The sequence below is a fragment of the Bartonella sp. AP9QHHD genome (genome assembly GCF_042195625.1).
Classification (GTDB): domain Bacteria; phylum Pseudomonadota; class Alphaproteobacteria; order Rhizobiales; family Rhizobiaceae; genus Bartonella.
Genome location: NZ_JBHIOP010000121.1, coordinates 1 through 57,671, shown reverse-complemented (window position 1 = coordinate 57,671; position 57,671 = coordinate 1). Strand labels below are relative to the sequence as shown.

Sequence of the window (57,671 nt, the reverse complement as noted above, 5' to 3'; positions counted from 1 at the left end):
CAAGCACCACTTGTTGTTGCAGCTGATGGACGTCACTCTCTTACACGTGCAGCAGCAGGGATAAGTGTGAAACAGTGGAATTATCCACAAAAAGCACTTGTTCTCAACTTTTCTCATGAGTTTTCTCATCAAAATACATCAACTGAATTTCATACAGAACACGGTCCATTTACACAGGTTCCACTACCAGGACGAAGATCTAGTCTTGTATGGGTTGTTCATCCTTCCCGCGCTGAGGAATTATTAAATATAGAACCAAAAACAATTGCAAAAATGATCGAAAACCAAATGCAATCAATGCTTGGAAAGCTAAGCTTAGAAACATCAATTCAAGCATGGCCGATTTTCGGACTTCTTTCTCATCATTTTGCTGCTAATCGAACAATTTTAGTGGGTGAAGCCGCTCATGTTTTTCCCCCTATTGGGGCACAGGGATTAAATTTAGGATTCCGTGATGTCCAAACTTTAATTGATATTTTACCCAATAAAATATCCAATTCTAACTCTGAAATGATTGTTGCACATTATAACAAATGCCGCAAACCAGATATATTAATCCGAAGTGGAGCTGTTCATACACTGAACTCTGCTCTACTTTCTCATATGTTGCCTGTTCATATCATACGAAGCATTGGGCTTGGTTTGTTGCATAGTTTCCCACCATTACGTAATTTATTTATGCGCGAAGGAATGTATCCCGGTTATGGATTTAAGGAAATTATGCAAATATTTCCAACAAAATCATCAAAACAGCTCTACTAAGCAATAATGGATAATAACGTAAAATAATAAATAATAAATTGCATTTTGAATCATATCTATTACTAATATAAAAAATATTTTTGTTCTTTCTAAGAAGTAACAATTTATATTAAAATAATTAATTATATTTATTTGATTTATTTATAATAATAACATGTTTAATTAATATAACTGTAAATTATTTTTTATTAAAAATTATTATATATATTTAGTATGTTGATATGAAATAAGAGAAAACTGAATTATATACTACAAATTAAATTATAAAGATATCTTGCTAAATCATAGCTGTTAAATTTAGAACTATAAATAAAATGAAAAATAATACCGTTTTGAAAAAGTTATTTTATAAAATTAATTTTAATAAGAAAATAAATAAAAACAGTTTTATTTAATCAATATATTTTCAAAAATTTTTATTGTTAAGTATAATATTAAAAATAAAATCATCTTTGGAACCTGTTAGTAACACAGAGGTTAATGAAGTGTTGTTTCAACAAATGGTAACAAGATGACACTAAATAATTTTTTGAAATTAAGTACTTTTTTTATAATGATTGCATGTGTCTCGTTGATAGTCACGACTTCAATAAGTGAAGTTTTTCACCTTCCTTATTGTCAAACCTTTACCTATAGCTCTACTCAAAAGGTCACTAAAATAGGTCAGAACTCATTTACTGCTTCACAAGTTAAAAATTGTCTTATGCAAAATGGTTTTGAGAATATTAAACGATTGCGCTTAGATGACAATGGTATCTGGCGTGCTTTAGTAAAATTTAAAAAGTCCCATTTTTTCGTATCCGTTGACTATTCAGGAACAGTTAGCATTCAAAATGAAAGAAAAGAATATGATTGATTTAAAAACTTACAGCAACGTTTCTTTTCACAGCTGTAAGAAAAAAAAATTAAAAAAGTGCTACCATTCTATTAAAGAATTTGCTTTCATTGGCGGTTTAAATGGTAGCATATCAGGAGCTATCGCGGCAACTCTTGCAGCTTATGGTTATATTGCTCTTCCAGGATTTGGTCCAGTTATCGCAATGGGTATAGGAGTAGCACTTTCTTCCGGAATAATAATAGGAGCACTGATAGGATCAGGAATGGGAGGGAGTGTCGGTATATGCTGTATTTTATTGGGAAATTTATATGAATCATAATAATTTTTTCTCTTATAAATTTCATAATGAATAGAAATTTCTCGTCATTTTTTCTATGAAAAACAATTAAATCATCAACAAATTATATGTTCTTTTTTTGATGAAACGATCATCATATTGTAAATGAAATAATAGCTAACTTACTAAAATTCCTTATTTAATTTCTTATTATACCTCAAAAAGTAGATTTTTTAAAAGCATCTCTTGAAGAAATGTAAGTGAGATATAATTATCCATCCATAAAAGCTGTATTTTTTATAGATCAAAAAATAAAAGTTATGTTCAGAAATATATATAAACACACTTTAATTTATTTGCTCTTTCTAATAACAGAATATTTCTATGTAAATTATTTTTCTTAAAGTTAAATTTAAGACATTTATATAATATATCATTAATATAGATTGTTATTTATAGACAACAATATATTAAAATATAAGTATAAAGGTATTTTATGAAAAAAATATTATTATCATTATTGTTTTTTATGGCATTTTTAATTCATAAAAATTCTGCATTAGCACTATCAAAACAAGTAAATATTTATAAATTAGAATATAACAATTCCAAAAAGGCTATTGGTAGCATTAAAATTGAAGAAACCACATACGGTTTGATTTTCATCCCTAATTTATCTACTTTATCAGAAGGAATGCATGGTTTTCATGTACATGTAAATCCTTCATGTGATACAAAAGATGGCATAATTGGTGGAAGCGCAGGTGGACATTATGATCCGGAACATACCGGAAAACATTTAGGACCTTATAATGTCAATGGTCATCTTGGTGATTTACCAGCACTTTATGTTGATAAGCAGGGATATGCCATAATGAGCGTTCTTGCTCCACGATTAAAAAAAATCTCTGAAATTAAAGGGCGCTCTTTAGTCATTCATTTAGGGGCTGATAATCAATCAGATAAACCATTACCGCTTGGCGGAGGTGGTGCACGTTTAGCGTGCGGTATTATTGAAAAATAAAGAGAGTATTGCGGCAGACTGCGACAGTACACACTTCCTTTACCATAAGGTGTGAGAGAAATTTATTTTTTAAATCTATTTCAAGAAATTGAGTAAACTATGTGAATATTTTATAAAATTAATGTTTTTTTGAATGTTTACTTCGGATAACAAAAAGCTTAGTAATCATCAAAACGAACAGCAATGGAAATTAAAGAAATAGTAGTGTAAATTCTCCGTAAGAAGACTTCAATATGAGGAAGTAATATTTTCCATGCTTGATGTAAACAAAGCAAAAAAGTCGAATTTCACCCTCTATAATAGCAAATTTATAATAAATTATAATCATTAAGTCTAGTATCTAATGGAATCACGCTCAATGCACAAAATAGAACAGGCTTAAAACAGAATTTTTACTCTTCCCCTACTCAACCCTACTCATGAGGTACGTGAGAAAAATTTTAATTGATACAATATCAATATGAGATGGTTTGAAAGGATTGAATACTAGGGTATTCATTCCCCTCATTTAAGTTTAAAGACTAATTATCATTAGTAAATCAACATATTATACCAATATAATAAGACAAATAAAATAGTTAGAGTAATTTTTCATCATTCTGAAAAAAGGCTTTTAAACAATAGAGTCTTTTTAAAAATACCCCTCATAGATACATATGATCCCAATCTAGAGGACGCATCTCACCAGTTTGATAAAATTGACGAATGAGCTTAATATAATCAAGAAAATCTTTGTTTTCCTCCACTAATCTATTAGCAGTATCCCAATCAATATCACTACGTTCTTTGGCAGGAATTAAGATCTCACTCTCGGAAGAGTTTTCCTTATTAAGTCTTATAAATCCAATTCCATGCAAACTTGAAAGCATCCGAAGCTCTTTTAATGTATCAACTCCTTCAATTTCACTAGCAACTAAATAACTCAAATTAGCCCATGAAGAATTACTAACTGTTTGAAAAAATGCTTTTCGTAAATTTGAACGATTGATGAGAATTTTTACTTCAAAAGACCAAAGCTTTGTCTTTTTATCAAAATATTGCAAAACACAGTCTTTGATTTCACGATTCCATTCCTTGCTTAAATCTTGCATCCCTACGAGATCTGGATAAAGCCATTTATTTCCGCCTGCACCATGTTTATTACGAGAACATTTCTCATTAATGCGCTTGCTATAAACTGCAAGCTCTGACCATAAAAATTTAGATAATAATGGATAAAGATCATGCTCTTTAACAGAGCCATCTTCTGTTCTACTCTTTGCATTGTCCTCTATTGCATCAATTTCAGCACTATCTGTTTGTTCAGTAAAATAATATTGTCTCGGTCGTCCTTCAGTGGTTTTAATTTCTGAATAACGCTTTTGTAACTGAGGGCGTTTTGCCCCTATTTCAGCAACAATTTGCTGAATAAGAGCCGCATCACTATTAAGGGGAGTGATTATTGCCGTTGAATTCTTTTGTTTTTGACGGCATTTTTCTGGGTAATTTTCAAATATCCATTGAGCAATTTCTCGAGCTGTAAACTTTTTTGTCGGGTTTTTCTTTAAAAAATTAAAAACAGTGTTTGTTAAATTTAAAGTCATATGAAAAACTCCCCCTTTTATCCTCTGGGTATTTCATTATATTCAGGCGTTTTAAATGAAAGAACAATAAACTGTTTAAGTTTTTTAAAAAAAGAACATTTATCAAATTACTCAATAAAATTAAAATATTTTTTTTAATTTATGATTATAACTCAAAGATCTTTTCACATAATGAAAATAAGATTGTACTTTTATAAAAAAGTGTAAATGTGCTACAAATCCCCATACAAAAGCATAATCTTGTATAACTTTTCTATACATTTTTCTTTTTATTTTAACGTCGTTAGAAAAAAGTTAAAAATAATTATTCAAACATTTGATTAAACCTCACACCCGTCAATTAAAAAACTTATGTGTTTTATTTTTGAAGCAAAAAGTTATAAGCTCTCAAGTATAGATTCTGAAATGGTAAACTCTGCACACAAACCTTCAAAACTACTATTTGCTTTAATAGCATCATGGGGAATAAGAACATAATACCATTTTTTATCGCCATAAGTCGCCGCATAGCGCGTTGCATGACAACACCATTGAACTGCAGCTTCTCTCTTTTTTAAAACAATAGGATTTTGCATTTCAGAGGCTTTTTTAGGCTCACAAAGATATTTGGCATCCTTCGTTTCTACAACAAAGTCTGGTTCATAGATTGATCTTTTATCATATTCTATTCTGAAAAAACCTCGAGCGGGTTTCATCCATTTCAAGACTTGTGCATCATCCTCTAATATTTGAGCAAATCGTAATTCCCCTTCTACTGAATCAAACTTTTGTAAAGGATAACAGCATTTTCTAAAGCCGCTGAATACAAGTTTTTTAATATCGCTTTTAATGGCAGGAATATTACGAAAATCAAGAGGAGACGTCCCTTGCGGCAACACATAATGGATAGGTTGTAAAATTGTAAAACCTCGTGTAACTTTAACCGCATAATCTTTTTGCGTTTCCCATTGATGTTCTCTTAATTGCGCAACAATAAAACTAGTAAGCTTGTGCTGATAGTGAATTAATACGTTCTCAACAGCTGTATCATTGGGTAAATAAGATCGGAAATGTTCTACTATCTGACTAGCTAATTTTCGTAATAAGAGCGTATGGTTATCATAATCGACAAAGTCATTATCAATCAAACCACGAATGATGTAGTTTTCAAGATAAGGCTCTTTGACATATTCATTCTTAGATGTGAGAAAAATGCTTTTATGGGTACGCAATTCTCGAATTAAAAGTTCTTTACTAACAGGTTGAAAATTTAAGCTTTCTAGATTTTTTAAATCAAAGTCATAAAAACCATAAGTAACATCACGCAAAGGTATGAGTATAATATTTGGAATATCTATTATCAGTTCTGTTAATTGTTTTGTCAGAATTGTCACCACTTTTGATACAAGAGACTTTTGTGATGAAGGCTTAATATTCATAACTTTATTAGCAATTTTTTCTTGTATCTGTGCAGAACAAAGCATTTGAGAACTTGGCAATTTATCATTCTCTTTGATAAGATCCCACGCGATCGCTGCAATATCTTGCTCTTCAGGTGTTAATGTAGGGGAATCTGTATGACGTAATATGATACCTTGTAAATCAGAAGATGCTCCATTTATATCGGAATTACGTATTACCATCGTTTGCATCAATAAAGCTTCTACTTGACTTGGAACTGTCACTATATCGGTCTTTTCAAAGGGGATATTCCCTCCTGTTCCAATCTCAATATGCTTTTTTATAATTGAGTTTGGATCGTTTGCACGATCAATAATATCTTGAAAACGATCATGCGCAATAATTGTTAAACGATCAATAGCTTCCACGCCTGTTCTATACCCATAAGGCAAACGCAATCCACGCCCAATTGTTTGCTCTGTTAAAATTTCTGAAGCCGATGCACGCAACGGTACAATAGTATAGAGATTCGTAACATCCCACCCCTCCTTTAATTTATTAACGTGAATAACAATTTCTGTTGGGTCATGAGAATCTTCAATTGCAATCAGCTTTTGAATATTTTGATCTTCTTCTATATTCGACTGTTTTGTATGAATCTCTATAACTTTTCCCTTATAAGCTCCTGCAAAAAAATCATCTGATTCCAATAAATCACGCAATTTCTGTGCATGATTTGTATCTTGAGCGACAACTAAAATAAAAGGCTTAACGAACTTTTTGTTATAATCTTTTGCATAGACAATTAAATCTGCTTTCACGTTTTCATGAGCATGAATTGCATCTTGTAATTTGATATGTTCTAATTGTTCAGATGTATAATTTTGAGGTTGAAAATCTTTACGTGTAGCAACAGCAGGCTCTTTTACAAAACCATCTCTCATAGCCTCTGCAAGTGAATAACTATAGACAACATTTTTAAAATCTACGGGTTTTGCACCTATTGTTTTTGGTGTCGCTGTAAGCTCTATTCCTAAAACAGGTTTTAACTCATTAATTGCTGCCGCACCAGCAGAAGCTCGATAACGATGTGCTTCATCCATTAACAAAACTAAATCAGGAAGATTTGCGAGATAATCAAAATAACTTTCACCAATCGTTTCTTGTAAGCGTTTAATTCGCGGAATACTAGATTTTAGTGCGCCTTTTTTATTATCCGTTGTATTAATTTTAGAAATATTAAAAATATTGATAAAGGCCGTATCTCTATTCTCAAACAAACGCTTTTGTCCTTGAATATGGTGTTCATCAACGCGAATACCTTTACCACTTTCATAATCTTCACCTGTAATAATAACGGGTCTATTGGCAATAAATTCACTCATTCCACTGAAAACATACTTCGGACTTTTGGGACTAAAATCCTGTTTTAACTTTTCATAAATAGTCAAATTTGGCGCTAAAACAAAAAAATGGCGACTACGACCTGTTAAATAAAGATAGCTGATAAAAGCCCCCATAAGTCGCGTTTTCCCAACACCCGTTGCTAAGGTAAAACAAAAAGAGGGAAAGTTTCGTTCAAAATCTTGTACAGAAGGATAAAGATTTTTTATCACTTCTAACTCTGCAACCAAATCAGCATTTTTAGAAAGCTCTATATTTTCTAAGATTTTTACCAAAATATTTAAAGATTCACGTTGAGGATCACGCAACGATAAGCGAGCAGAAATCCTTTTTTCAACAGTGTTCATGAAAAACTCCGCTTTTTATATATTATTCAAATAGATCTAATTCTGCTTGCGCAATATCTTTATTTTTGCTGTTTTCTTTTACCACAATCACTGGTTCAAGATTGGCTACATTTAAACTGTAATCGTCCCTTCCCCATTCGCATTTTTCTAATATTGCACGGGGGATTTTAGTGAGTGTCAGATTTTCAAAGGATGCTGATTTTGTATCAAAGGCTGTACCACAAATCAGCAACGTGCGATGAGAGCCTACCTCTTCACTCATTATACAGAGTTGTGCATGGGTCATGGCGCTCGTTGTGACATAAATATAATCTGTTTCGGTTGAATACCCTTGCATCCAATAATGATTTTCATCCGGTGCATAGGTAAATCCCATATGTTTGCACATGGCTTCTGATAGCATGGCAGCATTATATTCGCGACGAATAATCCATTGTCCCCATGGATCTTTTTGCAACAGAGAAGGTGCAAGGCGATAATAACGGAATCCACCGCCACCTTGCCAATTGACACTTTTGGAAATTCCCCCTTGATCAGTTCCATCAATGACTTGTTTTAAACGAGGGATAATGTGGGTGTGACAATGCTCACCAAGTTCAATCATAATCCACTTCCTTCCCATTTTATGGGCAACAGCACCGGTTGTGCCAGAACCAGCAAAAGAATCCAGTACAAGATCACCGGGATTAGTGGCAAGTTGAATAATGCGTTCCATTAAACGTTCCGGTTTAGGAGTTGTAAAGACACTATCAGAATTGAAGACTTTGGCTTCTTTTTTTGCATCTTGATTATGGCCAACTTCCTGATAAGGCCAAATGGTCATTGAAACCATACCATTTTTTACCTCTGATAAAAAACGTTTCATAGAAGGAACATTACTTCCTGTTGGACCAAACCAAATACGATTATCATTCAATAATTCAAAGAATTTTTTTTTATTCATAGCCCAACTTCTACCATTAGGAGGCATTACCTTGCGTCCAGAAGGTGTGATGATTTCATAAATATCCTTAGGTGTTACTCTTTTTACAGATAAATCTCCAGATTTCCAAGGACCGCGAGGATCATTATCAGGATTTTTATAGCGCGCATCCATATCGTTTGAACGAGGAAGCAATTGAGGGCGCCAAATCGTTTTGTCTTTGGCATAAACCATTATAAAATCATGATTATCAGAAAGCCATTTTGTATCATTTTGTGGAGCATATTTCTTTTGCCAAATAATATTGTTGATGAAATTTTGGCGACCAAAAATTTCATCCATCATCACTTTAAGATAGGCTTGTTCATCATCATCAATTGATATCCAGATACTTCCATCATCCGCCAGTAAATGATGTAACAATTCTAGCCTGTCTCTCATAAGGCTGAGCCATATGGAATGCTCTAAACCATCTTCATAATGTTCAAAGGCATTGCCTGTATTATAAGGCGGATCGATATAGATACATTTTACCTTCCCCATATATTCTTGTTCAAGCGCTTTGAGTGCGAGCAAATTGTCACCAAAAATAAGTTTATTATCAAAAATATCTTGGGATGATATTCGATGCGAAGCGTGATAAGATTTTTCAAGATCTTCTAATAAGATACGAGGTTCTAGTTTTGGGCGTTTTTCTTTTCCAATCCAAGTGAGTTCTAGTTTTTGTTTATTATAACTCATGCGATCGTCCTTAAATTTAAACGCTTATGAAAAGTAAACAGCTTATTCATGAATGGCTAAATTAGAGTCTCTTAACAATACTTTTAGTACCATCCGACAGCAATTTGAGCTTCTTCTGACATACAATCAGGTGTCCATGGTGGATCAAAAGTCATAGTGACTTCAACATACGAAACCCCTTCAACTGCACTGACTGCATTTTCTACCCACCCTGGCATTTCACCCGCAACAGGACATCCCGGTGCTGTAAGAGTCATTTCAATTTTTACTGAACGATCATCTTCAATATCAATACGATAAATCAGTCCTAGCTCATAAATATCAGCAGGAATCTCTGGGTCATAAACTGTTTTGAGAGCAGAAATAATATCATTTGTCATACGATCAATTTCGTCTGCTGGAATTGCTGATATGTAAGATTTTTTATTTTCGCTTACAGTTTCAACGGATTCTGTAGAATGACGCTCTTCAATTGATTCAGCCATTAAAAAATGTCCTTGTTTCTTGCAATGCTTCTACTAATTGATCTATATCCTCTTGAGTGTTATACATGGCTAACGATGCGCGGCAAATAGATGTTAGACCAAAGCGCTGTAATAAAGGCTGTGCACAATGAGTTCCCGCACGTATCGCAACCCCTTTTCTATCAATAAACATAGCGATATCATGGGCGTGAATCCCTTCAATTGTAAATGATATAATAGCTCCTTTATTGGGAGAATGACCATAAATACGCAATGACTCAACCATTTTAAGTTTTTCCTGTGCATAAGCTAAAAGGGACCTCTCATGGGCATGAATTGTGCTACGACCTTTCTCTTGTATATAATCAATAGCCGCAGTTAATCCAATAGCTTCAACGATAGGAGGAGTGCCTGCTTCAAAACGGTAAGGAGGAGCATTATAAAAAACCTTATCGGTTGTTACCTCCTCGATCATTTCCCCTCCCCCTTGAAAAGGACGCATTTCTTCTAATCTATCTTCTTTACCATACAAAACACCAATACCAGTGGGACCATAAAGCTTATGACCTGTAAAGACATACCAATCACAATCGAGATCTTGTACATCAACGGTTAAATGTACTGCTCCTTGAGAACCATCAACAAGAACAGGAATAGAATTTTGATGTGCTAGCTTAATAATCTCTTTAACAGGAGGCACAGTTCCTAATATATTGGACATATGCGTTATAGCAACAAGCCGCGTTTTTTCGCTTAAAGCCTTTTGGAAATCTTCAATGTGCAGAACACCATTTTCATCGACAGGAACAAAAATAAGTTTAACACCTTTTTGTTCACGGAGAAAATGCCAAGGAATAATATTTGAATGATGTTCCATGATCGTTAGAACAATCTCATCACCTTCTTTGAGTTTTGGCATCGCCCAACCATAAGCAACAGTATTAATAGCTTCTGTTGCATTTTTCGTAAAAACAATTTCTTCAGCTTTTTGAGCATTTAGAAAAACACGAACGGTTTCACGAGAATTTTCATAGGATTGTGTTGCTATATTGGCTAAAAAATACATTCCCCTATGCACATTAGCATAACTATAGTGATAATAATTATTCATTGCATTGAGTACTGACATTGGTTTTTGGGCAGAAGCACTACTATCAAGATATGCTAATCGCTTTCCATAAACTTGATGGTGCAAAATAGGAAAATCACGCCGAATTTCTTCGACATTATAAGTAAATGTTTGTACGTTATTTTCCATTTTTTCTACCTTAAACATTTTTTTCAAGCCATTTACTAATGATATTCTCTAAAACGATTTGAATATTATCTTGCTTGATGTCATCAATGAGCTCAGAGATAAATCCTTTAATCAAAAGCGCACGAGCCGTTTTAAAAGGGATACCACGTGTCATAAGATAAAAAAGATAATCATGATTAATATTAGCAACTGTTGCACCATGACCACATGCAACATCATCAGCAAAAATCTCCAGTTCAGGCTTTGCATTAAATTCTGCATCATCTGAAAGAATAAGGCTATTACAAGCCATGCGTGCATCTGTTTTTTGCGCTTTTTGAGAAACACGTATTATTCCTTGGAAAACACCAACAGCCTTATCTGTAACCACATTGCGTATAATTTCGGTTGATGTTGATTTTTCTTCCACGTGACGAACAGTCATTGTAAGATCACTATGTGTTTGTCCTGATAATAAATTTATGACGCGTAATTGAAAATCAGATTCTTCTCCCTGTAATTCAATATTGATTTCTTGGCGATTTAATTGGCTCCCTATATTAATGACATAAAGTGATAACTTCGCTCTTTGATCAAGAACAGCACAAAATCGACCAAATTGTGTAGAATTAAAATCACGATTGCGAATGAGAATCCACGTAACATCACTATCAGCAGCAACATTTAATGAAAATATTGAACTGACAAAGGTATCTTTATCATTGCCAACCTGATGTTCAATAAACATAACTTGATTATTTTTATCAACTTTTATATCCGAAAAAATATGAGATTGTCCCCCCATTTGTATATTTTGTAATTCAATGGGGATATTTAACTTTGTATTTTCAGGGATGTGAAAAAGCCAACCATCTGTAACAAAAGCTGTATTTAACTGTCCAATAAAATCTTCATCAGAAATGTTTTGATTTATCTGTACAGAATTATCTTCTAATGCGTCTGAAAGGCGTTTTACTGCAATGTTGTCTACCTTTGACTCTATCGATGTTTTTCCATTGTTTATGGAGAAAACAGCACTTTCTGAAAGCAATGCATCAACCAATTGATTGTCTTGAACTTTTGAAAAATTGCTAATAGACTTCAGTAAGGTACGCAAATTGGTATAATGCCAACTTTCTATTTTACGGGAAGGAAGCCGTGTCGTTTGAAACTGCTCAATAGTTTTCTTGCGGATTTCCTGTACAGCTTTATCACCAGGTAAGTGGTTTACATACTGATTAAAATTACTGAGTATATTTTCTTCAACCGTTAACAAGTTTTGCTGTGCATTCATATTTAATAACCTCAAACCGCTTCTCTAATAAGATCAGCATACCCATTTTGCTCTAAATAAAGCGCTAAGGATTTATCACCGCTTTTGATAATTTGTCCTTTATAAAGAACATGTACCGTATCAGGAATAATATAATTAAGCAGCCGTTGATAATGGGTAATCACCAAAAATGAACGTTTTGAATCCCGAAGCTTATTAACACCATCTGCAACAATTTTTAGTGCATCAATATCTAAACCAGAATCCGTTTCATCTAAAATGCAAAGTGTAGGTTCAAGAAGTGCCATTTGTAAAATTTCAGCGCGTTTTTTTTCTCCACCTGAAAAACCTACATTTAATGGACGCTTTAGCATATCCATATCTATTTCAAGTTTGGCTGAAACTTCTTTAACACATTTTATAAATTCAGGAATTTTAAGTTCTTCGTCACCTCGCGCTTTGCGTTGAGAATTCATCGCAACTTTTAAAAATTCCATTGTTGCTACCCCTGGTATTTCCATTGGGTATTGAAATGCAAGAAAAACACCATATGCAGCACGTTCTGCTGGATCCATTTCTAAAAGTGATTGTCCATTATAGAGAATATCTCCTTCTGTTATTTCATAATCATCACGACCAGCAAGCAAATAAGATAAAGTTGATTTTCCGGCTCCATTTTGTCCCATGATAGCAGCAACTTCTCCATCTTGAACTGTCAAGTTTAAACCACGAATAATTTCTGTATCGGTTTCAGCAATACGGGCGTGCAAATTTTTGATCTCTAACATAATTTAATCCTGTTTTGGCTGTTTTTCAGATATCAATGCGTATTATTTTACCTTAGCATCCATCTACTTTTGTAATTACCATAGAGGTCATTTTTAGCATTATGTGCTACCGTTACAGCCTTTTTACATAAAGTCTTCTATTTATCTAATTAAATAAAATTATCCAACACTACCTTCAAGGCTAATACTAATAAGCTTTTGTGCTTCGACAGCAAATTCCATGGGAAGTTTTTGAATGACCTCTTTTACAAAACCATTTACAATTAATGCGATAGCTTCTTCTTCGGGAATTCCTCTTTGCATAACATAAAAAAGTTGGTCATCAGAAATTTTTGATGTTGTGGCTTCATGTTCAAACTGAGCTGTTGCATTTTTTGCTTCAATATAAGGAACTGTATGCGCACCACAATCATTTCCGATTAACAAACTATCACATTGCGTAAAGTTACGCGCATTTTGTGCTTTTCGATGCGCTGTGACTTGTCCCCGATAAGTGTTATTTGAAAAACCTGCAGAAATACCTTTGGAAATAATGCGACTGGATGTATTCTTTCCCAAATGAATCATTTTTGTACCAGAATCAATTTGTTGATAACCGTTTGCAACAGCAATAGAATAAAATTCTCCACGCGCATTATCACCACGGAGTAAGCAGGATGGATATTTCCAAGTAATCGCAGAACCAGTCTCAACTTGTGTCCATGAAATTTTAGAGCTATCACCTCGACAATCTCCACGCTTCGTCACAAAATTATAAATACCACCCTTTCCATCTTTATCGCCAGGATACCAGTTTTGTACTGTAGAATATTTAATCTCTGCATTTTCAAGGGCAATAAGCTCAACAACAGCAGCATGAAGTTGGTTTTCATCACGTTGGGGTGCTGTACACCCTTCAAGATAAGAAACATAGGAATCTTCAGCGGCGATAATCAATGTTCGTTCAAATTGGCCAGTGTTGCGTTCATTAATCCTAAAATAAGTTGAAAGCTCCATAGGACAACGAACCCCTTTGGGAATATAAACAAATGAACCATCTGTAAAGACAGCTGCATTTAAGGCCGCATAATAATTATCACTTATAGGTACAACTGTTCCTAAATATTCTTTAATAAGCTCAGAATGTTCAATAATCGCCTCTGAAATAGAACAAAAAATCACACCAGCACGTGCCAGCTCTTTTTTGAATGTTGTTACAACAGAAACAGAATCAAAGACTGCATCAACAGCCACCTGCCCCGATACAGACATACTGTCATCAAAAGTGGAGGGATCAGACTGTTTTCTTACTCCTGCCAAAATCTCTTGTTCTTTAAGGGGAATGCCAAGTTTTTCGTACGTTGCTAATAACTCAGGATCCACTTCATCCAAAGATTTTGGTCCTGTATGATTTTTTGGAGCAGCATAATAATAAAGCTCCTGAAAATCAATTTTAGGATATTCAAGACGCGCCCAATGAGGCTCTTGCATTGTCATCCAACGGCGGTAAGCTTTTAAGCGCCATGTTAGCATCCATTCAGGCTCATTTTTTTTAGCGGAAATAAATTTGATAATATCCTCATTTAAGCCTTTTGGAGCTTTATCGGTTTCAATATTGGTTTCAAAACCATATTTATATTGGTCAACATCTATTTCACGTACTTGGCGTATCGTTTCTTGTACTGCCGGCATAAATTTTCTCCATTTTTTGGCGTCAAAAACCGGTAACTAAAGTCTTGTTTTTTACAAGATTAAAGTAAGCAAGTTATCTCCTAGGCTATAGGTAAAGTGCAAAAATTTCAATCAAACTTATTTTATTTTTAAAATAATTCTAATTTTTATAACTTTCTGATGATAAATCTTCCCCTTTTTTCCTGCTTATAATTTGAGAAAAAAACGACAGAAAATCATCAATATCTTCAGAAGTTGTGCCACGCCCTAGCGAAATGCGAATGGCACCATTTGGAACATGATACCCCATTGCCTCCAACACTTTGCTTTGTTTTACTTTTCCCGAAGAACAGGCAGAGCCGGATGATAAAGAAAACCCTTCTAAATCAAAAGCAATTTGCATCGTTTCAGCTTTTAGATTTTTCACGGTAAAGTAAGTTGTATTTGGCAAACGTTGAACTCTTTTGCCAAAAATCTCAACATTTTTACTTATTTTTTGTAGTCCATCTTCTAATTTATTGCGTAAATATATTAACTGTTTTATTTCCTCCTGTGTGAAGCAATCAGCCATTGCTGCCCCAAAAGCAGCAATAAGGGGCAATGCTTCTGTTCCTCCACGGAGACCTTTTTCTTGTCCTCCTCCAATAATAAGAGGGTGTGGCATGAGAAGATTACCACATGAAACAAAAGCACCAATTCCTTTAGGACCGCCAATTTTATGGGCAGACAGTATAAAAAAGTCTCCTCCTAACTGATGAATATCCACAAAATTTTTATCTACATATTGTGTCAAATCAACTATAAGAGTGCCTCCTAAATCCCGAACAATAGCGGCGATTTCTGTTAACGGTTGAATAACACCCGTTTCACTATTTGCAGCTTGAATAGCAACAAGAGGTAAACCTTTTGTTTTATCGTGAACCGTTAAGAGTGATGTTAATTTATCTTGTTGTATGAGCCCATCTTGATCAACATCAATGACGCTTATCAATTCTTTAGAAAAACGTCCTCCCTCTGCAACAGAGGGATGTTCAGTCGCTCCAAGGTAAAGATGAGAAAATTTAACTTTTGCTTTCCCCATATTGTAAAAAGGTGTTAACAAAGTCATTGCGGCTTCACTCGCACCAGAGGTAAATACCACGTGATCTGGATCTGTTTTAAGATTTTCAGCGATTTGCCAACGGGACTTTTGCAACAAAGTTTTAGCGGCACGCCCTTCCTTATGAACCGATGATGGATTACCAAATATCTCTAAAGATTCCAGTAACGCTATCCGTGCCACTTTTTTGAGCGGTGTTGTTGCGTTATGATCAAAATATCGGCGTTTTATAACCATTTTACATCGCAATCATTAATCTTATGAATTGATTGAAAAAATAGCGCATTTTTCTTGAAAAGTGCACTAAAAAAAGAATATCTAATAATTATTTAAGAGATTCTATGGTAAAAGTCGACCAGGGTCAAAGAGAGCCTTTTATTGCATTAAGGAGCATTTTATGCCAGAAATTATTTTTAACGGTCCCGCGGGTCGGCTCGAAGGGCGTTATCAACCTTCACAACAAAAAAATGCACCCATTGCGATCATTTTGCATCCTCATCCCCAATTTGGTGGAACTATGAATCATAAAATTGTCTATGACCTCTTTTATATGTTCCAACAACGTGGCTTTACAACTTTACGTTTTAACTTTCGTGGTATTGGTCGTAGTCAGGGTGAATTTGATTATGGAATAGGAGAACTTTCAGATGCTGCTGCTGCTCTCGATTGGGTGCAAACACAACATCCAGACTCTAAAAATTGTTGGGTAGCAGGATACTCATTTGGAGCATGGATTGGTATGCAGCTTTTAATGCGCCGACCGGAAATTGAGGGATTTATCTCAGTTGCCCCTCAGCCTAATGTTTATGACTTTTCATTTCTTGCACCTTGTCCCTCTTCTGGACTTATCATTCATGGCGGTATCGATAAAGTTGCCCCTCCAAAAGATGTTCAAATACTTGTCGATAAATTAAAAACACAAAAAGGTATCATCATTACACAAGAAATATTGGAAGAGGCTAATCACTTTTTCAGTGGATGTCATGAAAAACTTATTGAACGATGTGCCCACTATTTGGATAACCATATCTCCAATGAACTTCTCGCTCCTCCTCCTGAAATACTTTCACTAACTTAGGAAAATACGATAGATTTATAAAAAATTAGCAAAAGCCGTTTCTGATCATAACAAAGTAATTTTTTCAGTTTGCATTTAAAATTTTTCTAAATTTTATTTCAGGATAGAAATGAGAATAACAGCATACCTGTTTTCTATCACTGAAAAGTCTCTTTTTTAGCGTAAAAAGGAAATAATACCTGTATTATTATCTTATATTACCAATATGTCTCTTTCTCTTGTGAGGTGTGTGTCAGTTATGATAGATAACGCATTAATAATTCATTATATAATCGCCTATTATATACAATAAATGCACTCTTATAATTAGGAAATTAAATCTGTGTTTGCCTTTAAATCTGATTTTTTACACATTATGAGCGAACGTGGTTTTATCCACCAAATTTCAGATGAAAAAGGCTTAGATGATCTTTTTTCAAAAGAAACTGTAAGCGCTTATACTGGATTTGACCCAACAGCATCGAGTTTACATGCTGGAAGTCTTCTTCAGATTATGATGCTTTATTGGTTACAAAAAACGGGTCATCGCCCCATTGCTTTAATGGGTGGAGGAACCGGATTGATTGGTGATCCTTCTTTCAAAGACGAAGCGCGACGCCTTCTGACACAAGATGATATTGCTGCAAATATTGATGGTATTAAAAAGGTATTTGCTAACTATTTGACATTCGGTGACCGAGAAACCGATGCTTGTATTGTGAATAATGCTGAATGGTTATGCAATTTAAACTACTTAGAATTTTTGCGTGATGTAGGAAAGCATTTTTCTGTCAACCGTATGTTGTCATTTGATTCTGTCAGACTCAGACTTGAGCGTGAGCACTCTTTGTCATTCTTAGAGTTTAATTATATGATTCTGCAAGCTTATGACTTTGTTGAACTTTATAAACGTTATGGGTTGCGTATGCAAATGGGGGGCTCTGATCAGTGGGGCAACATTATTAACGGAATCGAATTAGGACATCGTTTAGGAACACCGCAATTATATGCGTTAACATCACCATTGCTGACAACCTCTTCCGGTGCCAAAATGGGTAAATCATTGAATGGGGCTGTATGGCTAAATGCGGATAAACTTTCACCTTATCAATTTTGGCAATACTGGCGCAATACAGAAGATGCTGATGTAACACGATTTCTAAAGCTCTATACTCCATTGCCGATGGATGAGATTCTTAAACTTTCTCTATTACAAGGAACTGAAATTAACGAAGCAAAAAAAATTCTTGCAACAGAAATTACAGCAATGTTGCATGGACGTGTTCTTGCTGATGCAGCAGCAGAAACGGCTCGCAAGACGTTTGAAGAAAAAACTCTGGGAGAAAATCTTCCAACTGTTGAAATTAATGCCTCAGAATTAAAAAAAGGTGTTGGATTGCTCACTCTTTTAGTACAAGCAGGACTCGCTAGATCGAATAGTGAGGCACGCCGACACGTTCAAGGTGGAGGTGTCCGTGTAAATGATCAAATTATTGAGGATGAAACACATCTTATTATTGAAAGGGATGTCAGTGCAGAAGGAACCATTAAACTTTCTTTTGGTAAGAAAAAACATGTTGTGATGAAACCAGTATAATCTTTTGCTGTTTTGTTTATGTTGTTCACGTCGAGCTTGTTCTTTCAATTCAATCGTTGTGATAGGGCGAATTTTGTTAGGGAAATAAAAGTCTCTTCAAAACGATAAAATTCTAGAGAGTTGAATAGTTCTTTTCTTCTGTGTACTCTGATATTTTATACCTGTTACACAAAAAAGAAAGATGAAAACAATGACAAGACCAATGAAAGGTGCTCTTGCTCCTGATTTTACTTTGCCGCGCGATGGAGGAGAGACAGTGTGTCTTTCTGACTTTAAAGGAAAGCCTGTTGTTTTATATTTTTATCCAAAAGATGACACCAGTGGTTGCACAAGTGAAGCACTTGATTTCACAAAATTAAAGATGAAATTTGATGAAATCGGTGTTGCTGTTATTGGAATCTCTCCAGATAATGTAAAAAAACATGATAAATTTAAAATAAAACATGAACTTGATGTCATCTTGGTTTCTGATGAAGAAAAAACGACCCTCGAAGCTTATGGTGTTTGGGTTGAGAAAAGCATGTATGGACGCAAATATATGGGAGTTGAACGGAGCACTTTTTTAATTGATGCAAATGGAATAATAGTAGAAGAATGGCGCAAAGTAAGCGTATCTAGGCATGCTGAAAATGTTTTAGCTACTGCAACACTTTTATATCATAATGGTAACTTGTAAATTGAGTGTTTGATTTACCTTCAAAAGCAAAAGTTATTCTCCCTAATTGATTTTAGTTTTTCAACGGATTCAATTTTTACAATATATTGATTTATAAGGATAATGAATTGTTTTACATTTATATTAGTCCCCCGAATATCGCAAAATTTTCTGATTTCAGATTCTTCCTATCACTTGCAATATCATAAGCAGAATTAGCGTGTGAGAAAAAGTTGAAGAAAGGAACAAGAAAATCCCCCTTTAAACCTTTAAAGTATCAAAGGCTATATAACATCACAGCATCCATAAAACGAACAGCTTAAGAAAAAATCTACATGGCTTGAAGGAAGGATATGTAATTAACGAATATCCTCAATTTTTTTGTCTTTTCCATAAATGCGCCGTGCGAGTGCTGCCTCTATAAATGCATCTAAATTACCATTAAGTACGGATTGTGGATCCGTATTTTCAATTCCTGTACGCAAATCTTTGACAAGCTGATAGGGTTGAAGAACATAAGATCTAATTTGATGTCCCCATCCGATTTCTGTTTTAGAAGATTCAGCAGCATTGGTTTCTTCTTCTCTTTTTTTAAGCTCTTCTTCATAAAGCCGTGCACGCAACATCGACCAAGCCGTAGCGCGATTTTTATGTTGAGAACGCTCTGTTTGACATTGAACAACAATACCCGTTTTTATATGTGTGATGCGAACAGCAGAATCTGTTGTGTTAACATGTTGTCCTCCTGCTCCAGATGCACGATATGTATCAATACGCACATCTGCCTCTGAAACATCAACTTCAATATTGTCATCAATAACTGGATAAACCCAAATGCTTGCAAAAGAGGTATGGCGCTTTGCATTCGAATCAAATGGAGAAATCCGCACTAAGCGATGAACACCTGATTCTGTTTTTAACATTCCATAAGCATTATGCCCTTTTACAAGAATAGTCGCTGACTTTATTCCTGCTTCTTCTCCATCATGAATTTCTAAAATTTCAACCTTCATTTCATGCTGTTCAGCCCATCGCATATACATACGTAAGAGCATAGAAGCCCAATCTTGGCTTTCTGTTCCCCCTGCTCCAGCATGAACTTCTAAATAGGTATCATTCGGATCTGCCTCTCCTGAAAGAAGTACGTCAATTTGCCTTTTATCTATCTCATTTTTAAGATTACGTATTGATCTTTCTGCATCAGCGATAATTTCCACATCACTTTCTTCTTCGCCCATCGCAATAAGCTCAATGCATTCTTCAAGTGTTTTTGTAAATGATAAAAGACCATTGATTGAATCATCAAGACGTTGACGCTCACGCATCATATCCTGTGCTCGTTGTGCATCATCCCATAATGATGGATCTTCCGCTTTTTGATTAAGATATTCAAGACGCTTTAGTGATTGATCCCAGTCAAAGATGCCCCCTTAGCAATTGTATTGCTTTCTGGATTTCATCAACTAATGTTTCTATTTCTGCTCGCATAATTTAACACCGTATTTTTAAAAACTCTTTTTGGTTGTGTCTCTTAGCATTTTATACAAATTTAATAGCTGCTATCAGAAAATGGTACAGTTCTATCACTCTATTTATAGAACCGACATTGTAAAAAAGAGATAAAAACCATGACTCATGGCAAAAGGAGATTTTGTCGATTAATACAGCCCACCTGTCCCACTTTCAAGTGCTTTGTTGACTTGTGGAGAAGTCGTTACTGCAGGAACACCTTCTTGAAAAGAATTTGTACTCCCAATAACTTGATATATATCAGCAGGCCCAGTCCCTGGTTTAAATGCTTCTATAATGACATCTTGATCTCCTCTTTCGGCAAGCATTCCTGTTTTCCGATTAATTGGCATTAAAATCATACCTTTTGGCATCTTAAAGGGAACATCTGGCTTCCCTTTAAGAGCATCTGCCATAAAATCACCAAAAATAGGTGCAGCTAATGAACTTCCTGTTCCATTATATCCTAACGGAGCTGGTTGATCATAACCGACAAAAATACCAACGACAATGTCAGGAGTAAATCCCATAAACCAGACATCCTTAGAGTCATTGGTTGTTCCTGTTTTAGCGGCAATATGTCGATTAAGATAACGTAAACGTGCCGCAGTACCACGCTGAACAACCCCTTCCATCATCGATGTAATTTGATAAGCCGTCATAGGGTCAAGAACTTGATCTCGCTCATCAATCAATGTGGGTTCACTTTGATTATTCCATGAATTCGTATTACAATTTTCGCAAATACGATCATCATGACGATAAATTGTCTTCCCATAACGATCTTGAATTCTGTCTATCAGAGAAGGTTTAATAGAGCGTCCGCCATTGGCAATAACGGAATAAGCTGTAACCATTCGTAATACTGTTGTTTCGCCAGCCCCTAAAGCCATGGGAAGATAAGGCTGCAATTTATCTACGATCCCAAAGCGTTCTGCATATTCAGCGACAAGAGGCATTCCCATATCATTGGCAAGCCGTATTGTCATAAGATTACGAGAACGCTCAATACCATAACGCAACGTTGAAGGTCCTGCAAAGGTACCCCCATAATTTTTGGGTTGCCAAACTTCACCATTATATTGACGAACTTCAATGGGGCCATCTAAAACAACGGATGCTGGTGTATATCCGTTATCAAGAGCTGCTGCATAAACAAAAGGCTTAAAAGCAGACCCCGGTTGGCGATAAGCTTGGGTTGCACGATTGAATTCAGATGCTGCAAAAGAAAATCCTCCCACCATAGCAAGAACGCGCCCTGTATGAGGTTCCATAGCAACAATTGCACCTTCAACCTTTGGAATTTGTTGTAAACGATAAGTGTTGTTTGTATTAGATAGTTTTTCAACAAAAATGACATCCCCAACTTGCAGAACATGAGATAAGCTCTGAACAGTTTTTCGATAACCATTTTCTTTTACAACATGGAGTGCCCATTTTGAATCAGCTTCAGATAAAACAGCAATTTCCCGTTTTTTTGATAATATACCTGAAGCTTCGCGCTGTGGCTGTAAACCAATCTCTACTTTATTGAGATTAGTAGAAAGAACAACAGCTAAACGCCATTCAGGAACATCACTTAGCCCTGTGATATCTGCAAGTTCTGTCCCCCAATCACCTTTCTCATCAATATGCGCATAAGCTCCACGCCATCCTTGCGCATGATCAAATCTAATTAATCCATCGTGCAAAGCACGTCGCGCAATAAGTTGTAAATGCGGATCAAGCGTTGTACGAATGGAAAGCCCACCTTCATAAAGTGTTTTAGCCCCATAGCGATGTATTAAACGACGCCGTACTTCTTCAGTAAAATAATCAGCCGCAAAAACATAGCTATCACTCCCACGTATTGTCGCTCCTAAAGGTTTAGCTTTCGCTTTTTCACCTTGTTCACGCGTTACATATCCATTTGCAATCATCCGGTCTATAACCCAATTACGCCGATCAATAGCACGTTGTGTATTCTTAAATGGATCATAATTTGCTGGTCCTTTTGGAAGAGCAGCCAAATAAGCACATTGTTCTAGCGTCAGGTCATTGACGGATTTATTGAAATAGGTCAATGAAGCAGCAGCTATGCCATAAGTGCCACGACCCAGATAAATTTCATTGAGATAAAGTTCGAGAATATGATCTTTTGAATAAGTTTTCTCAATACGCATTGCTAAAATAGCTTCCTTAAATTTACGTTCTAACGTTGTTTCTGAACTTAAAAGGAAGTTTTTAGCGACTTGTTGCGTTATAGTTGATGCACCCTCTGGACGTCTTCCAGAACCAATATTACGAATATTATTGATCAAAGCTCGAGAAAGTCCTTCAGGATCTAAACCAAAATGATGATAAAAGTTTTTGTCTTCAGCCGAAATGAAAGCATTTATAACAAGCTTTGGTATTGATTGAATCGGTAAATAGAGGCGATGTTTTGTTGCAAACTCTGCCATAAGACGGCCATCAGAAGCATGGACACGGGTCATTACCGGCGGCTCATAAAGTGAAAGAACTTCATAATCAGGGAGTGCATTTGCTTGACCACTGGTCATAACACCCCACGTTATTGCACCATAAAGTCCAATAGCAATAAAAAAACGAAGAAGATATCTTAAAAAAATCATCATAAAAACGGCTATCGCTTTCTTAAGAATTAATTAAAGAAAAAATACGTTACTTCAAACACACCAAGTGGATATCACCACAAGATTGAGATCAAGAGAAATTGTTTTCTATCTTTTATTTATACTAGGGTACACTAGAAGCCCATATTGATACTCTATTTTCTCATAAATTTAAAGAGGCTGTATCATTTTCTGCCTATAATCAGCAAATTGACGAATAGAATGAGCAATAGAGGCTGCCATTTGTTTTCTCCAATGAGGATCATTTAATAACTTTTCATCCTCTTTATTGGATAAATAACCTATCTCTATCAAGACTGAGGGTATATCTGAAGCTCTTAAAACTTGAAAATTAGCATACCGATGTGGGTTATTAATCAAGTTAATATGATTCTTTGATAAACTTGAAATAACACTATTTGCAAAATTAACCGAAAATGTATGTGTTTCACGTCGTGTAAGATCCATCAAAATATCTGTAACTTCGAGCGTTTCATCTGCAGGCAAACCATCAAGCAAATCAACTTTATTTTCATTTTCAGCTAAAGATTTTGCAATGGCATCAGAGGCTTTATCTGATATGGTATACACTGTGGCACCGCGAAGAGAATGTAGATCAATCGTATCTGCGTGAATAGATATAAAAAGATCAGCATCAAACTCTTGCGCTTTTTTAACTCTTTCACTTAGTCTTAAAAAAATATTGGAATCTCGTGTTAAAGCAACGGTAATATGAGAATCCTTTTGTAATTCGTCTCGCAATGCACGCGCAAAGTCTAAAGTCACATCTTTTTCTAAAATTCCAGTAACACCCCGTGCACCGCCATCAATACCACCATGACCAGGATCAAGAACAACACGGAAATTATATGCTGGCATTAACTGTGTTTTTGTATCAAAATTGCTTCTTTGCTGTTTTTTTAATATCTCATCAAATTTTTCTTGTGTACTTTTACGAATATCAATCAGCAACTGCCATAAACCATTATTTAATTTTTTTACGACATTTTTTTCAACCACAAAAGCCGTTTTACTTGTCAAAATAATGCGTGAAGTCTGTATGTCAGAGAAAGCATAACGCACATCTGAAAGCATAACGGATAATGTATTCCGTTTCTTTAAAGGCGTATTTTGCATCGAAAAGTCAATTGTAGGTAAATTGATAACCAAACGTGCGGGCCTGTCAAAAATCTGTAAACGAACATTTGGTTTTGAATTAAAAACCGCAATAATACGCGTATGAATACTATCACCAATGGTTCGAAAATTAATAAGTCTCAGAGGATCTGCGGCTTGAACACTAGTTTGGAGTAGCAAAAAAGATAATAAAAAGTATGTGACGAGCACAATAACATCCCCATAAGCTGTTTTCAGCTTTTTGGTAAAAAAAACTCTTATCATAAGCAAAATACTCTACATTACCTTTGTAATAATTTATCTTGGTTACATAAAACGATACACCAATTTATTATCTATTTTTCAATAAAAGCTAAATAAACACCTCAAAACGAAATTAAGGTCATAAAGATATTATAATTATACATGATTTACATTGTTACTTGCCAAACGCATGATATCAACATAAAAGAATATTTATGCTTCCTAGCTGATAATAGTCATCTAAATTATCTGTAACTCATATTAAGTTGTCTTTAGAAGTTTTTTGTCTATTATGCGTTGAGACTTTTTTATGGATGAAAAATTTCTATGTTGTAACATTAGGATTGCATTACTTAAGATTCGTTGGTTCGGATATCCGAACTGTTTTAAAGATTATTTTACCGGAGACTTTTAAGAAAATATGAGTCATAAAAAACAGATGGAAATAATGATGAGAAATGGTGTAAATGCAGTCATGCCTTTGCACGTGGTGTTTCGTCCTGTTTTTCTGGTACCTCCCTTTTATGGCAGACAGCCTTTTATGTTTACGAATAGTTATGGCATTCGTTTGAATAAAATTGTGCATGTCGCCTTCAGGATATTAACTTATGTCAAACAAAATGCTTATAGATGCCTCCCATCCGGAGGAAACACGTGTTGTTGTTGTTCACGGCAACAAAATTGAAGAACTTGATTTTGAATCAGAACATAGAAAACAGCTCAAGGGGAATATTTATCTCGCACGTATTACGCGTGTAGAACCGTCTCTCCAAGCGGCTTTTGTTGAATATGGTGGAAACCGACATGGTTTTTTAACATTTTCTGAAATTCATCCTGATTATTATCAAATTCCTATTGCTGATCGCCTTGCTCTTCTTGAAGAAGAAGAAAAAGAAGCTGTAGGAGAAAATTCTGTAGATACCTTTACGGAAGAAGCAACTAAAAATAAAAAACGCTCCAGAAGAACAAAAAAAAGTGAAAAAAACAATGTTATAGCAGCCGATATTGAAAATGATATCACATCTGAAGCGATAATAATTGATAATACAGAAGAAGCATTAAATGCCAATATCTCTTATGATGAGATTGAAATGGTCGGTGCTGAGGACATCCGTGAAGAGCTCCCGATTTATCAAAGAAAACAAGGGCGCCAGTATAAAATTCAAGAAGTCATTAAACGACGTCAAATTTTGTTGGTACAAGTTATCAAAGAAGAGCGTGGTAATAAAGGTGCTGCCCTTACAACATATCTATCTCTAGCTGGTCGTTACTCTGTTCTAATGCCCAACACAGCACGTGGTGGTGGTATTTCACGAAAAATTACGAACGTACAAGACCGTAAGCGTCTTAAAGAAATCGTAAAAGAATTAGCCGTTCCAAAAGGTATGGGCGTTATCTTACGAACCGCTGGTGCCAATAGAACAAAAGCTGAAATTAAACGTGATTATGAATATCTTATGCGGTTATGGGATACTATTCGCACTTTGACACTCGAGTCAACGGCGCCATGCCTTGTCCATGAAGAAAGCAATCTCATCAAGCGTTCTATACGAGATCTTTATAATAAGAACATTAGTGAAATTCTTGTCTCTGGAGACCAAGGATATCGTGAAGCGAAAGACTTTATGCGTATGCTCATGCCAAGTCATGCAAAAGTTGTGCAACCTTACCGTGATCCTACGCCCATTTTTGCAAGAAATAATATTGAAATTCAACTTGATAAAATGTTGCAACCACAGGTTTCTTTAAAATCTGGTGGTTATCTTGTTATTAATCAAACAGAAGCACTTGTTGCTATTGACGTAAATTCTGGCCGCTCTACGAAAGAATTCTCTGTCGAAAAGACAGCCTTACAAACTAACCTTGAAGCTGCTGAAGAAGTAGCGCGGCAATTACGCTTGCGTGACCTTGCTGGTTTAATTGTGATTGATTTTATTGATATGCTTGAAGAACGCAATGTGAAGCTGGTCGAAAAAAAATTAAAAGATTGTTTAAAAAACGATCGTGCTCGTATTCAAGTAGGTCATATTTCACACTTCGGCCTTTTAGAAATGAGTCGTCAACGTATTCGCATATCGGTTTTAGAAAGTACGACACAGCCCTGCCCACATTGCGCAGGAACAGGAAATATACGTTCTGAATCATCAATTGCGTTACATGTCATGCGCTCAATTGAAGAATATCTTCTTCATAATTCGCAACATAATATTATCGTGCGCACCCCCGTAGCAACAGCGCTTTATGTATTAAATCATAAACGCAATATTCTTGTTAATTTAGAAGCTCGCTTTAAACTTAATATTAGTATTGAAGCAGATGATAGTATTGGAACACAACATCTTGTTATTTCTAAAGGCTCAATAGCAGAGAGAATTTCTCAATCTTCATTGGAAGATGACAATAAGCAAGAAATTGAAGATTCTGTTTTCATAAAAAGTGAATCTATTGAAAATCCTTCTCCCATTGAAACAAACCAAAAGCGTCGGCGCAAAAATCGTCACGGTGAAATTACTGATCATTCTCTCTCCAACGTTCATAAAAAAGAAGATACCTTAAATGATGATTCTTATCGTCGAGGACGTCGTCGAGGACGTCGTGGTGGTCGACGCAATCAAGATAATAATTTTCATCAGATTCGCGTTCCTTATGCAGAACCAGTAGGAGATTTTGCTAAGCAAGCTTTAGCAGAAATTAAAGCAGCGCATCGCAAACGTCGTGTTTCACCTGTTAAATCTTTTGAACTTGAAGAAACAAAAAATAATACACAAGCTCTAGATATACAACAACAGAGTGAATCTGAAAAAAATGATACAAGTATTAAACCTAAAAAACGTAAAACACGTTCTTCAAAAGTAGTAGAAAATCAACTTTCTTTAGAGAATGATCAAAATATTGCAGAACAAAAATCTCTTGAAAAAAAACCTACAACCAGTCCGGTGCGTAAAACTAAAACAAAAAAAGCAGACAAAGCTATTCATGAGGTAGAAGATAAAGCTCTTGAAAAGAGTAAAAAATCAACACGTGGAACACGTAAAAAATCATCTTCTAAAGAGACAACGCAAATACAAAAAATATTAGAGCAAGAAACTGTAATCGAGATGGAGAAAGTTATCGAAACCTCTCCTTCCCAAATTGAAGAAACAATTAATCAACCCGTTGTTATTTCATCAACGCCTAATGATTCTTCCAAAACTGAACGTATTGGTTGGTGGAAACGCAGAATTCTTTCGAAAAATTAAGGATTAAAAAAAACCGCCACAGAAAACTGTGGCGGTTCAAATAAACAATTATAGAAAACGTTTTGACCAACTTTTATGGTGTGGTTTTATTACTTTTGTTTCGCTTTTTCTTGCTCAGCCCGCATACGCTCTTCAATTTCTTTTTGCTTTGATTGAATAGCTTGCTGCAGCTTTATTTGTTCTTGTTGGAAATCTTTTTCCTCCATACCAGGACCGGTATAGGCTGCTGTAAACCCATTAAGAGAAAATTCAATAGGATTAGCTGAACCACGGAAATTAACTGTGGTTACAACCATTTTTGTACCACTTTTCATAGCTGCTATAAGCTTATCATCTAAGACATCATTAGCAATACAACTTGGTCCATTACAAATAATATAAGGAATTTTTTTAGAGAACTCGTCACCAATTTTAATGTGAACACCTTCTGGCAAAAAACGACCTGTCGGCACTTGAATACCTATACGTTTCTCATTTTGCTTCCCTTTTATTTCAACAAGATTAAAAGCCGTTAAAGGTTGTCCCGTATTCGATAATACAGTATTCATTGTATTACAAATATCAACATCATGCTGCTTACTGCAAACTTTGTACCAACCTTGTGATAAAGTTTGCGCATTTGCAGAAATACCAGCTATAAGAAAAAGGGCAGCGGCTCCAACTAATACTGAAACAGCAGAATAAACATTTTTATGCGACATGATTAAGTTAATCCTTTCAACGCGCTCTTAAGTAACTTCAAAAAAATATTAAATATAATTCCAACTTAATTTATTAAATTATAATGAAATAACAATTAATTTTACTATTTTTACTTCAATATAAAAAAAAAAGTCAAATTTAGAGAAAAAATACGACGAGCCATTCTAATTTTTATACACTCATATCATTTCCCCTCTTCATCACATTGGTATTTGATGCAATCTATCCATAAAACACCTCTGTGCATTTAAACTAAGATTACACAAACGAATCAATATTGCAATATTAATTAAAATAAACTCTGATACTACTCTAAAAAACTTACTAATTAAAATTTTTACATTTATTACTCTTCATGTTAAGCTTATAGAACCTTTGCAACAGGTGTTGCAATGCATGAAGCTCTAAAATATCAGATAAATTTTACTGTTTTCCTTGTGTGATACACAAAAACAAAATCATCTACGATATTATTGAAACATTTAATGAATTAAAACCACTGATTGTCTAAAATTTCTGCATAATTGTTAAGAGAGCTTTTTGCTAATGAACAATTTTCTGCCCTTGTTTACAAAATAATAGTGATACGCTTTTGTAATAAAAATTTTATATTCCATAGCGTTTAACTAAACAGTTTAGTTTAAAAATACGCTACTAAAGAAGTGCTTTTTTCTTAATTAAACAACACATTTTCTTAGAGAGAAAATCTATAACTGCTGAAAATATTTTATTTATAAAAAACTTTCTTAAAATATAATAACATATTAATTTATAATAATAATTTATCTTTTTTCTATTTCTATATTGTATGAAAGATCCTAATAGCGCAAACCTCTCTTATGTTGAATCAATAAAATTTATCCACTTGTACATCACAAGCGGAGTTAGTTTTATAGATAAACTACTGAACAAAGGAAACCCTCCCTATGAATCATCTCACGTGCCTAAAGCCATAATAAATTTATGCTCATATATTAAACATCTATTATTGCACTTCTGTACAAATATCATCTCTCAGTTTTATAACGTGAATAAAAAATATAGCTTTTATCAATTTCTTTTAAGTTATTTCTTAAATAAAAGAATCTACTAAAATGATAAATTCTTTTCATCTTTCACAATATCAAAGATATAAATCGTTAATGATTTAAGTTTTAAGAAAAAAATGAATTAAAATATCATTTTGTTTCTCTATATAACACAACTTAGAGCTATAAAATATCTCTCTTATCATATTAATGAAACAAGATTTATGATATGAGATGTATCGTCATTAAAATAATTAAACAGATAAAAATAAAAAACTACAAGCACAAAAAATTATGCATAAAAAGAAAACATAAAAAAGATATATGAGTTTATTATTTAATATATATTAAATCTTATATGATAAGAATAACAGATAATATATTACGTGTATAATATTACTTTATTATAAATAATAAATAATAAGTAATAACTCAAAAAATAAAATATATTATTACTAATATGTTTTAACTATTGTTTAGTATATCAGCTTAATTTCTCTGTATTTATATGAGTAAATTTTTAATTGAATAACTCTTCAACATGGGAACGCATACGATTCATAATACTCTTTCTCTTTTCTGGCAGCATTATATTATATATTTCTCTCGTGCTTCTACATAATAAAGGAGCAGATTTTACATTCGAAGGATTGCGCATCACCATATCCTTTATACCACTAATTATCTCTTCTTCAAAATCTGAGACACTAATCACCATTCGTTCTTCAAAGTGCTTTATTAATTCAGGATCTATTGAATTGATTGCATCTTTTGCCCATCTAAAATCTTTTTTCCTCCAACCAAAATCTTTCCGTAATAAATCCCCTATATCACTGTCCAACAGACTCTCTTGAATTTTACAAGAAAGAACCATAAAGGAATAGAGTCGTATCGTTTCATCAATCGCTCTATCGTTAAGAGTTTCTACATTTGCTGTATCATCACTCATTCCTAATTCAGAAGCGCTTCGAGACCTTAGATATTCTGTTGCTTTACTTAATTTCTTTCATACTCTCCTACTCTATACTCTCTTGCCCTATGCGCTCTATATGCTAAATTCTCCATTTCTTGCGCTAAATCACTTAGTTTTGAAGAAAGCTTATAACGCTCTTCATTAAGGTCTCCGTGTTCTTGTAGCAGCTTATCATGTTCTATATTATGAGAACGTATTTGCGAAAGTGTTAAATCAGCAAATGTCTTTTCAATGAATTTCATCCTCTTTTCAATAACTTGTAGTCTTTCTTTAATACGCTTATATTTCTCATCAAGCGTTAAACCAGAAAGAGATAATTCGGTTAAGCTAAACTCAGCGTGAGCGTTTTTTACGCCATATATCAAAGTGAGTAATAAAAAGACGATAGTTAGACACTTTTGTAATGAAGAAAGCATGCTATCTTTACCTAAATTTTTTTTTCTAAAAAATTTACAGGAGCTTATTAGCTTATTATATGCAAGTGCTATTTAATGCGGTTAAACCGTCTAATCTATTTTCTTCATTATATCAATACGTATATAATAAAAACTAAATAAATATATAAAGGGTTCTTTATTATAAACTTAAATTTTATTCAGAATGATTTTATAAAAATGAGTAACAGTTCTGAAACAATAAAGAAATTTTTTAAACAGAATGTTGTTCTGCCATTTCGACAAGCTGTGTCATAATATTCGCTGCTCCAACAAGCCTTTCATCCGCTGAGGACCAATCACGAATAAGAGCAATACTTTGATCTGGTCGAATTTTTGCCATTGAACCTTGTTTTCCCACCCACTGAACAAGAGCAACACTATTTGCGAAATAGTTATTACGAAACTGTATGACAATCCCCTTTGGTCCAACATCTAATTTCTCTACATGTGCTTTTCGACACAATGTTTTAATATGAAAAACTTTAAGAAGATGTTGAACCTCAAGGGGCAAAGGACCAAAGCGATCAATTAACTCCGCTGCAAATTCATCAATTTGTTCTAAACCATCAAGTTCTGTTAAACGACGATAAAGTCCCATACGTAATGATAAGTCAGGCACGAAACTTTCTGGTATCATCACTGTTGTACCAAGGGAAATTTGAGGTGACCATTGCTTATCTTCATTTAGCTCTCCATCTTTTAATTCAGCAACAGCTTCTTCAAGCATTTTTTGATAGAGTTCAAATCCAACTTCTTTGATATGCCCCGATTGCTCTTCACCTAAAAAATTGCCTGAACCGCGGATATCCATGTCATGGCTTGCCAATTGAAAACCGGCCCCTAAGGTGTCAAGAGATTGTAACACTTTAAGACGGCGATCAGCAGCAGTTGTTAAAACTTTACCAGCAGGAAATGTAAAGAGAGCATACGCACGTTGTTTTGAACGTCCTACCCTACCACGTAACTGATAAAGGGCAGAAAGACCAAACATCTCAGCACGATGCACAATTAGGGTATTGGCTGTTGGAATATCAAGACCTGATTCAATAATGGTTGTTGAGAGCAGCACATCATATTGTCCATCATAAAATGCATTCATGATATCATCAAGTTGTCCAGCCGGCATTTGTCCATGAGCCACAACGAATTTCAGTTCTGGCACATGTGTTTTGAGATATTCTTCTACAAAAGCCAGATCAGAAATACGAGGACAAACATAGAAACTTTGTCCACCACGATAATATTCTCGAAGCAGGGTCTCTCGTATAACAAGTGCATCAAAGGGTGAAATAAAAGTACGAACCGCCATTCTATCAATGGGGGGGGTTGTTATCAATGAAAGTTCACGTACACCCGATAAAGCTAACCCTAAAGTGCGTGGTATGGGAGTTGCTGAAAGTGTGAGAACATGAATATCACTTTTAAGCTCTTTTAAACGCTCTTTGTGTTTGACACCAAAATGCTGTTCTTCATCAATGATAAGAAGACCTAACCGTAAAAAATTAACTGCATCACTTAATAATGCATGGGTTCCAATGACAATATCGATTGTACCATCTGAAACACCTTTTTTTACTCGTGCAAGTTCTTTCGCTTTTACAAGCCTCGAAGCATGTCCAATTTTAACCGGTAATCCTTGAAAACGCGAAATAAATGTTTTGTAATGTTGACGTGAAAGCAAAGTTGTCGGTACAACAACAGCAACCTGATATCCATTTAATGCTGCAACAAAAGCACTTCGAATGGCTACTTCAGTTTTTCCAAAACCAACATCACCGCATATCAAGCGATCCATCGGCTTGCCTGAGGCTAGATCGTCCAAAACAGCATCAATTGCATTCATTTGATCTTCCGTTTCTTCATAGGGAAAGCAAGCAACAAACTCATCAAATGGTCCAATTGGTGGAAGTAAAGCAGGCGCAGCACGAGTCATACGCTCTGCAGCTATACGGATTAATTGCCCTGCCATTTCCAATAAATGTTTTTTAAGCCGAGCTTTACGTGCCTGCCAAGCAACACCTCCTAATTTATCTAAAGTTACCTCTGTTCCTTCTGAGCCATAACGTGAGAGAAGCTCAATATTTTCAACAGGTAAAAAGAGTAAATCACCTCCAGCATATCTAATTTCAAGGCAGTCTCGTAAAATTCCAGTGGTTCTGATGGTTTTAAGACCAACAAATTGGCCAATACCGTGGTCGATATGCACAATAATATCACCAGAATTTAAAGCAGAAATTTCAGAAATAAAATTTGTATTATTCTTACGCCGCTTTGGCGATCTTATAAAACGATCGCCAAGGATATCTTGCTCTGCTATAATAGCCAAATCTTCAGCCACAAAACCATGTTCTATCATGATAACAGCTGCTAATATGCGATCCCGAGGTGTTGCTTTGACAGTTTGCAAAGATTTTGCAACATCTATTTTTTTCAATCCATGCTCATCGAGAACTTGTAACAAACGATTGAGAGATCCTTCACTCCAACACGCTAAAAGCACTTTTTTACCAGCAGCGCGTAAAGATGCGATATGATCAATAACACTTGAAAAAACATTTTTTTCCTGCGCATTACGCTCTTTTACAAAATCATATCCCTGTTTAACATGTGCGTGAATAATAGTTTGTTCCAAACTTTGTGGAACATTAAAAGGAGAAAAATCAATACGCTGTGAAGATTGTTGCGCACCTTCCAAAACACGCTCTGGCGTTAAATAAAAAAGACTAGGATCTATTGGATGATAAGAAGTAGAATTTTTTTCATCACTTTCGCGCTCTTTGCGCGCATTATAATAGTCTTCAATAAGACGATAGCGCTCAATGAAGACTTCTTCTATGAGATGCTCAAAAACTATCGGTAAGTTGCCACAATGATCAAAAAAGCTATCAAGGTTTTCATAAAAAAATGGAAGCCAATGTTCCATACCGGCAAAACGCCGACCTTGAGAAATTGCTTCATAAAGCATGTTATTTTTTTGTGATACACCAAATGTACGGGTATAATTGCTTTTAAAACGACTGATGCGTTCTGGTGTAAGAACAACCTCACTCATTGCCTGTAATAAAAGTTCAGTTTTTTGGCCTGTTGTCCTTTGACTTTCTGGATCAAATACGCGGATACTTTCTAGGGTATCTCCAAAAAAATCAAGGCGTAAAGGTTCAACATCCATCGGAGAAAAGATATCAAGTATTCCTCCTCTTACAGCAAACTCACCAACATCACGGACAACCGTAACGCGTTCAAAACCATTGGTTTCTAGAAATTGAATAAGATTTCCCATGTTATTGCGCTGGCCAACACGTGCATGAATAAGCTGAGCTTCTATCATTTCACGAGGAGGCAACTTTTGCATAATTGCATTTGCTGTTGTTAATATAATTGCAGAATATGGATCTTTCCGTAAATTTGCTATGTGTGCCAATGTTGATAGTCGACGTGCCATAACAGCAATTCCTGGTGATACGCGATCATAAGGCAAACAATCCCATGCAGGAAATTGAAGTACGGGTAAATTGGGTTCAATAAAATTTAAAACTTGTTGTAAATGCGCAATTTTTGTTCCGTCACGGACAACATAGATGAGCGGTTTACCTTGTGCAATTTCTGAACTTAATTTAGCAAGCGCAAAGGCTTCAAATCCATCAGTAACGCCATCTAAAATCATACGAACAGAATTATTTTTGGGAATAACAATTTTTTTAAATATAGGCATCGGGATTAATAACTTAAGCAAGTACGATAATTGGCAATATCACGGAAAAGTGGACTATCAACTTCAGAGGGGGGCAAAATTTCTCCAGTAATCCATGTGAGTAAATCACGATCATCAAAAGACATAATATACTCAAGCTCAGAGAGCGTTTTATCATTCATCCCAGTAATATGAGCATCGACATAATGCCCAAAAATGAGATCCATTTCACGAATACCGCGATGCCATGCACGAAAAATCAACCGACGACGACGAGCATCTAATTGATTTTTGTCAACGACAAAAACTGTCATAAAAAATCTCCTTGAATAAAGTAATATAAACTATTCAATTAGTCGTATAAAGTTTTTACCTTGCTTTAAGGAAGTTCTATAATCTTTTGTTCTTTAAGTGTAATTCGACGATGCATTTGCTTAGCTAAAGCGTAATTATGTGTTGCAATAAGAGCAGAAAGACCAGACTGACGAACAAGGATAGATAAAGCTTGAAAAACATAAGCTGAAGTTACTGGATCAAGATTTCCTGTAGGTTCATCAGCCAAAAGAACCGAAGGGCCATTTGCTACTGCACGTGCAATAGCAACACGTTGTTGTTCTCCTCCCGATAACTCTGAGGGACGATGGTTCGCACGATGAGAAATACGCAGATACGTTAATAATTTGCGCGCACGATCTTCTGCTATGGATTTTTTTAATCCTGCTATCATTTGGGGTATCATGACATTTTCTAACGCCGTAAACTCTGGAAGTAAATGATGAAATTGATAAACAAAACCAATATCATTTCGTCTTATAGCTGTTCGCTCACTATCAGAGCGCTTTGCACAAGAAACACCCCGTAACATCACATCACCAGCTGTTGGTTTTTCTAATAATCCAGCAATATGAAGAAGTGTTGATTTTCCAGCACCAGATGGTGCAACAAGTGCAACAAGCTCTCCACGATTAAGAGTAAAATTCGCTTTATCTAAAACAATGAGGGGCTTATGACTCTCGAAAAAGTGTCTTTCAATCTCTACAAGCTCTAAAATAGCTGTCATTATTCATACCTCAAAGCTTGTACGGGATCTAGCTTAGCAGCACGCCATGCCGGAATGAGAGCAGCAAGAAACGACAAGAATAAAGCCATCATAGCAACCAAGATGGTCTGTTTCCACTCAATTTGTGCAGGCAATTTTGTTAAAAAATAAAGTTGAGGATTAAAAACGTCGACATTAAATAACCAAGATATAAAATCTTGGATATGATTAATATTCGCGGTCGCGATAACACCTAAAACTAAACCCAATATAGTTCCAATAAAACCAATCATCATTCCTGTAATGATAAATATACGCAAAATCGCACTCTGTTGAGCCCCCATCGTGCGTAAAATTGCAATATCATGACTTTTATCTTTTACAAGCATAATCAGCCCTGAAATAATATTTAAAGCAGCAACAAGAACGATCAGAGAAAGAATGAAAAACATAACATTTCGTTCAATCTGTAAGGCTGAAAAAAAAGCCTGATTGCGTGTACGCCAATCAATTAAATAGACCTGTTGTTCAACTGCTTTTTCTACAACAGGTTTTATTTGATCAACAGCATCAGGATCATTTAGAAATAATTCCAAAGACTGAACCTTATCTCCCAAATTAAAAAACATTTGTGCTTCATGGAGAGGCATAAAGATAAATATTGAATCATATTCAGACATACCAACTTCAAAAATAGCAACGACTTTATAAGCTTTCACACGTGGGGTAACGCCAAAAGGAGTCTCATCACCATCTGGAGTAATAATACGAATATCTCTTCCAACTGTCAGTCCTAATTTTTCTGCTAAGCCACTTCCAATTGCAACACCTTCTTCTTGATCAAACCGAGAAATCGACCCTAATTTAATGTTTTGAGAGACTGTTTTAAGCTTTTCTAGATCTTGTTTGCGCATACCACGAACTAACGCGCCAGAGCCACCTTGAACTTCACCTTGAACAAGCGCTTGACCTTCAATAACAGGTAAAGCAAACTTCACACCATTTGTAGTTTCTAAAGAAGAAATAAGAGTCTTATAATCAGAAAAACCAGAATCAACTGTTTGAATAATAAGATGCCCATTCATACCAAGAATACGATTGAGAAGTTCTGTACGAAAGCCATTCATCACCGCCATAACAACAACCAGAGCAAATACGCCCAACATAATCCCAATAAGAGAAATAATTGAAATAACAGATGCAACGACATGTTTTTTATTGGGAATCATATAACGAAAAGCGATCATCCACTCATAAGATGAAAAGCATTTGTTTTTCAGCCTCTTCATAATATTTCCTATTAAATTATAGAAAGTTGGCTGAGCACATCTTCAACCTTTAGAGATTTTTTTATTCCTGTTTTTCGATCTTTAATTTCAACTTCATTTTGTGCAATACTGTTAGGACCAACAATGATTTGCGTTGGCAAACCAATCAAATCCATTGTTGCAAATTTTGATCCAGGGCGTTCATTTCTATCATCTAATAACGGATCAAAACCAACCTTCTTTAATCCCTGATAGAGAAACTCACATGCCTGTGTGCATTTTTCATCATCGGGCTTCATATTGATAATCCCAAAATCAAACGGTGCCATCGACTTTGGCCAAATAATACCATTTTCATCATGAGAAGCCTCAATAGCGGCCGCAACAAGACGCGAAGGCCCAATACCATAAGATCCCATAGAGACCACATGCTCTTTTCCATCTTGTCCCATAACTTTTGCTCCCATTGGAGCAGAATATTTAGTACCAAAGTGGAAAATATGCCCTACTTCAATACCACGCGCTGAAAGACGATTATGATCAGAAACTTTAGCCCACTCCTCTTCATTATGCATTTCTTCCGTTGCTGCATAAAAAGATGTCCATTGCTTAACAATATCATCTAAAACAGCTTTATCACTAAAATCGATTGAACTATCAGGAACGGTAAGTTCAAGAAATTGTTTATCACAGAAGATAGCACTCTCTCCTGTTTCAGCCAAAATGATAAATTCATGACTGAGTTCCCCCCCTATTGGACCTGTATCTGCACGCATAGGAATTGCTTTTAAGCCAAGGCGAGAAAAAGTGCGTAAATAAGCAACAAACATACGATTATAAGATGTTTCAGAGCCTTCATAATCAAGATCAAAAGAATAAGCATCTTTCATTAAAAATTCTCGTGCTCGCATCACACCAAAACGTGGACGAATTTCATCACGAAATTTCCATTGAATATGATATAAATTAAGCGGAAGATCTTTATAAGAACGAACATAAGAGCGAAAAATATCTGTTACCATCTCTTCATTGGTTGGACCATAAAGTAAATCACGCTTTTGACGATCTTTAATGCGGAGCATTTCCAAACCATAATCATCATAACGACCGCTTTCACGCCAAAGATCAGCAGACTGAATTGTAGGCATCAATATTTCTATTGCACCCGCACGTTCTTGCTCTTCACGAATAATTTTACAAACTTTATCAAGCACTTTTTTTCCCAAAGGAAGCCAAGAATAAATCCCTGATGTTTGTTGTCGAATCATTCCAGCGCGCAACATGAAGCGATGAGAAACAATTTCTGCTTCTTTAGGATTCTCTTTTAAAAGTGGAAGGAAATATTGAGAAAGACGCATTGAAATAATTAACTCCTAATCAGATCTATCATATCGGAACAATTTATCACACCCTCTATTCATCTATAGCCGCATTCTGAATACTTGCAAATATAACGATCTTATCATTTAAAAATTTATTGTGCTTTATTCTCTATTTTTCTTATTTAGCAATAAAATAAAAATGCTCTTCTCTTTTTAAATAACGTAATAGGAAAGTTCTTTTATTTTGACCGATGTAAAAAAACTGTACAGATAGGTTTTTTTTGCCAAATTTCATGAACAGCCGCTCTTACTGCACGTCGTGTTGCCTCTCGAATAAGTTCATTATTTTTCTGTTTCATGCGTGGGATATTATAAACTGTATTTTCTACGATATCTAAAAGAATATCTTTTAAACTTTCCCCCTTTCCATTACTTTCAGGTAACCCGAATGTTGTTAGACCTATATCCCCTAATAATTCATGCTTACTATTTATATGGAGAGAAATAGTAACATGACCAGCATAACTTAGTTTACGGCGTTCACGAATCCCTAATTCATCTTCATCTCCAATTAAGCAACCATCCTTATAGATGCGGCCAACAGGAACTTGATCAATAACTTCTACAGGCTCTGGTGCAAGACGTAACATATAGCCATTTCTGATATCCATAACAGTTTGAATACCCGCTTGACGTGCTAAAGTTGCCTGAGCCTTAAGATGCATTGCTTCCCCATGTACAGGGACAAGTATTTGTGGCTTTATCCAATCATACATCTGTAAAAGTTCTGAACGACGGGGATGACCTGAAACATGAACAAGTGCATCTTCATTCGTAATAATTTTAATACCCAAATCAATGAAACGATTTTGTACCTCAATAATCGCTTTTTCGTTTCCTGGAATACTTCGTGATGAATAAATAACGGTATCACCAGCGGAAAGTGCAATATTTTTCATTCCATCACGTGACAGTTTAGCCAAAGCAGCACATGGCTCACCTTGGCTCCCTGTGACAATTAAAACAAGATCTTTTCGCGAGATGTAGCCATAATCATCTTCCGTTACAAATGGTGCTAAACCATTCATATAACCAAGCTCTTGTGCAACCATAATACTTCGCTTAAGGGAACGCCCAATGACAAGCACCTTACGTCCAGCAGCTTCAGCTGCAAGAGCAATAGAACGTATCCGACCAATATTAGAAGAAAAAGTTGCTATCGCAACGCGCCCTTCAGCTTTAGAAATAATCTCTGAAAGACTGGCTTGAACTTGCTGTTCTGAAGGAGAGATACCATCCCGACATGCATTTGTGGAATCACAAAGTAATGCTAAAACACCTTTTTTGCCTAAAGCACGAAATCTTTTTTCATCGGTTACAGCCCCGAGTGAAGGGGTATGATCAATTTTCCAATCACCAGTATGAATCACAGTCCCCAAAGAGGTTGTAATTGCTAAAGATACAGATTCTGGTATTGAATGGTTAACGGCTATAGCCTCTACAGCAAAGGAACCTACCTGAAAACAATCACCAGCTTGAAAAATATTGAGTAAAATTTTTTGAGATTCAAAATCTAATTGTTTTTTAGTTTCCAATAATCCTGCCGTAAAAGGCGTACAGTAAATCGGCACTTGTAACTTTGGACATAAATCAAGAACGGCCCCATAATGATCTTCATGTGCATGTGTTAAAACAAGACCCCGTATATTGTGTTTTTCACTTTCTAGAAAACGAATATCAGGCAAAACAAGATCGACACCTGGTAATTCAGAACCAGCAAAACTAATCCCCATATCAACCAGCAGCCATTCACGAAGATATTGGGGACCAAATCCGTAAGCAGCTAAATTCATCCCTATTTCACCTACACCTCCCAGAGGTAAAAAAACAAATTCACATCTATTGGCTGCAACCATAAACATCTCCCAAATCATTAAGGTATCTGATGATAAAATAATTTTTCAATAACGGCCTGCATTAACAGAATCAGCCAAACCAAAATGAACATCCCCAGCTGTTATAATGGCTGTCTGACCGTCTTTTCGCTTTATGATGCAGTTAAAATCACTATCAAGACCATCAAAAATACCCTCAATGACTTTTTCATCATTCACCACTTTGACATGTTTCCCAAGATGAGCGGAATATAAAAGCCATTTTTTTCGGATTATTTCACATCCTTTTGGTTGTTTCCAAAGAAGGTAATTTTTAGAAAAACACTCCGTCAAAACCGTAAATAATTGTTCTGCATCAATACGCAACCCGATATTCTTTAAGCTTGAAGTGGAATAGGGCGCATCTTCATAATTATATTTCACATTTATTCCAATCCCAATAACCAAGGCATATTGTTGTGATGACAATTTTAAAATCTCAAGCAAAACTCCAGAGCTTTTTTCTCCTCTGAGCAAAATATCGTTTGGCCATTTTAAGCTCACAATATTGTTTGTCTGCTTTTCCTCTTTTATCAATTGTTTTATTGCCTCTGCCACACTTACTCCAGCAACAAAACCAAGTTGAGCCGCAGTTTGATGAACAATATCATCAATTAATAAAAGACTAGAATAAAGGTTCCCTTTTGGACTAGACCAAGTCCTCCCTCTTCTTGCTCTTCCCTGTGATTGTTCTTGTGCAACAATCCAAAGATTACCTTGATGACCAGTTTGCGCTTTTCGTTGCGCAATAAGATTTGTTGAATCAACACTATCGTACGCTTCAACAGTGTATCCCTGTTTTTGTGCAAAATCTGATAAAGTATAAACCATATTCATTAAAACAATGCTGTTGCTGCTTTTTCTGCTAGCTCAGCGAACCAAACTCCAAAAAGCGCGTAAAATAAAATAAAGAATACAGAAAGACCAAGACAAAATTGAAGCTCTTTCGATAAAGCAACAAAATGCGCTTTTGCATCATCAAACCACATAATTTTAATGACTCGCAAATAGTAAAAAGCCCCAACTACAGACGCTATCATCCCAACGACAGCAAGTGGCGTAAGTCCAGCGTGGACAGCAGCAGAAAATGTATACCACTTTCCAAAAAAACCAGCCATAGGAGGTATGCTTGCTAAAGAAAAAAGCTGTATTGTCATCACAACAGCCATAAACGGATTCGTCTTTGCTAACCCTGAAAGATCATAAATATTTTCAACATTTCCATTCTGAGAGCGCATTCCAAGAATAAAGGCAAATGAACCAAGCGTCATTCCAAGATAAATAGTCATATAAAGGATAACGCTTTTTATCCCAAGCATATCTCCAGCAGATAAACCAACAAGTGCATAACCCATATGACTGATCGACGAATAAGCCATTAAGCGCTTAATATTATTCTGACCGATTGCAGCAAAAGCACCCAGTATCATTGATGTAATCGCCATGAACACCAAAATTTGTTGCCATGCAGGCATCACGTTATCAACACGCCCTAGGGGAATAAAGGTCACCACAATAATACGGATGATTAAAGCCATTGCAGCAACTTTAGGGGCACCAGCAAAAAATGCTGTAATCGGTGTGGGCGCTCCTTCATAAACATCAGGTGTCCACATATGAAACGGAACAGCAGAAATTTTGAAAGCCAAACCAGCTAAAATAAAGACAATTCCAAAAATGACCCCCAATTGTACATTTTTGCCCTTTAAAGCAAGAGCAATTTCGTGAAAACCAATTTGACCGGTAAAACCATAAAGCAAAGAAATACCATAAAGAAGCAACCCTGAAGATAATGCTCCTAAAACAAAGTATTTTATACCGGCTTCAGAAGATTTTACATTATTACGATTAATCGCTGCTAAAACATATAAAGCTAAAGATTGCAGCTCTAACCCCATATAAAGCGACAGCATATTACCCGCTGAAATCATAAACATCATTCCAAGGGTTGCTAAAAGAACAAGTACTGGAAACTCAAATATATTAAACTTTTGTGCATTGGCAAAACCAACAGACATGATAAGAGAAAAGAGTGCACCAATAAGCATTAAAATTTTCATATAACGACTAAAGGAATCGATAACGAGCGCATTGGTTTGAAATGAACCATTTTTCGGAAAAACTATAAGAATAATAATGGTTGCCACAAGAAGTGCCATAGCTAAACCTGTCACTGTTAAAGAAGCACGTGTATTGGAATAAACACCAATCATAAGCAGCACGACAGCTCCTAATGCAATTAAAAGCTCTGGAAGAATTAAGACTAATTGCGCTATTATTTCAGTTTGCATGTGCATTCTTCCCTTATCTAGTGCAGTTTATTGATGAGGGTTTCTACGGAAAACGCCGTTGCCTTAAGAATAGGCGTTGGATAGATACCAAAGAATATTGTAAGAATAACCATTGGATAAAGGAGGAGTTTTTCTCTTAAAGAAAGATCTATTAATACTTTTAAATTCTCTTTATCCAAGGAACCAAAAATCACACGCCGATAAAGATAAAGGGCATAGGCTGCCGATAAGATAACACCTGTTGTTGCTAAAACAACAACCAATTTATTTACTTGAAAAACACCTATTAAGGTTAAAAATTCACCCAAAAATCCTGAGCTTCCAGGCAAACCAACATTTGCCATGGTAAAAATTAAGAAAACAACAGCATATTTAGGCATATTATTCACTAAACCACCAAACGCTGAAATTTCACGTGTATGCAAGCGATCATAGATAACCCCAACACAAAGAAACAATGCTGCTGAAACAATTCCATGGGATAGCATCTGATAAATAGCCCCTTGTATCCCCTGTTCATTCACAGCAAAAATACCCATCGTTACATATCCCATATGCGCTATTGAGGAATATGCAATAAGTTTTTTGATGTCACTTTGAACAAGTGCAACCAGTGATGTATAAATAATAGCGATAAGCGATAATGTGAAAACAAAAGGCGCAAAATCTGCTGAAGCGATAGGAAACATAGGTAAAGAAAAACGAAGAAAACCATACCCACCTAATTTAAGTAAGACACCAGCTAAAATAACAGAACCCGCTGTCGGTGCTTCTACGTGAGCATCAGGGAGCCATGTATGAACTGGCCACATTGGCATTTTAACTGCGAAAGAAGCAAAAAATGCAAGCCATAGCCATATTTGCATATGAGCAGGAAACTGATAATTGAGTAAAGTTGGTATATCAAGTGTCCCAGCCTCCCAATACATAACCATAAGAGCAACCAGCATAAGCACTGAACCAAGTAAAGTATATAAGAAAAACTTTATACTTGCATAAACACGACGTGCTCCTCCCCATACACCTATAATGATAAACATTGGAATGAGGCTGCCTTCAAAAAAAACATAGAATAGCATTGCATCAAGAGCACAAAAAACACCAATAATCGCAACTTCTAGAAGAAGAAACGCAATCATATAGGCTTTTAATCTCTCTTTAACATTCTCCCAACTTGCTAAAATACAGAAAGGCAAAAGAAAAGCCGAGAGAACAACAAAAAGAATAGAAATACCATCGACCCCCATATGATAGCTAATACCACCCCCTAACCAACTGGATTTTTCAACCATTTGAAAATTTTGGTTGCTAGAATCAAATCCTATCCAAATAATTAAAGAAATAATAAAAACAAATAGAGTCGTAAAAAATGCGACATTACGTATATTATGGCGTGCTACTTCACTATCATCTTTGATAAACAAAATCAGAAGAACACCAACAAGCGGCAAAAATGTAACCGTAGAAAGAATAGGCCAATCGGTCATTAGTTTACGCCCCCGATCATCATCCATGTAATGAGCAATGCAACGCCGATAAGCATTGCAAATGCATAGTGGTAAAGATAGCCTGTTTGCATTCGAACAACTCTATTTGTAATATCAACAACACGCGCTGCAATACCATTGGGACCTAGACCATCAATAATCTTACCGTCTCCCACTTTCCAAAGAAAAGAACCAATTCTAAAGGTAGGACGAACAAATAAAAAGTTATATAATTGATCGAAATACCACTTTTGGTAAAGAAAGTGATACACTCCTGGCATAATACGCGCCATTTTCTTGGGAAGAGAGGGAGCCACAATATAAAATAAATAAGCCAACATAAACCCAAGAATCATTGCTATAAAAGGCGACCATTTTACCCAATTAAAAACATGGTGAGCATCATGAAGAATATGATTATGGCTGCTTGTAAACAATGCTCCCTTCCAAAAAGCATTATACAAGTCACCAAAAAAGTAAGGTTGGAAAACGACACCAGAAAATATTGCTCCAATAGATAAAAGAAAGAGTGGAATCAACATAACTGGAGGCGATTCATGAACATGATGCATCACATCAACTGTTGCCCGTGGTTTACCATGGAATGTCATAAAGATAAGTCGCCATGAATAGAAACTTGTTAAAAAGGCAGCAAAAACAAGAAGATAAAAAGCATATCCTGAAGCAATATTATGAGATGCAAAAGCAGACTCTATAATCGCATCTTTTGAGAAGAAACCTGCAGTCCCGAAAAGTGTTCCTGGAATTCCAACTCCGGTCAAGGCAATGGTCCCGACCATCATCATCCAATAGGTGATCTTTATATGTTTGCGTAACCCACCCATTTTTCGCATATCTTGTTCATCAGACACAGAATGAATCACAGAACCTGCACCAAGAAACAATAAGGCTTTAAAAAAAGCATGCGTAAAAAGATGAAAGACAGCAGCGCCATAAGCTCCAACACCTAATGCCACAAACATATAACCAAGTTGAGAGCATGTAGAATAAGCAATAACACGCTTAATATCATTCTGCACCAACCCCACAGTTGCTGCAAAAAACGCTGTTGTTGCACCAACAATAATAATCACGGTCAAAGCAGTTGAAGAAAGTTCAAAAATTGGCGACATACGCGCAATCATAAAAACACCAGCCGTTACCATTGTAGCGGCATGAATAAGCGCTGATACAGGGGTTGGCCCTTCCATTGCATCAGGCAGCCAAGTATGTAAAAGAAATTGTGCGGATTTTCCCATCGCACCAATAAATAATAAAAGACATGTAATGGTAATTGCCGTCTGCCCATCAAATTGCCAATCTAAAAATGTCATATTTTGTATAAAGCTCTTGTCGGCAGCTTTTGCAAAAATAGAGGCAAAATCAACCGATTGGAACAAAACAAAAATACTAAAGATTCCTAAGAGAAAACCAAAGTCTCCAACACGGTTAACTACAAAAGCTTTCATTGCGGCCTTATTAGCAGAATCGCGCTGAAACCAAAAACCAATGAGTAAATAAGAAGCAAGTCCGACACCTTCCCATCCAAAAAACATCTGAATCAAATTATTGGATGTGACCAACATAAGCATCATAAATGTAAACAAAGAAAGATAAGAAAAAAAACGAGACCTTGAAGGGTCATGGTGCATATAACCAATTGAATAAATATGCACTAATGCCGAAACACTATTCACAACAATAAGCATGACAGCTGTTAATGCATCAACATGTAAAGCCCAATTAAAGCTTAAGTCACCAACAGTCATCCAATGTAATACCAATACATCAATCGCTGGAATATGACCAAGTGCAGTACTGAAAAATGCTATCCACGATAATATGGCAACAACAACCATAAAGCTACATGTTATCAATTCACTCGCACGATCTCCTATCGTTTTTCCACCTAGTGCAGCAATTAAAAAACCCAAAAGCGGAAGAAAGACAATCGTATAATACATCACTGGTTAGCCTTTCATTACATTAACATCTTCAACCGCAATGGAACCACGATTACGGAAAAAAACGACCAGAATTGCTAAACCAATGGCAGCTTCAGCAGCTGCTACGGTTAAGACAAATAAAGCGAATACCTGACCAACGAGATCATGAAGAAATGCTGAAAATGCAACAAAATTGAGATTAACTGAAAGCAATATAAGCTCAATGGACATCAAGATAATAATCACATTTTTTCTGTTGAGAAAAATTCCAGCAATACCAATTGTAAACATCAAAGCAGAAACAGTGAGATAATGTGTAATATCAATATACATCTGCATAGCCCCCCTTACATACCTTTGCCTGATTCAACTTGTTTGATTTCAATGGCACTTTCTACCGTTCTAGAAACTTGCTCCGCAATAGATTGCCGCTTTACTCCTAATTTATGACGAAGTGTTAAAACAATAGCTCCAATCATTGCAACCAATAAAATCATTCCAGCAATTTGAAAATAGAAAACATAATCCGTATAGAGAATATCACCTAATGCTTGTGTATTTGTTCGCTGCGCTAAATCTGGCATTGGTTGCGTAACATGCGTTCTCAAGACTGGAGAAAAATAGCTACTCATAAAAACAACAATCAATTCTACAGCGATAATAACACCAATAAGAGCTCCAATAGGAGCATACCGAAGAGTTCCACTCTTTAACTCAGCAAAATCAACGTCAAGCATCATAACGACAAATAAAAATAAAACAGCGACAGCTCCAACATACACAACAAGCAGAATAAGCCCTAAAAACTCTGCTCCTGCAAGTAAAAACAAAGCTGCTGCATTAAAAAATGCGAGGATTAAAAACAAAACAGAATGCACTGGATTGCGTGCTGTAATAACAATAACTGCACTTGTTAGCATAATAAAAGCAAACAAATAGAAAAATGCCGCCGCTAGATCTGTTAGCATAGGCTTCTCCTTAATTATTCAAACAATTGGTATAAACTTCATACCAGATTACAATTTATCGGAAAAATATCCGACACCTCATTTAACGATACACTTAACGATAAGGCGCATCCATCAATATATTTCGAGCAATTTCTCGCTCCCAGCGATCTCCATTCAATAAAAGTTTTTCTTTATCATAATAAAGTTCTTCACGTGTTTCCGTCGCAAACTCAAAATTTGGACCTTCGACAATAGCCTCAACCGGACAGGCTTCTTGACAAAAACCACAGTAGATACATTTAACCATGTCTATATCATAACGGACAGTTCTACGTGTACCGTCATTGCGCCGTGGACCAGCTTCAATTGTAATCGCTTGAGCAGGACAAATCGCTTCACATAATTTACAAGCAATACACCGTTCTTCACCATTTGGATAGCGACGCAATGCATGCTCACCACGAAAACGCTGAGATACAAAACCTTTTTCATAAGGATAATTAATCGTGGGTTTTGGTGAAAAAAATTGACGCATAGCTAAGAAAAAAGCACTCACAAATTCCAATAGAAGAAGTGACTTTGCCGCCTGAATAAAACCTGACATCGTAAAATCTCCTCTTAAACGAAATCCGTAAACTTTAAAAAAGCAGCAGTTATCACAACCATTGCTAGTGAGAGAGGAAGAAAAACCTTCCAACCAAGCCGCATGAGCTGATCATAGCGATAACGTGGAACAAATGCTTTAACCATAGCAAACCAAAAAAATACAAAACAGACTTTTAAAACAAACCAAATGATACCAGGAACCCAATTAAGCCACCAAACATCTAAGGGAGGCAGCCAACCGCCTAAAAATAGAATGGTTGTTAATGCGCACATTAAAACAATCGCAACATATTCACCTAGAAAGAAGAGCATGTAAGGCGTTGAAGAATATTCTACCATATGACCAGCAACAAGTTCGGATTCTGCTTCCACCAAATCGAATGGAGGACGATTTGTCTCTGCAAGCGCAGAAATAAAAAATATAATAAACATTGGAAAAAGGACCAACCAATTCCAATCGAGAAAACTGTTAAAAGGAAGACCAAGAGTTGTACCAAGCCCGTGCGTTTGTTTAAAAACAATTGTTGTGAGATCTAACGAACCACTTATTAAAATGACAGTCACAAGCACAAAACCAATGGAAACTTCATAAGAAACCATTTGTGCCGCCGAACGAAGAGCTCCTAAGAAAGGATATTTTGAATTTGATGCCCATCCCCCCATAATAACACCATAAACTTCAAGAGATGAAATGGCTAAAATATAAAGCAAGCCAACATTAATCTTTGCAATCTCCCAACCCTCATTGACAGGAATAACAGCCCAAGTTGATAAAGCAAGTGTCGCTGAAACAAAAGGAGCCAAAAGAAAAACACCCTTATTTGCACCTGCAGGGATAATAGGCTCCTTAACAACAAATTTAATTAAATCTGCAAAAGACTGTAACAAACCCCATGGTCCAACAACGTTTGGTCCACGACGCAATTGTACCGCTGCCCAAATTTTTCTATCTGCATAAAGAAGATAAGCAACTAAGACCAAAAGAACGACCAAAAGAAGAAGTGTTTTTCCGATTATAATGAGTAATGGCAACAGCCAAGTCATAAAGAAATCATACATCATTATTCCTTTTCCTTTGCCTTACTTTACTGTTTGTGTAGCACGGTTTTTTGCAAGAGATGAACATTCAGCCATAACAGCAGAAGCACGTGCTATCGGATTTGTTAAATAAAAATCTTTAACCATAGAAGTAAATGCTTGACTCTCGAGAGAAACCATTTTTGAACCAAGCGCCTTAAGACCACTTATATCAGAAGGCACTATATCATCAACAGCACAAAGGTGTGGATAATCATTAAACAAGCATTGCCTTAATTGAGAAAGAGAATCAAAAGGGAGCTTTTGTCCTAAAATATCCGATAAAGCACGCAAAATAGCCCAATCTTCTTTTGCTTCACCTGGAGCAAAACCAGCCCGATTTGTCATTTGAACACGTCCTTCTGTATTCACATAAAGCCCTGATTTTTCAGTGTAAGCAGATGCAGGCAAAATAACGTCAGCAGCATGTGCACCATTATCACCATGGCTCCCAATATAAACTGTAAAAGCTTTTGTATTGGCTAATTCTACTTCATCAGCACCAAGCAAAAATAGAACTTCACAGGTTTTAAGTATATTTGCAACCCCAAGCTTAGAAGTAAAGCCTATGTCCAACCCTCCAACAATCGAAGCTGCATTATGAAGAACCCCAAACCCATTCCATGTCTCACTAAGAGCACCTATATTATCAGCTAATTTAGCAAGACTTTTTAAAACAGATAAACCTTCACTTCCTGAAACCGCTCCCTCTCCGATAAGAATAAGGGGCCTCTTCGCTTCTTTTAAGACATTAAAAAAAACATCCTCTCCACGAATAAGTGTCGTTAATGTATCACTCCCAGATCCAAGGTAAGAATAAGGATAACGTAAATCGACTTTCTCTCCAATTAATGCAATAGGAAAATTGCCCATCCGTTGGCGCTTTAAAATACGCGCATTTAAAACAGCTGCTTCATGACGTGGATTAGATCCCACAATAAGCAGTGCATCAGCCTGTTCAATACCTACAATTGTAGGATTAAAAATATAACTCGAGCGCCCAAACTCTGGCGATAAAGCCCCCCCTCTTTGACGACAATCAAAAAGCGTTGAGCCCAAAGAACTCAATAATGCTTTAAGGGCATACATTTCTTCAACAGAAGCAAGATCCCCCGCAATGGCTCCAATTTTTTCTGGAAAAATTTTAGAGATTACCATTTTAATTTTTGCAAAAGCTTCTGTCCAACTGACAGGTTGAAGCTTTCCATCTTTGCGTACATATGGCTTATCAAGCCGCTGAGTCCGTAATCCATCCCAAATAAAACGCGTTTTATCAGAGATCCATTCCTCATTTACATCTTCATTCGTACGCGGCATAATCCGCATAACTTCACGGCCGCGGCTATCAATACGGATAGCACTACCAAGCGCATCCATCACATCAATCGATTCCGTTTTTACCAATTCCCACGGACGGGCATGAAACGCATAAGGTTTTGAAGTTAGAGCTCCCACTGGACAAAGATCAATAACATTTCCCTGTAATTCAGATGTCATAGCTTTTTCAAGATACGTCGTAATTTCAGCATCTTCACCACGACCGATCAAACCAAGCTCAGAAATACCTGCAACTTCCGTTGTAAAACGAACACACCGTGTACAATGAATACACCGTGTCATAACAGTTTTGACAAGAGGTCCAATATATTTATCTTCTACAGCACGTTTATTTTCTGTATAACGAGAACAATCTCGTCCATAAAGCATTGCTTGATCTTGAAGATCACACTCTCCCCCTTGATCACACACTGGACAATCCAAAGGATGATTAATGAGAAGAAATTCCATAACACCTTCACGTGCTTTTTTTACCATCGGTGTATTGGTAAAAATCTCAGGTGCCTCACCGTTAGGCCCTAATCGTAAATCACGAACCCCCATAGCACAAGAAGCCTGAGGTTTTGGTGGACCACCCTTAACCTCAACTAAACACATACGACAATTTCCAGCAATTGACAAAGATTCATGAAAACAAAAACGTGGAATTTCTGCCCCAGCCGCCTCAGCAGCCTGAAGCAACGTGTAGTAATCAGGAACTTCAATCTCTTTGCCATCAACTTTGATATTTATCATCACCCATCCAACCTGCGGATAACCCACTTAAAATTTGCATTCGGTCGTTCTTAAAACAAAATCCTTTATTAAACCGCTTCTAAAGCAATATTTTTGCTTTGGACTACATTTCGCGTGTATTCATCAATTCTACGCTCGATTTCTGGACGAAAATTACGTATCAACCCCTGTACAGGCCATGCGGCAGCATCACCAAGCGCACAAATAGTGTGTCCTTCAACCTGTTTAGACACTTCAAACAAAAGATCAATCTCGCGTTTTTGCGCTCTTCCCTCAACCATACGCCCTAAAAGACGCATCATCCATCCCGTCCCCTCACGACACGGTGTACACTGACCACAACTCTCGTGCTTGAAAAAAGCAGCTATACGCCAAATTGCCTTGATAATATCGGTTGATTTATCCATAACAATCATTCCCCCTGTGCCAAAAGAAGACCCGACATCTCGCATCCCATCAAAATCCATGATCGCATCGATCATATCCTCACCACGAACGACTGGACAAGAAGCCCCCCCTGGAATAACTGCTAAAAGATTATTCCATCCACCACGAACACCACCCGTATGTTTTTCAATTAATTCACGGAATGAAACACCAAGAGCGTCTTCAAATGTACAAGGTGCATTAACATGCCCTGAAACCATAAATAATTTCGTTCCAACATTATTTGCTCGTCCGATTGATGAAAACCACGAAGCACCCCGCCGCAAAATCGTTGGAACAACGGCAATAGACTCTACATTATTTACTGTTGTTGGACAGCCATAAATCCCCATATTGGCAGGAAATGGTGGTTTAAGCCGAGGTTGTCCCTTTTTTCCCTCAAGACTTTCAAGAAGAGCTGTTTCTTCACCACAAATATAAGCACCCGCTCCATGATGAATAACAATATCACAAGCATGCCCATATTTCGTTTTTTTGCCAAGTAAACCCGCATCATAGCATTCATCAACGGCAGCTTGAAGCGCTTCACGTTCACGAATATATTCACCACGAATATAAATAAAAGCAACATTGGCTCCCATAGCAAAAGTAGCGATTGCACATCCTTCAATCAAAGTGTGGGGGTCATGACGTAAAATATCACGGTCTTTACAAGTTCCAGGTTCAGATTCATCGGCATTGACAACCAAATAATGAGGACGTCCATCATTCTGCTTTGGCATAAAGGACCACTTCATTCCAGTAGGAAAACCAGCACCACCACGACCGCGTAAACCCGATGCCTTCACTTCATCAATGATCCAATCACGACCTTTGTCAATCATTTCTTTCAGACCATTCCAATGCCCACGCAACATCGCAGCCTTTAATGATTTGTCTTTTAAACCATAAATATTGGTGAAGATACGATCTTTATCAGCTAGCATACCCCACCTTTTTTTCTATCACCCATAGCATTTTCCGCTTTTCCTCAAATGCAATTTTTAAATATCTTTTCAAGATTTCTTACTTTTCGTTAAATGTTGCCATCATGGGTAGAATAATAAAATATTTTCTCAAGAAAAATACTTAATTATGTTCCCCATTCTTTCCTTATCCTTTTTTGGTGAAGACTTGAGAGATCTTTTTTTCTTTCTCATCATCAATAAGAGAAGTTAAACCACTAATCGGTTCCGACGATTTACGACTATTTTGCGGACCAACCTCTATCTCAGAACCCTTACCTGCTTCAAATGCATCAATAATTTCTTCAAGGCGTTCAGCTGTAAGATCTTCATAAGTATCTTTAAAAATCATAACCATCGGAGCATTCACACAAGCACCAAGACACTCCACCTCTTCCCATGATAAGGTTCCATCCTGATTGGTCGCAAAAGGTTCATGATGAATTTTTTTCTGACAAACTTTAATCAATTCATCAGAACCACGTAACATACAAGGCGTTGTACCACAAACTTGAATATGCGCTTTTGTTCCAACAGGCTTAAGCTGAAACTGAGTATAAAAAGTAGCAACTTCTAAGACACGGATATAAGCCATGGAAAGAATCTGAGCAATATGCTCAATCGCAGCACGTGTCACCCAACCATCTTGCTCTTGAGCACGCATTAATAATGGAATTACAGCAGACTGCTGACGCCCTGCAGGATATTTTTTTATGGTATTTTTTACCCATATCTGATTTTCTTTTGTAAAAGAAAACTCAGCGGGCTGATAAACATCATCTGCAAGACGGCGTACGGACATTAGCGATCAACCTCCCCAAAAACAATATCAATCGAACCCAAAATAGCTGTAGCATCTGCTAACATATGACCTCTGGTTAAAAAATCCATAGCTTGGAGATGAGCAAACCCAGGAGCACGCAACTTGACACGATAAGGCTTATTGGTTCCATCAGAAACAAGATAAACACCAAACTCACCCTTCGGAGCTTCCACAGCAACATATACTTCTCCAGGAGGTGTATGAAAACCTTCCGTATAGAGTTTAAAGTGATGAATCAGTGCTTCCATCGAGCTTTTCATTTCACTCCGCGTCGGTGGTACAATTTTGCGATCCAAGCTCGAAACTGGTCCATTTTTTTCAGTACTCAGTAAACGTTCCACACATTGGCGCATAATTTTCGCTGATTGACGCATTTCTTCCATACGAATAAGATAGCGATCATAACAATCGCTATTTTTACCTATAGGAATATCGAATTCCATTTCATCGTAACATTCATAAGGCTGACTTTTACGCAAATCCCATGGAACACCAGCTCCACGAATCATAACCCCAGAAAAACCGCGTGCCCAAGCTTCATCAATACTTACAACGCCAATATCCACATTACGCTGCTTAAAAATCCGATTTGGGGTCACAAGCGCGTCAAGTTTTCCGAGAGAAACAAGAAATGGATCAATAAAATCACCAATATCCTCAACTAAAGATTCTGGTAAATCTTGATGCACGCCACCAGGACGAAAATAATTTGCATGAAGACGAGCACCACAGGCACGCTCATAAAAAATCATCAATCTTTCACGTTGCTCAAATCCCCAAAGCGGTGGTGTTAAAGCACCAACATCCATTGCCTGTGTCGTTACATTAAGCAAATGATTAAGAATACGCCCAATTTCAGAAAACAAAACACGTATTAATTGCCCTCTTTTAGGAACTTTTATATCTAATAACTTTTCAATAGCAAGAACAAAAGCATGTTCCTGATTCATAGGAGCAACATAATCCAAACGATCTAGATAAGGACCAGCTTGGAGATAAGTCTTTGTTTCCATTAATTTTTCAGTACCGCGATGCAACAACCCAATATGTGGATCTACACGCTCAACAACTTCACCGTCCAGCTCCAGAACCATGCGCAAAACCCCATGCGCGGCAGGATGCTGCGGACCAAAATTGATATTAAAGTTTCGAACATTGACCTCAGCCACAATCAACCCCTTGCTTTTTAAAAAACTTCATATCAAATATCAAAAAAATCTATCACGCTAAAAAATATTTAATTATTTAAGAAATACAGTACCCTAATATAATGCCTTATCAAAACCAATATTATTTTTTTTCATCTGCTTTCCCATCACATGGCAAAGTATACTGTCCTCCTTCCCAAGGAGAAAGAAAATCAAAATTACGCATCTCTTGGCGCAAAACAACAGGCTCATAAATCACCCTCTTTGCTTCATTATCATAACGGCATTCAACAAATCCTGTCACAGGAAAGTCTTTGCGTAAAGGATATCCTTCAAACCCATAATCTGTTAAAATCCGTCTCAAATCCGGATGTCCTGAAAATAAAATCCCATACATATCATACGTTTCTCGTTCATACCACTCTGCACCAGGATAAACCGTACAAGCTGAAGCAACAGGAGTATTTTCATCTGTACGAACTTTTACACGTAAGCGTAAATTCTCACGAGGAGATAACAATTGGTAAGAAACATCAAAGCGCTTATCGCGAGAAGGATAATCCACACCACTAATGTCTGTAAGATTAATAAATTGACAACGAGAATCATCACGAACAAACATTAAGACATCGATAATTGCATCAAGACGTGCCACAATGGTCAATTCACCAAAAGCAAGAACAGTCTCTTCAAGCTTATTTTTTAATTTGTTTTCCAAATAAGCAGCAAGCTCAACCAATGTTTCATCCACCATGACAAGAAAACTCTCTATCGCTCTATGGATCCGGTACGACGGATTTTTTTCTGTAGCAACAATATGCCGTATAATAATGCCTCTGCTGTAGGTGGACACCCTGGGACATATATATCGACAGGCACGATACGATCACATCCCCGCACTACTGAATAGGAATAATGATAATATCCCCCACCGTTTGCACATGATCCCATAGAAATCACATAACGTGGCTCTGGCATCTGATCGTACACTTTTCTTAAAGCAGGAGCCATCTTATTTGTTAGAGTACCTGCCACCACCATCACATCTGACTGGCGGGGTGAAGCTCGTGGTGCATATCCAAAACGCTCATTATCATAATGAGGCATTGAGCACTGCATCATTTCGATAGCACAACAAGCCAAACCAAAACTCATCCACATTAAAGAACCGGTACGTGCCCAAGTAATCAAAGCATCTGCAGAGGTAACTAAAAAACCCTTATCTGACAATTCAGCATTGATATCACGAAAAAACTCATCTTCAGATCCTATCAGCCCACCAGTATTTGGATCAATGATTCCTTTTGGTTTTGGAGCCTCAATCGTTGAATTATTATATCTTAATTCCATTCAAGGGCTCCTTTTTTCCATTCATATATAAATCCAATAGTCAAAATCGCTAAAAACGCAATCATCGACCAAAAGCCAAACATACCTATTGATTCGAATGAAACAGCCCAAGGAAAAAGAAAAGCAACTTCAAGATCAAAAATAATAAATAAAATTGATACCAAATAGAAACGAATATCAAACTTCATGCGTGCATCACTAAATGAATTAAACCCACATTCATAAGCCGATAATTTTTCAGGATCGGGAGAACGATATGCTACAATGTAAGGTGTAATCAACAAAACTCCAGCAATAACCGCTGATATAATAATGAAAATCAAGACTGGTAAATAAGAGCTCAATAAATAAGCCATAACCCTCTTCCATCATAACGAAATGCCTGAGTTTAACACAATGATTCAATATTGCGTGACCAAACAGACAAATTTAACAATCGCTCTATTAACTCTATTCATACTGCTTCAAAGGCATACAGAGCGATACTTTTCTTATCGGCATAGGTAACGCAGAGCAAAGAAAGACGCAAGCCCTATTCTTATAAACCATATAAAAAGAAAGAAAAAACATATTTATTCCCCGATCAAACACTCCACCACATTACTCATAGCATATGGATATTTTAAAAAGGAAATTTCATAAGGAATCACGAAATGGCGCGAGTGACGGGGCTCGAACCCGCGACCTCCGGCGTGACAGGCCAGCACTCTAACCAACTGAGCTACACCCGCGCATTTTTTTCGAACCAATTTAATTTGGTACAAGCGGTCGTGTAAGGGGTTCATGCGTTCATGTCAAGAAGGATTATGCATTTTTTAAAAAAATTATCAAATCCCATCTTTATTCTTGCGTTTAGAAAAATTCTTCCTTAAATAGTCTCCATTCAATTGCGGATCATTGCATTGGGCGATTAGCTCAGCTGGTAGAGCGCCTCGTTTACACCGAGGATGTCGGGAGTTCGAGTCTCTCATCGCCCACCATATAGCTTTATATTCCTATTAAGTTTTTGGAATTCATATCTTTTTTACTGCGAGGGATGCCTTAATAAAGTTAAGGGAATAGGGTTTTCACTATTTCCTTTACAAAGCGTATTCTTTTTGCCAGCTTTCTCTAACAATTTTTTAATAGTTCTAAATCTTTTCTTGTGAAATAATGTTTATCAGTCTAGCAAACATACCAACAGCTTCACATCTAAATGTATCAGAAGACTTTATAGTGAAACTTTTACAACAAGCATCCGATTCTCTTCTCAAAATTTCTGCTGCCTCTTGATCTAAACCATAAAGCTCTATGATCTTTTCCTCCAGTCCTACAGGAACAGATTTTTTGCTAATCTCGACAGAAGATAAAAATCCTACAGATATGTCTAATTTCTTAGCCATATCTAAGAGGCGTTCGGAGTGATCAATGCGAAGTTTCCGTAAAATTTTACCAAAGGGTGTTAGCATTTAAATAAAACGCGTAAGGGTATAAGCTTTACGGCATAAACTGAGAAAATTATCCACCAATAATATGTTTCACGCAATCAGCAATGTGATTTACTTTCTTTGCATTAGCAGCAACTCCATTAAATTTTTTTATAATCCAATCAGCTCCTGTTCCAAGGTGTGTAATCCATGTTTTTTGAACAATAGGCTCAACAGCCCTCACAGTTTCTTCAGGAGATATAGTTAATTCCAGAAATCTTTCACAAACAATTCGAGGCGCTTCAAAATCATTTGCTTCATTACGTACGGTAAACAAATTATCCAAATTATCGTCGTTAATAAGATAAGGGGAATGCGTCGAATAAATTACTTTATTGCCCTTTATGCTCGATAAAGTTTGTAAGGAGCTTAATATTTTTCTCTGTGGATGAATATGTAAATTATTTGCTGGCTCATCCAATAAAAAAATTATTCCATTTTTGCTTCTATGCCTGCGAACTTCTGTAAGGACTTTAAAACAAAAAAACCAACGAAACCCTTTACTTCTCTCATGTAAATAAAAAAGAGGTTATTTACTTTAATTTGTAAACAATAATCTACAAAACCACTATTAGATTTTTCTATTATACAATCATCAAAAAGGCTCTTCCCTTCATTAATATCCACCCAACCTTCTTTCACTACTGACTTCAAATAACCATTGATCAATCCTATACGCTGCTTAACAGCATCGTTGTCATCACAATTAACAATATCTTCCTGAAAACTAATAGCAAGATTTTTTTCTTATTTTGTTCACGATGAGATGTGCCATAGCGCCATGTACACTTATCACTCGCATCTCCAAGGCAAGTATGGGAGCTTATGGGA

The 57,671-nt window shown here is 36.1% G+C and carries 45 protein-coding genes, 2 tRNA genes and 2 pseudogenes (1 of these 49 running past the window's edge); 9 read left to right on the top strand and 40 right to left on the bottom strand.

Features of this window, described 5'->3' with window-relative positions; translation table 11 throughout:
• The 4 genes from ACFIK4_RS09870 to sodC form a co-directional block, all read left to right on the top strand.
• Positions 1 to 762 carry the 3' portion of a UbiH/UbiF family hydroxylase gene (locus ACFIK4_RS09870; protein WP_375675850.1) on the top strand. The gene continues 465 nt to the left of window position 1, outside the view, so the window shows 762 of its 1,227 coding nt (coding positions 466–1,227); its start codon lies off the left edge, out of view; the stop codon is at positions 760 to 762.
• Positions 763 to 1,273: 511 nt separating this feature from the next.
• Complete coding sequence (locus ACFIK4_RS09865; RefSeq protein WP_375611907.1) at positions 1,274 to 1,618, top strand: hypothetical protein; 345 nt, start codon at positions 1,274 to 1,276, stop codon at positions 1,616 to 1,618.
• Positions 1,596 to 1,919, top strand: a complete 324-nt coding sequence (locus ACFIK4_RS09860) for a hypothetical protein (RefSeq protein ID WP_375675849.1) — start codon at positions 1,596 to 1,598, stop codon at positions 1,917 to 1,919. Before ACFIK4_RS09865 ends, ACFIK4_RS09860 begins: the two co-directional genes overlap by 23 nt.
• Positions 1,920 to 2,373: 454 nt before the next feature.
• Positions 2,374 to 2,901, top strand: a complete 528-nt coding sequence (gene sodC / locus ACFIK4_RS09855) for a superoxide dismutase [Cu-Zn] SodC (RefSeq protein WP_375632234.1) — start codon at positions 2,374 to 2,376, stop codon at positions 2,899 to 2,901.
• 644 nt (positions 2,902 to 3,545) lie between these two features.
• On the opposite strand, the gene ACFIK4_RS09850 is transcribed toward sodC, so the two are convergent.
• The 9 genes from ACFIK4_RS09850 to ACFIK4_RS09810 form a co-directional block, all read right to left on the bottom strand.
• Complete coding sequence (locus ACFIK4_RS09850; RefSeq protein ID WP_375675848.1) at positions 3,546 to 4,484, bottom strand: COG2958 family protein; 939 nt, start codon at positions 4,482 to 4,484, stop codon at positions 3,546 to 3,548.
• A gap of 377 nt (positions 4,485 to 4,861) precedes the next feature.
• On the bottom strand, positions 4,862 to 7,615 hold the full coding sequence (locus ACFIK4_RS09845) for a DEAD/DEAH box helicase (RefSeq protein WP_375675847.1): 2,754 nt from the start codon (positions 7,613 to 7,615) through the stop codon (positions 4,862 to 4,864).
• 22 nt (positions 7,616 to 7,637) lie between these two features.
• Entirely contained in the window at positions 7,638 to 9,278 is a 1,641-nt protein-coding gene (locus ACFIK4_RS09840) for a site-specific DNA-methyltransferase (RefSeq protein WP_375675846.1), read from the bottom strand.
• A gap of 83 nt (positions 9,279 to 9,361) precedes the next feature.
• Positions 9,362 to 9,763, bottom strand: coding sequence for an SUF system Fe-S cluster assembly protein (locus ACFIK4_RS09835; protein WP_375636727.1), 402 nt, complete (start codon positions 9,761 to 9,763; stop codon positions 9,362 to 9,364).
• Positions 9,756 to 11,000 carry a cysteine desulfurase gene (locus ACFIK4_RS09830; protein WP_375618154.1) on the bottom strand — a complete coding sequence of 415 codons (1,245 nt, stop codon included), beginning with the start codon at positions 10,998 to 11,000 and terminating at the stop codon, positions 9,756 to 9,758. Before ACFIK4_RS09830 ends, ACFIK4_RS09835 begins: the two co-directional genes overlap by 8 nt.
• A gap of 10 nt (positions 11,001 to 11,010) precedes the next feature.
• Positions 11,011 to 12,273, bottom strand: a complete 1,263-nt coding sequence (gene sufD, locus ACFIK4_RS09825; RefSeq protein ID WP_375675845.1) for a Fe-S cluster assembly protein SufD — start codon at positions 12,271 to 12,273, stop codon at positions 11,011 to 11,013.
• 11 nt (positions 12,274 to 12,284) lie between these two features.
• Positions 12,285 to 13,040 (bottom strand): Fe-S cluster assembly ATPase SufC, encoded by a 756-nt coding sequence (sufC, locus tag ACFIK4_RS09820; protein WP_375618156.1) that lies wholly within the window; start codon positions 13,038 to 13,040, stop codon positions 12,285 to 12,287.
• 159 nt (positions 13,041 to 13,199) lie between these two features.
• Complete coding sequence (gene sufB, locus ACFIK4_RS09815) at positions 13,200 to 14,711, bottom strand: Fe-S cluster assembly protein SufB (RefSeq protein WP_375675844.1); 1,512 nt, start codon at positions 14,709 to 14,711, stop codon at positions 13,200 to 13,202.
• A gap of 139 nt (positions 14,712 to 14,850) precedes the next feature.
• Positions 14,851 to 16,026, bottom strand: a complete 1,176-nt coding sequence (locus ACFIK4_RS09810) for a cysteine desulfurase family protein (RefSeq protein ID WP_375675843.1) — start codon at positions 16,024 to 16,026, stop codon at positions 14,851 to 14,853.
• A gap of 160 nt (positions 16,027 to 16,186) precedes the next feature.
• Here ACFIK4_RS09810 and ACFIK4_RS09805 point away from each other — a divergent pair, with 160 nt between their 5' ends.
• The 3 genes from ACFIK4_RS09805 to ACFIK4_RS09795 all read left to right on the top strand — a co-directional run bounded on the left by ACFIK4_RS09805 (position 16,187) and on the right by ACFIK4_RS09795 (position 19,119).
• Positions 16,187 to 16,867, top strand: coding sequence for an alpha/beta hydrolase (locus tag ACFIK4_RS09805; protein WP_375613441.1), 681 nt, complete (start codon positions 16,187 to 16,189; stop codon positions 16,865 to 16,867).
• A gap of 322 nt (positions 16,868 to 17,189) precedes the next feature.
• The gene (tyrS, locus tag ACFIK4_RS09800; RefSeq protein ID WP_375638395.1) at positions 17,190 to 18,443 is read left to right on the top strand and encodes a tyrosine--tRNA ligase; all 1,254 of its coding nucleotides are present in this window, start codon (positions 17,190 to 17,192) and stop codon (positions 18,441 to 18,443) included.
• A 190-nt stretch (positions 18,444 to 18,633) separates the two neighbouring features.
• The gene (locus ACFIK4_RS09795; protein ID WP_375675842.1) at positions 18,634 to 19,119 is read left to right on the top strand and encodes a peroxiredoxin; all 486 of its coding nucleotides are present in this window, start codon (positions 18,634 to 18,636) and stop codon (positions 19,117 to 19,119) included.
• Positions 19,120 to 19,457: 338 nt separating this feature from the next.
• On the opposite strand, the gene prfB is transcribed toward ACFIK4_RS09795, so the two are convergent.
• The 3 genes from prfB to ACFIK4_RS09780 form a co-directional block, all read right to left on the bottom strand.
• Positions 19,458 to 20,586 (bottom strand): peptide chain release factor 2 gene (prfB, locus tag ACFIK4_RS09790; protein ID WP_375613443.1). Its coding sequence is split into 2 segments (ribosomal slippage): positions 19,458 to 20,516 and positions 20,518 to 20,586, totalling 1,128 coding nucleotides; the frame shifts between segments, so codons are not numbered across the junction.
• 170 nt (positions 20,587 to 20,756) lie between these two features.
• The gene (locus tag ACFIK4_RS09785; RefSeq protein ID WP_375628088.1) at positions 20,757 to 23,222 is read right to left on the bottom strand and encodes a penicillin-binding protein 1A; all 2,466 of its coding nucleotides are present in this window, start codon (positions 23,220 to 23,222) and stop codon (positions 20,757 to 20,759) included.
• A 168-nt stretch (positions 23,223 to 23,390) separates the two neighbouring features.
• A complete protein-coding gene (locus tag ACFIK4_RS09780; RefSeq protein WP_375628086.1) occupies positions 23,391 to 24,620 on the bottom strand; it encodes an N-acetylmuramoyl-L-alanine amidase in 1,230 nt (409 codons plus the stop codon).
• Between the two features lie 587 nt (positions 24,621 to 25,207).
• Between ACFIK4_RS09780 and ACFIK4_RS09775 the strand changes: the two genes are divergently transcribed.
• Entirely contained in the window at positions 25,208 to 27,838 is a 2,631-nt protein-coding gene (locus tag ACFIK4_RS09775) for a ribonuclease E/G (protein WP_375638393.1), read from the top strand.
• Positions 27,839 to 27,927: 89 nt separating this feature from the next.
• On the opposite strand, the gene ACFIK4_RS09770 is transcribed toward ACFIK4_RS09775, so the two are convergent.
• The 25 genes and pseudogenes from ACFIK4_RS09770 to ACFIK4_RS09650 all read right to left on the bottom strand — a co-directional run bounded on the left by ACFIK4_RS09770 (position 27,928) and on the right by ACFIK4_RS09650 (position 56,105).
• Positions 27,928 to 28,539 (bottom strand): invasion associated locus B family protein, encoded by a 612-nt coding sequence (locus ACFIK4_RS09770; RefSeq protein WP_273791265.1) that lies wholly within the window; start codon positions 28,537 to 28,539, stop codon positions 27,928 to 27,930.
• Positions 28,540 to 30,088: 1,549 nt separating this feature from the next.
• Complete coding sequence (locus tag ACFIK4_RS09765; protein ID WP_375675841.1) at positions 30,089 to 30,517, bottom strand: hypothetical protein; 429 nt, start codon at positions 30,515 to 30,517, stop codon at positions 30,089 to 30,091.
• A 47-nt stretch (positions 30,518 to 30,564) separates the two neighbouring features.
• Complete coding sequence (locus tag ACFIK4_RS09760; RefSeq protein WP_375675840.1) at positions 30,565 to 30,957, bottom strand: hypothetical protein; 393 nt, start codon at positions 30,955 to 30,957, stop codon at positions 30,565 to 30,567.
• Between the two features lie 232 nt (positions 30,958 to 31,189).
• A complete protein-coding gene (mfd, locus tag ACFIK4_RS09755) occupies positions 31,190 to 34,690 on the bottom strand; it encodes a transcription-repair coupling factor (protein WP_375675839.1) in 3,501 nt (1,166 codons plus the stop codon).
• A 5-nt stretch (positions 34,691 to 34,695) separates the two neighbouring features.
• On the bottom strand, positions 34,696 to 34,983 hold the full coding sequence (locus tag ACFIK4_RS09750; protein WP_375611887.1) for a succinate dehydrogenase assembly factor 2: 288 nt from the start codon (positions 34,981 to 34,983) through the stop codon (positions 34,696 to 34,698).
• 65 nt (positions 34,984 to 35,048) lie between these two features.
• Complete coding sequence (locus ACFIK4_RS09745) at positions 35,049 to 35,729, bottom strand: ABC transporter ATP-binding protein (protein ID WP_375675838.1); 681 nt, start codon at positions 35,727 to 35,729, stop codon at positions 35,049 to 35,051.
• Positions 35,729 to 36,997, bottom strand: a complete 1,269-nt coding sequence (locus ACFIK4_RS09740; RefSeq protein WP_273791270.1) for a lipoprotein-releasing ABC transporter permease subunit — start codon at positions 36,995 to 36,997, stop codon at positions 35,729 to 35,731. Before ACFIK4_RS09740 ends, ACFIK4_RS09745 begins: the two co-directional genes overlap by 1 nt.
• Before the next feature lie 11 nt (positions 36,998 to 37,008).
• Positions 37,009 to 38,334 carry a proline--tRNA ligase gene (proS, locus tag ACFIK4_RS09735; protein WP_375632246.1) on the bottom strand — a complete coding sequence of 442 codons (1,326 nt, stop codon included), beginning with the start codon at positions 38,332 to 38,334 and terminating at the stop codon, positions 37,009 to 37,011.
• Between the two features lie 203 nt (positions 38,335 to 38,537).
• Positions 38,538 to 40,214: a ribonuclease J gene (locus tag ACFIK4_RS09730; RefSeq protein ID WP_375675837.1), complete on the bottom strand. Its 1,677-nt coding sequence runs from the start codon at positions 40,212 to 40,214 to the stop codon at positions 38,538 to 38,540.
• A 45-nt stretch (positions 40,215 to 40,259) separates the two neighbouring features.
• On the bottom strand, positions 40,260 to 41,069 hold the full coding sequence (locus tag ACFIK4_RS09725; RefSeq protein WP_375613451.1) for a biotin--[acetyl-CoA-carboxylase] ligase: 810 nt from the start codon (positions 41,067 to 41,069) through the stop codon (positions 40,260 to 40,262).
• Positions 41,069 to 42,523: an NADH-quinone oxidoreductase subunit NuoN gene (gene nuoN / locus ACFIK4_RS09720; RefSeq protein ID WP_375638390.1), complete on the bottom strand. Its 1,455-nt coding sequence runs from the start codon at positions 42,521 to 42,523 to the stop codon at positions 41,069 to 41,071. The genes ACFIK4_RS09725 and nuoN overlap by 1 nt, the downstream gene beginning before the upstream one ends.
• A gap of 17 nt (positions 42,524 to 42,540) precedes the next feature.
• Positions 42,541 to 44,010: an NADH-quinone oxidoreductase subunit M gene (locus tag ACFIK4_RS09715; RefSeq protein WP_375628157.1), complete on the bottom strand. Its 1,470-nt coding sequence runs from the start codon at positions 44,008 to 44,010 to the stop codon at positions 42,541 to 42,543.
• Positions 44,010 to 45,974, bottom strand: a complete 1,965-nt coding sequence (nuoL, locus tag ACFIK4_RS09710; RefSeq protein ID WP_375638389.1) for an NADH-quinone oxidoreductase subunit L — start codon at positions 45,972 to 45,974, stop codon at positions 44,010 to 44,012. The genes ACFIK4_RS09715 and nuoL overlap by 1 nt, the downstream gene beginning before the upstream one ends.
• 6 nt (positions 45,975 to 45,980) lie before the next feature.
• Positions 45,981 to 46,289: an NADH-quinone oxidoreductase subunit NuoK gene (gene nuoK / locus ACFIK4_RS09705; RefSeq protein ID WP_273791275.1), complete on the bottom strand. Its 309-nt coding sequence runs from the start codon at positions 46,287 to 46,289 to the stop codon at positions 45,981 to 45,983.
• 14 nt (positions 46,290 to 46,303) lie between these two features.
• Positions 46,304 to 46,924, bottom strand: coding sequence for an NADH-quinone oxidoreductase subunit J (locus ACFIK4_RS09700; RefSeq protein WP_375611880.1), 621 nt, complete (start codon positions 46,922 to 46,924; stop codon positions 46,304 to 46,306).
• Positions 46,925 to 47,018: 94 nt separating this feature from the next.
• Positions 47,019 to 47,510, bottom strand: coding sequence for an NADH-quinone oxidoreductase subunit NuoI (gene nuoI / locus ACFIK4_RS09695; RefSeq protein WP_273723184.1), 492 nt, complete (start codon positions 47,508 to 47,510; stop codon positions 47,019 to 47,021).
• Between the two features lie 14 nt (positions 47,511 to 47,524).
• The gene (gene nuoH / locus ACFIK4_RS09690; protein WP_375632259.1) at positions 47,525 to 48,571 is read right to left on the bottom strand and encodes an NADH-quinone oxidoreductase subunit NuoH; all 1,047 of its coding nucleotides are present in this window, start codon (positions 48,569 to 48,571) and stop codon (positions 47,525 to 47,527) included.
• A gap of 21 nt (positions 48,572 to 48,592) precedes the next feature.
• The gene (nuoG, locus tag ACFIK4_RS09685) at positions 48,593 to 50,662 is read right to left on the bottom strand and encodes an NADH-quinone oxidoreductase subunit NuoG (RefSeq protein WP_375613455.1); all 2,070 of its coding nucleotides are present in this window, start codon (positions 50,660 to 50,662) and stop codon (positions 48,593 to 48,595) included.
• A gap of 68 nt (positions 50,663 to 50,730) precedes the next feature.
• Positions 50,731 to 52,035, bottom strand: a complete 1,305-nt coding sequence (nuoF, locus tag ACFIK4_RS09680; RefSeq protein WP_375613456.1) for an NADH-quinone oxidoreductase subunit NuoF — start codon at positions 52,033 to 52,035, stop codon at positions 50,731 to 50,733.
• A gap of 129 nt (positions 52,036 to 52,164) precedes the next feature.
• Positions 52,165 to 52,855, bottom strand: a pseudogene (nuoE, locus tag ACFIK4_RS09675) (NADH-quinone oxidoreductase subunit NuoE).
• On the bottom strand, positions 52,855 to 54,045 hold the full coding sequence (locus tag ACFIK4_RS09670) for an NADH-quinone oxidoreductase subunit D (RefSeq protein WP_375613457.1): 1,191 nt from the start codon (positions 54,043 to 54,045) through the stop codon (positions 52,855 to 52,857). The pseudogene nuoE and the gene ACFIK4_RS09670 overlap by 1 nt, the downstream one beginning before the upstream one ends.
• A gap of 121 nt (positions 54,046 to 54,166) precedes the next feature.
• A complete protein-coding gene (locus tag ACFIK4_RS09665) occupies positions 54,167 to 54,778 on the bottom strand; it encodes an NADH-quinone oxidoreductase subunit C (protein ID WP_375613458.1) in 612 nt (203 codons plus the stop codon).
• Positions 54,779 to 54,792: 14 nt separating this feature from the next.
• The gene (locus ACFIK4_RS09660; RefSeq protein ID WP_375621224.1) at positions 54,793 to 55,374 is read right to left on the bottom strand and encodes a NuoB/complex I 20 kDa subunit family protein; all 582 of its coding nucleotides are present in this window, start codon (positions 55,372 to 55,374) and stop codon (positions 54,793 to 54,795) included.
• Entirely contained in the window at positions 55,365 to 55,730 is a 366-nt protein-coding gene (locus ACFIK4_RS09655) for an NADH-quinone oxidoreductase subunit A (protein ID WP_375632253.1), read from the bottom strand. Before ACFIK4_RS09655 ends, ACFIK4_RS09660 begins: the two co-directional genes overlap by 10 nt.
• A 298-nt stretch (positions 55,731 to 56,028) precedes the next feature.
• Positions 56,029 to 56,105 (bottom strand) — tRNA-Asp (locus ACFIK4_RS09650).
• 173 nt (positions 56,106 to 56,278) lie between these two features.
• Between ACFIK4_RS09650 and ACFIK4_RS09645 the strand changes: the two genes are divergently transcribed.
• Positions 56,279 to 56,354: transfer RNA gene (locus ACFIK4_RS09645), tRNA-Val, on the top strand.
• Between the two features lie 44 nt (positions 56,355 to 56,398).
• Here the strand turns inward: ACFIK4_RS09645 and ACFIK4_RS09640 are convergent.
• The 3 genes and pseudogenes from ACFIK4_RS09640 to ACFIK4_RS09630 all read right to left on the bottom strand — a co-directional run bounded on the left by ACFIK4_RS09640 (position 56,399) and on the right by ACFIK4_RS09630 (position 57,509).
• Positions 56,399 to 56,822, bottom strand: a pseudogene (locus ACFIK4_RS09640) (XRE family transcriptional regulator).
• Between the two features lie 49 nt (positions 56,823 to 56,871).
• Positions 56,872 to 57,261: an AAA family ATPase gene (locus ACFIK4_RS09635; RefSeq protein WP_375628066.1), complete on the bottom strand. Its 390-nt coding sequence runs from the start codon at positions 57,259 to 57,261 to the stop codon at positions 56,872 to 56,874.
• 8 nt (positions 57,262 to 57,269) lie between these two features.
• A complete protein-coding gene (locus ACFIK4_RS09630) occupies positions 57,270 to 57,509 on the bottom strand; it encodes a hypothetical protein (RefSeq protein WP_375675836.1) in 240 nt (79 codons plus the stop codon).
• Positions 57,510 to 57,671: the final 162 nt, after the last annotated feature.

Excerpts from the sequence above, each read along its gene's own strand:
- ACFIK4_RS09865 (WP_375611907.1), top strand. The coding sequence starts at position 1,274 with ATGACACTAAATAATTTTTTGAAATTAAGTACTTTTTTTATAATGATT.
- ACFIK4_RS09860 (WP_375675849.1), top strand. The coding sequence starts at position 1,596 with ATGAAAGAAAAGAATATGATTGATTTAAAAACTTACAGCAACGTTTCT.
- sodC (WP_375632234.1), top strand. The coding sequence starts at position 2,374 with ATGAAAAAAATATTATTATCATTATTGTTTTTTATGGCATTTTTAATT.
- ACFIK4_RS09850 (WP_375675848.1), bottom strand. The coding sequence starts at position 4,484 with ATGACTTTAAATTTAACAAACACTGTTTTTAATTTTTTAAAGAAAAAC.
- ACFIK4_RS09845 (WP_375675847.1), bottom strand. The coding sequence starts at position 7,615 with ATGAACACTGTTGAAAAAAGGATTTCTGCTCGCTTATCGTTGCGTGAT.
- ACFIK4_RS09840 (WP_375675846.1), bottom strand. The coding sequence starts at position 9,278 with ATGAGTTATAATAAACAAAAACTAGAACTCACTTGGATTGGAAAAGAA.
- ACFIK4_RS09835 (WP_375636727.1), bottom strand. The coding sequence starts at position 9,763 with ATGGCTGAATCAATTGAAGAGCGTCATTCTACAGAATCCGTTGAAACT.
- ACFIK4_RS09830 (WP_375618154.1), bottom strand. The coding sequence starts at position 11,000 with ATGGAAAATAACGTACAAACATTTACTTATAATGTCGAAGAAATTCGG.
- sufD (WP_375675845.1), bottom strand. The coding sequence starts at position 12,273 with ATGAATGCACAGCAAAACTTGTTAACGGTTGAAGAAAATATACTCAGT.
- sufC (WP_375618156.1), bottom strand. The coding sequence starts at position 13,040 with ATGTTAGAGATCAAAAATTTGCACGCCCGTATTGCTGAAACCGATACA.
- sufB (WP_375675844.1), bottom strand. The coding sequence starts at position 14,711 with ATGCCGGCAGTACAAGAAACGATACGCCAAGTACGTGAAATAGATGTT.
- ACFIK4_RS09810 (WP_375675843.1), bottom strand. The coding sequence starts at position 16,026 with ATGGTTATAAAACGCCGATATTTTGATCATAACGCAACAACACCGCTC.
- ACFIK4_RS09805 (WP_375613441.1), top strand. The coding sequence starts at position 16,187 with ATGCCAGAAATTATTTTTAACGGTCCCGCGGGTCGGCTCGAAGGGCGT.
- ACFIK4_RS09795 (WP_375675842.1), top strand. The coding sequence starts at position 18,634 with ATGACAAGACCAATGAAAGGTGCTCTTGCTCCTGATTTTACTTTGCCG.
- ACFIK4_RS09785 (WP_375628088.1), bottom strand. The coding sequence starts at position 23,222 with ATGATGATTTTTTTAAGATATCTTCTTCGTTTTTTTATTGCTATTGGA.
- ACFIK4_RS09780 (WP_375628086.1), bottom strand. The coding sequence starts at position 24,620 with ATGATAAGAGTTTTTTTTACCAAAAAGCTGAAAACAGCTTATGGGGAT.
- ACFIK4_RS09775 (WP_375638393.1), top strand. The coding sequence starts at position 25,208 with ATGTCAAACAAAATGCTTATAGATGCCTCCCATCCGGAGGAAACACGT.
- ACFIK4_RS09770 (WP_273791265.1), bottom strand. The coding sequence starts at position 28,539 with ATGTCGCATAAAAATGTTTATTCTGCTGTTTCAGTATTAGTTGGAGCC.
- ACFIK4_RS09765 (WP_375675841.1), bottom strand. The coding sequence starts at position 30,517 with ATGAGTGATGATACAGCAAATGTAGAAACTCTTAACGATAGAGCGATT.
- ACFIK4_RS09760 (WP_375675840.1), bottom strand. The coding sequence starts at position 30,957 with ATGCTTTCTTCATTACAAAAGTGTCTAACTATCGTCTTTTTATTACTC.
- mfd (WP_375675839.1), bottom strand. The coding sequence starts at position 34,690 with ATGCCTATATTTAAAAAAATTGTTATTCCCAAAAATAATTCTGTTCGT.
- ACFIK4_RS09750 (WP_375611887.1), bottom strand. The coding sequence starts at position 34,983 with ATGACAGTTTTTGTCGTTGACAAAAATCAATTAGATGCTCGTCGTCGT.
- ACFIK4_RS09745 (WP_375675838.1), bottom strand. The coding sequence starts at position 35,729 with ATGACAGCTATTTTAGAGCTTGTAGAGATTGAAAGACACTTTTTCGAG.
- ACFIK4_RS09740 (WP_273791270.1), bottom strand. The coding sequence starts at position 36,997 with ATGAAGAGGCTGAAAAACAAATGCTTTTCATCTTATGAGTGGATGATC.
- proS (WP_375632246.1), bottom strand. The coding sequence starts at position 38,334 with ATGCGTCTTTCTCAATATTTCCTTCCACTTTTAAAAGAGAATCCTAAA.
- ACFIK4_RS09730 (WP_375675837.1), bottom strand. The coding sequence starts at position 40,214 with ATGGTTGCAGCCAATAGATGTGAATTTGTTTTTTTACCTCTGGGAGGT.
- ACFIK4_RS09725 (WP_375613451.1), bottom strand. The coding sequence starts at position 41,069 with ATGAATATGGTTTATACTTTATCAGATTTTGCACAAAAACAGGGATAC.
- nuoN (WP_375638390.1), bottom strand. The coding sequence starts at position 42,523 with ATGCAAACTGAAATAATAGCGCAATTAGTCTTAATTCTTCCAGAGCTT.
- ACFIK4_RS09715 (WP_375628157.1), bottom strand. The coding sequence starts at position 44,010 with ATGACCGATTGGCCTATTCTTTCTACGGTTACATTTTTGCCGCTTGTT.
- nuoL (WP_375638389.1), bottom strand. The coding sequence starts at position 45,974 with ATGTATTATACGATTGTCTTTCTTCCGCTTTTGGGTTTTTTAATTGCT.
- nuoK (WP_273791275.1), bottom strand. The coding sequence starts at position 46,289 with ATGTATATTGATATTACACATTATCTCACTGTTTCTGCTTTGATGTTT.
- ACFIK4_RS09700 (WP_375611880.1), bottom strand. The coding sequence starts at position 46,924 with ATGCTAACAGATCTAGCGGCGGCATTTTTCTATTTGTTTGCTTTTATT.
- nuoI (WP_273723184.1), bottom strand. The coding sequence starts at position 47,510 with ATGTCAGGTTTTATTCAGGCGGCAAAGTCACTTCTTCTATTGGAATTT.
- nuoH (WP_375632259.1), bottom strand. The coding sequence starts at position 48,571 with ATGTATGATTTCTTTATGACTTGGCTGTTGCCATTACTCATTATAATC.
- nuoG (WP_375613455.1), bottom strand. The coding sequence starts at position 50,662 with ATGATAAATATCAAAGTTGATGGCAAAGAGATTGAAGTTCCTGATTAC.
- nuoF (WP_375613456.1), bottom strand. The coding sequence starts at position 52,035 with ATGCTAGCTGATAAAGATCGTATCTTCACCAATATTTATGGTTTAAAA.
- ACFIK4_RS09665 (WP_375613458.1), bottom strand. The coding sequence starts at position 54,778 with ATGGTGGATGAAACATTGGTTGAGCTTGCTGCTTATTTGGAAAACAAA.
- ACFIK4_RS09660 (WP_375621224.1), bottom strand. The coding sequence starts at position 55,374 with ATGGAATTAAGATATAATAATTCAACGATTGAGGCTCCAAAACCAAAA.
- ACFIK4_RS09655 (WP_375632253.1), bottom strand. The coding sequence starts at position 55,730 with ATGGCTTATTTATTGAGCTCTTATTTACCAGTCTTGATTTTCATTATT.